This window comes from Spirosoma luteolum (assembly GCF_054778875.1).
In genome coordinates this window covers 920,916-978,586 of record NZ_BAAGZE010000003.1, presented here as the reverse complement: position 1 = coordinate 978,586, position 57,671 = coordinate 920,916, and the positions used below count along the sequence as shown (strand labels likewise).

At 59.7% G+C, this 57,671-nt stretch carries 40 protein-coding genes (2 of these 40 cut by a window edge); 12 read left to right on the top strand and 28 right to left on the bottom strand.

Going from position 1 to position 57,671, the window contains the following annotated elements; genetic code table 11:
• The 4 genes from ACYVAC_RS06775 to ACYVAC_RS06760 form a co-directional block, all read right to left on the bottom strand.
• A protein-coding gene (locus tag ACYVAC_RS06775) for a S9 family peptidase (protein WP_461096840.1) crosses the window boundary here: on the bottom strand, nt 1-1,256 show its 5' portion. It extends 946 nt beyond the left edge of the window; the window shows 1,256 of its 2,202 coding nt (coding positions 1-1,256); it begins with the start codon at nt 1,254-1,256; its stop codon lies off the left edge, out of view.
• 35 nt (nt 1,257-1,291) lie between these two features.
• On the bottom strand, nt 1,292-1,813 hold the full coding sequence (locus ACYVAC_RS06770) for a DinB family protein (protein ID WP_461096839.1): 522 nt from the start codon (nt 1,811-1,813) through the stop codon (nt 1,292-1,294).
• Between the two features lie 46 nt (nt 1,814-1,859).
• Nucleotides 1,860-3,959 carry a S46 family peptidase gene (locus tag ACYVAC_RS06765; protein WP_461096838.1) on the bottom strand — a complete coding sequence of 700 codons (2,100 nt, stop codon included), beginning with the start codon at nt 3,957-3,959 and terminating at the stop codon, nt 1,860-1,862.
• Nucleotides 3,960-4,098: 139 nt separating this feature from the next.
• The gene (locus ACYVAC_RS06760) at nt 4,099-5,439 is read right to left on the bottom strand and encodes an NAD(P)/FAD-dependent oxidoreductase (protein WP_461096837.1); all 1,341 of its coding nucleotides are present in this window, start codon (nt 5,437-5,439) and stop codon (nt 4,099-4,101) included.
• Between the two features lie 213 nt (nt 5,440-5,652).
• On the opposite strand from ACYVAC_RS06760, the gene ACYVAC_RS06755 reads away from it, so the two are divergent.
• Together ACYVAC_RS06755 and ACYVAC_RS06750 are read left to right on the top strand one after the other, a co-directional pair.
• Nucleotides 5,653-8,064: a TonB-dependent receptor gene (locus ACYVAC_RS06755; RefSeq protein ID WP_461096836.1), complete on the top strand. Its 2,412-nt coding sequence runs from the start codon at nt 5,653-5,655 to the stop codon at nt 8,062-8,064.
• Nucleotides 8,065-8,067: 3 nt separating this feature from the next.
• On the top strand, nt 8,068-9,024 hold the full coding sequence (locus tag ACYVAC_RS06750; protein ID WP_461096835.1) for a DUF4249 domain-containing protein: 957 nt from the start codon (nt 8,068-8,070) through the stop codon (nt 9,022-9,024).
• Between the two features lie 72 nt (nt 9,025-9,096).
• Here ACYVAC_RS06750 and ACYVAC_RS06745 read toward each other — a convergent pair whose 3' ends face one another.
• Nucleotides 9,097-10,200, bottom strand: coding sequence for a chorismate mutase (locus tag ACYVAC_RS06745; protein ID WP_461096834.1), 1,104 nt, complete (start codon nt 10,198-10,200; stop codon nt 9,097-9,099).
• A gap of 447 nt (nt 10,201-10,647) precedes the next feature.
• Between ACYVAC_RS06745 and ACYVAC_RS06740 the strand changes: the two genes are divergently transcribed.
• Complete coding sequence (locus ACYVAC_RS06740; protein ID WP_461096833.1) at nt 10,648-11,733, top strand: proline dehydrogenase family protein; 1,086 nt, start codon at nt 10,648-10,650, stop codon at nt 11,731-11,733.
• An 89-nt stretch (nt 11,734-11,822) separates the two neighbouring features.
• Nucleotides 11,823-12,608 (top strand): lipoprotein signal peptidase, encoded by a 786-nt coding sequence (locus ACYVAC_RS06735; RefSeq protein WP_461096832.1) that lies wholly within the window; start codon nt 11,823-11,825, stop codon nt 12,606-12,608.
• Between the two features lie 87 nt (nt 12,609-12,695).
• On the opposite strand, the gene ACYVAC_RS06730 is transcribed toward ACYVAC_RS06735, so the two are convergent.
• The 5 genes from ACYVAC_RS06730 to ACYVAC_RS06710 all read right to left on the bottom strand — a co-directional run bounded on the left by ACYVAC_RS06730 (nt 12,696) and on the right by ACYVAC_RS06710 (nt 19,304).
• On the bottom strand, nt 12,696-14,270 hold the full coding sequence (locus tag ACYVAC_RS06730; protein ID WP_461096831.1) for a hypothetical protein: 1,575 nt from the start codon (nt 14,268-14,270) through the stop codon (nt 12,696-12,698).
• Nucleotides 14,271-14,504: 234 nt separating this feature from the next.
• Complete coding sequence (locus ACYVAC_RS06725) at nt 14,505-15,149, bottom strand: OmpH/Skp family outer membrane protein (RefSeq protein WP_461096830.1); 645 nt, start codon at nt 15,147-15,149, stop codon at nt 14,505-14,507.
• Between the two features lie 19 nt (nt 15,150-15,168).
• Nucleotides 15,169-15,783, bottom strand: a complete 615-nt coding sequence (locus tag ACYVAC_RS06720; protein ID WP_461096829.1) for an OmpH/Skp family outer membrane protein — start codon at nt 15,781-15,783, stop codon at nt 15,169-15,171.
• 129 nt (nt 15,784-15,912) lie between these two features.
• A complete protein-coding gene (gene bamA, locus ACYVAC_RS06715) occupies nt 15,913-18,498 on the bottom strand; it encodes an outer membrane protein assembly factor BamA (protein ID WP_461096828.1) in 2,586 nt (861 codons plus the stop codon).
• Between the two features lie 68 nt (nt 18,499-18,566).
• A complete protein-coding gene (locus ACYVAC_RS06710; protein WP_461096827.1) occupies nt 18,567-19,304 on the bottom strand; it encodes an isoprenyl transferase in 738 nt (245 codons plus the stop codon).
• Between the two features lie 217 nt (nt 19,305-19,521).
• On the opposite strand from ACYVAC_RS06710, the gene ACYVAC_RS06705 reads away from it, so the two are divergent.
• The 5 genes from ACYVAC_RS06705 to ACYVAC_RS06685 all read left to right on the top strand — a co-directional run bounded on the left by ACYVAC_RS06705 (nt 19,522) and on the right by ACYVAC_RS06685 (nt 26,907).
• On the top strand, nt 19,522-20,472 hold the full coding sequence (locus ACYVAC_RS06705) for a fasciclin domain-containing protein (protein WP_461096826.1): 951 nt from the start codon (nt 19,522-19,524) through the stop codon (nt 20,470-20,472).
• Nucleotides 20,473-20,579: 107 nt separating this feature from the next.
• Nucleotides 20,580-21,473 (top strand): FKBP-type peptidyl-prolyl cis-trans isomerase, encoded by an 894-nt coding sequence (locus tag ACYVAC_RS06700; RefSeq protein WP_461096825.1) that lies wholly within the window; start codon nt 20,580-20,582, stop codon nt 21,471-21,473.
• Nucleotides 21,474-21,553: 80 nt separating this feature from the next.
• Nucleotides 21,554-22,366, top strand: a complete 813-nt coding sequence (locus ACYVAC_RS06695) for an MBL fold metallo-hydrolase (protein WP_461096824.1) — start codon at nt 21,554-21,556, stop codon at nt 22,364-22,366.
• Nucleotides 22,367-22,474: 108 nt separating this feature from the next.
• On the top strand, nt 22,475-25,456 hold the full coding sequence (locus ACYVAC_RS06690) for a TonB-dependent receptor (protein ID WP_461096823.1): 2,982 nt from the start codon (nt 22,475-22,477) through the stop codon (nt 25,454-25,456).
• A gap of 293 nt (nt 25,457-25,749) precedes the next feature.
• Entirely contained in the window at nt 25,750-26,907 is a 1,158-nt protein-coding gene (locus ACYVAC_RS06685; RefSeq protein WP_461097009.1) for a methionine aminotransferase, read from the top strand.
• Between the two features lie 88 nt (nt 26,908-26,995).
• On the opposite strand, the gene ACYVAC_RS06680 is transcribed toward ACYVAC_RS06685, so the two are convergent.
• From ACYVAC_RS06680 to nirB, 18 genes are all read right to left on the bottom strand, one after another.
• Nucleotides 26,996-27,775: a 3-hydroxyacyl-CoA dehydrogenase gene (locus tag ACYVAC_RS06680; protein WP_461096822.1), complete on the bottom strand. Its 780-nt coding sequence runs from the start codon at nt 27,773-27,775 to the stop codon at nt 26,996-26,998.
• Nucleotides 27,776-27,813: 38 nt separating this feature from the next.
• Nucleotides 27,814-29,814 (bottom strand): FAD-dependent oxidoreductase, encoded by a 2,001-nt coding sequence (locus ACYVAC_RS06675; protein WP_461096821.1) that lies wholly within the window; start codon nt 29,812-29,814, stop codon nt 27,814-27,816.
• Nucleotides 29,815-29,873: 59 nt separating this feature from the next.
• On the bottom strand, nt 29,874-30,569 hold the full coding sequence (locus ACYVAC_RS06670; protein WP_461096820.1) for a YjjG family noncanonical pyrimidine nucleotidase: 696 nt from the start codon (nt 30,567-30,569) through the stop codon (nt 29,874-29,876).
• 40 nt (nt 30,570-30,609) lie between these two features.
• A complete protein-coding gene (locus ACYVAC_RS06665; RefSeq protein ID WP_461096819.1) occupies nt 30,610-30,915 on the bottom strand; it encodes a (2Fe-2S) ferredoxin domain-containing protein in 306 nt (101 codons plus the stop codon).
• A gap of 124 nt (nt 30,916-31,039) precedes the next feature.
• Nucleotides 31,040-32,083: a class I SAM-dependent methyltransferase gene (locus ACYVAC_RS06660; protein ID WP_461096818.1), complete on the bottom strand. Its 1,044-nt coding sequence runs from the start codon at nt 32,081-32,083 to the stop codon at nt 31,040-31,042.
• 57 nt (nt 32,084-32,140) lie between these two features.
• On the bottom strand, nt 32,141-32,800 hold the full coding sequence (locus tag ACYVAC_RS06655; protein WP_461096817.1) for a hypothetical protein: 660 nt from the start codon (nt 32,798-32,800) through the stop codon (nt 32,141-32,143).
• Between the two features lie 60 nt (nt 32,801-32,860).
• A complete protein-coding gene (locus tag ACYVAC_RS06650) occupies nt 32,861-34,288 on the bottom strand; it encodes a Gfo/Idh/MocA family protein (RefSeq protein WP_461096816.1) in 1,428 nt (475 codons plus the stop codon).
• 93 nt (nt 34,289-34,381) lie between these two features.
• Complete coding sequence (locus tag ACYVAC_RS06645; RefSeq protein ID WP_461096815.1) at nt 34,382-38,047, bottom strand: SNF2-related protein; 3,666 nt, start codon at nt 38,045-38,047, stop codon at nt 34,382-34,384.
• 425 nt (nt 38,048-38,472) lie between these two features.
• Nucleotides 38,473-39,903, bottom strand: a complete 1,431-nt coding sequence (locus ACYVAC_RS06640) for a rubredoxin (RefSeq protein ID WP_461096814.1) — start codon at nt 39,901-39,903, stop codon at nt 38,473-38,475.
• A gap of 44 nt (nt 39,904-39,947) precedes the next feature.
• Nucleotides 39,948-43,475: a molybdopterin-dependent oxidoreductase gene (locus ACYVAC_RS06635; protein WP_461096813.1), complete on the bottom strand. Its 3,528-nt coding sequence runs from the start codon at nt 43,473-43,475 to the stop codon at nt 39,948-39,950.
• Between the two features lie 45 nt (nt 43,476-43,520).
• Nucleotides 43,521-44,807, bottom strand: a complete 1,287-nt coding sequence (locus tag ACYVAC_RS06630; RefSeq protein ID WP_461096812.1) for an MFS transporter — start codon at nt 44,805-44,807, stop codon at nt 43,521-43,523.
• 33 nt (nt 44,808-44,840) lie between these two features.
• Complete coding sequence (locus tag ACYVAC_RS06625; RefSeq protein WP_461096811.1) at nt 44,841-45,638, bottom strand: ABC transporter ATP-binding protein; 798 nt, start codon at nt 45,636-45,638, stop codon at nt 44,841-44,843.
• Nucleotides 45,639-45,767: 129 nt separating this feature from the next.
• Nucleotides 45,768-46,628: a nitrate ABC transporter permease gene (gene ntrB / locus ACYVAC_RS06620; protein ID WP_461096810.1), complete on the bottom strand. Its 861-nt coding sequence runs from the start codon at nt 46,626-46,628 to the stop codon at nt 45,768-45,770.
• Between the two features lie 63 nt (nt 46,629-46,691).
• Entirely contained in the window at nt 46,692-47,903 is a 1,212-nt protein-coding gene (locus tag ACYVAC_RS06615) for a CmpA/NrtA family ABC transporter substrate-binding protein (protein WP_461096809.1), read from the bottom strand.
• A 66-nt stretch (nt 47,904-47,969) separates the two neighbouring features.
• Nucleotides 47,970-49,340, bottom strand: coding sequence for an alginate export family protein (locus ACYVAC_RS06610; protein ID WP_461096808.1), 1,371 nt, complete (start codon nt 49,338-49,340; stop codon nt 47,970-47,972).
• Nucleotides 49,341-49,726: 386 nt separating this feature from the next.
• Nucleotides 49,727-51,193: an ATP-binding protein gene (locus tag ACYVAC_RS06605; protein WP_461096807.1), complete on the bottom strand. Its 1,467-nt coding sequence runs from the start codon at nt 51,191-51,193 to the stop codon at nt 49,727-49,729.
• A gap of 21 nt (nt 51,194-51,214) precedes the next feature.
• Nucleotides 51,215-51,568 (bottom strand): nitrite reductase small subunit NirD, encoded by a 354-nt coding sequence (nirD, locus tag ACYVAC_RS06600; RefSeq protein WP_461096806.1) that lies wholly within the window; start codon nt 51,566-51,568, stop codon nt 51,215-51,217.
• A gap of 57 nt (nt 51,569-51,625) precedes the next feature.
• The gene (gene nirB, locus ACYVAC_RS06595) at nt 51,626-54,142 is read right to left on the bottom strand and encodes a nitrite reductase large subunit NirB (RefSeq protein ID WP_461096805.1); all 2,517 of its coding nucleotides are present in this window, start codon (nt 54,140-54,142) and stop codon (nt 51,626-51,628) included.
• A gap of 267 nt (nt 54,143-54,409) precedes the next feature.
• On the opposite strand from nirB, the gene cobA reads away from it, so the two are divergent.
• From cobA to lhgO, 3 genes are all read left to right on the top strand, one after another.
• Entirely contained in the window at nt 54,410-55,210 is an 801-nt protein-coding gene (cobA, locus tag ACYVAC_RS06590; RefSeq protein WP_461096804.1) for a uroporphyrinogen-III C-methyltransferase, read from the top strand.
• 41 nt (nt 55,211-55,251) lie between these two features.
• A complete protein-coding gene (locus ACYVAC_RS06585) occupies nt 55,252-56,523 on the top strand; it encodes an anthranilate phosphoribosyltransferase (protein WP_461096803.1) in 1,272 nt (423 codons plus the stop codon).
• Nucleotides 56,524-56,609: 86 nt separating this feature from the next.
• Nucleotides 56,610-57,671 carry the 5' portion of an L-2-hydroxyglutarate oxidase gene (gene lhgO, locus ACYVAC_RS06580; protein ID WP_461096802.1) on the top strand. 135 nt of this gene lie beyond the right edge of the window, so 1,062 of the gene's 1,197 nt are visible here — the first part of the coding sequence; it begins with the start codon at nt 56,610-56,612; the stop codon falls past the right edge of the window.

The following is a 57,671-nucleotide window of genomic DNA, read 5'->3' as shown; positions in this document are numbered from 1 at the left end:
GTGATGCCGCTGTCGAAATCGGTGAGCTGGGTAACCTGCCGCGTGGTGGGGTCGAGCCGATAGAGCGGAGCCCCCCCGTTCGACTGGGCCGTGAAATAAACGGCGTAGCCCGCCGGGGCGTTACGGCTGCGGCCACCGGCCGTTGTGGTGGCGGCCCAGGTCAGGCCACTGGCCGCCCGGTCGAAGGTGACAGGCTGCGGGTTGCTGACGGTGTTGCCCGACAGGGTAGCCAGACCGGGCAGCGAGATATTGACCCCTTCCGACGGCCCAACCAGGTACACCAGCATCCGGCCGTCGGGCGAAGGGCGGGGCGACCCATAGCTCTTACCCGCTTCACCGAGCAGGGTCCGGCGCGCGCCCGACCCATCGGCCGGAATAAAGACAATGGCGTTGTCCTGCTCGCGGTCGGGGTGCTTCAGCGAGTCGCGGTCGGTTACGGCCAGCAGGCCCTGGCCATTGGGAAGCCAGACCGGCGCCTGGGCCGAGGCAAAACCGCGGGTGAGGGCTTTCGGCTGGGCTCCTTCCTGCACATCGATTACGTAGAGGTGCTGGAACGACAGCTCCGGCTCGGTGGTCGACTCGCCCTGGAAATTAAGCCGGTTGATCACCTTGGCTTTTTTGTCGTCTACATCCTTCGCCAGGTAGGCCCGAATCTCGGCCAGCGAGCCATCGGGGTTTGCCTTGATTTTTTTGTCGGGCCGCACGAAGTCGTTGGTCTGGAAACCCGGTTTCTCGAGCGACCAGGCAGGCAGGGTTTTGGCGGGGTTCAGCAGCGAGTCTTTCAGCAGCTCGGTCATCGACACCGAGGTCTGGAAAGCAATGCGCTTGCCATCCGGCGACCACACGGGGCTGCTGGCGCCGTAGGGGCTGCTGGTCAGCTGCCAGGCTTCGCCCCCGTCGAGGGGCATCACGAATAGCTGGGATTTGCCCTTTACGGTGCGGGTAAAGGCAATCCGCTGGCCATCGGGCGACCAGGTAGCCTGCCGGGCCGATTCGGAACCGCGGGTCAGCGCTTTGCTGTCGCCGGGCGTCAGACTGCTGAGGTAAATATGCGTCCGGTAGTCGTAATCGTCTTTCTGGTCGGCATTGGGCTCAATAGTCGTGAGCGCATACACGGCGCGTTTGCCATCGGGAGCCAGTTCAACGGCACCCACCTGCCGGATGCGGGTCAGGTCGGTCGCCAGAATTTTGGTTTTGGTTTGCGCCAGGGCGACTTGCACACCTAGCAGCAGGAAGAGGGTAGTTTGTCGAAGCATAGACGGGGGTTAGCAAAGAAACAGACGAGAAAAGGCTAGCCGAGCAGGGGTACGTAACGCTCCCGGACGATGTTGGCGTGGTGTATCGGATGGCCAACCAGCACGAAGCCCAGCGCCAGTACCGAGATCGTCTTGTCGGAAGCCGTGCCGCTCCGCAGCAGCATCTCGTCGGTGAAGCTGCCAAAGAGCTGCAGCGTCGACCGGCGCAGCTCGGCATATTCGGTGCAGAGGTCGGCCAGGGAGCGGTGGCTGGCATCGGCCAGTTCGGCAAAGCTATTTTCGTCGAAACCCGGCAGGGGGGTCTGGTCGGCGCGGGCAATGCGCAGCGCCCGGTAGGTCATGATCCGCTCGGTGTCGATCAAATGCTGCACGATGTCGCGCATGGTCCATTTGCCGGGGGCGTACCGCTGATCGCCCAGCGCGTCGAGCGTGTTGCGATCAATCAGGTTGTCGATGGTGGCGGTTTGGCGCAGGGCATCGAGCAGATCGAAATCGGGCGCCAGGTTGATGTACCGGTCGAAGAACGCGGGCATGGCCGGCAGGGCTGCTTTGGTCATGGAGTACGGGGTTTACAGTTGTCAGGTTGCCGCACGACGCGGTCGCTTACTTGCCAGATGGGCCCAGCAGTTCGGTAAGCAGCCGGTCGGCCTTATAAATGTAGCGCATGGCGGCTACGATACCGCCGGCATGCACCGAGATACTGCGGTTGGCCGTGGGCACGAAGATAAAATCGCCGGGCAGGCTTTCCATATTGCCATCAAACACCAGGCCCACAGCCTCGCGATTTTTGTTGATGAGGGGGCTGCCCGAGTTGCCGCCGATAATGTCGTTGGTGGTGATCAGGCACATGGGCTCGCGGAGCAGTGCGGCCGGCGGGTTTTTCCAGCGGGCCGGCAGGTTCCACGGGCCCTTGTCGCCAAACGAATAGTTGCGGTCATACAGGCCGGCGAAGGTGGTTACGACCGGCGCTTTGGTGCCGTTGTAGTCGTAGCCCTTTACCACGCCGTCGTTGATGCGGAGGGAAAACGTAGCGTCGGGAGGCACCGCAGCGCCGTAGACCGCATACAGCATACGGCCCAGCTGGCCGTGCAGCAGCTCCTGCTGCTGGGCGATCTGCTGCGCCTGCCGGGCGGCCGCCACGTAGCGCGGAAACCCGACGCGGGCCACTACCAGCAGCGGATCGTTACTGCTGGCCATGCTGCCCGCCCGGCTCATCAGATCGGCTACGAAGGCGGGGTCGGTCAGGCGGGTGGTGCGCATCAGGTACGCAGCCGCTTCGGCCGGCGTTTTGCCGTTGAGCGCGGCCTTCACGTAAGGGTCGCTGGTACCCAGCCCCGCCAGTGCCTCCGTCAGGTGGGCGGCCAGATAGGCTTCTTCGAGCATCTTGTTGGCTAGTACGGGGGGCACCACCAGCGCGCGGGCCCGCTCAGCATCGGCTGGGCGGGCGGCAGCAAGCTCGCCAAACTGCGTCAGTATATTGGCAAAGGCCAGCAGGTCACCCGTGGTGCGTTCGTTGGGGGCCAGGTAGGTGGCATCGGCAAACAGGCTCCGGAGCCGCGTGGTATTGGCCGCCAGTTCATCCCAGGTACGAAGCTGATCGGCCGGCAGGTTTCTGGCGCGGGCCGCGGCTTTAAACTGCCGCTCGAACGTGGCTTTGCGGGCCATAAGCTGTGGGTCGCGCAGCCCACCCAGCTGCCCGGTCATGGCTTTGATGCTGTTCTCGTAACTGAAAATCTCGTTTAGAATACTATCGTTTTTCGCCGTGGCATTATACTGTTGCAGCGCCCGGGAACGGTTGCGGAGCAACTCCAGCGTAGCCGGCGTTTGCAGGTCGCGGTCGAAGGTGAGTTCGGCCAGGGTTTTCAGCCGTTCGGTATGGCCGGGGTTGCCAATCACGAAGGTGGGGTCACCCTCACGAACACCATTGGGGTTGAACCGAAAAAAATGGGTGGTTTGCAGGGGTTTTCCCTTATCGTAGACCCGAAAAAACGAGCAGTCGAGGGCGTAGCGGGGGTAGGTGAAGTTATCGTAGTCGCCCCCGAAGAAGCCGAGTTGCAGCTCGGGCATAAAGACCAGCCGTACGTCGGTGTAGCGACGGAAGCCGTACAGGGCATAGCGGCCCCCGTCGTAGAACGTGATGGGTTGCAGCTGTAGCCCCTGCCACGCAGGTTTGGTGCCGTAGTCGGTTCGGATACTGTCGAAAACGGCTTCGCGGGCCTGTAGCTTGGTTTCTTCGGTTGTGGCCCGGCTCATGGCCGCCTGCACCCGCGCCGTAATGTCGTCGATCTGCACGAGCTGATCGACGAACAGGCCCTCTACTTTTCGTTCGTCGGCGAGCGTTTTGGCGTAAAAACCCGTGGCGTTCAGGTCTTCACCTTTCCGGGCTACCCCCGTACCCGATTCGCGGGCGCAGTGGTGGTTGGTCATCACGAGTCCATTGCCCGACACAAACGACGCCGAGCAGTAATCGGCAAAGCGCAGTGCCGCCAGCCGGGCTTCGTCGAACCACCGCTGGTCGGGCGTGAACTGGTAGGTCTGTTTAAAATAAGCGGTGGGGGGCGCATCGAACGTCCACATGTTGCCCAGGTCGCGGGGACTACCCAGGCTGGAGTCGACGGCAACGGGCTGCGCCAGGGCCGGGGCGAGCAGTGCGGAAAAAAGCAGGCCCGACAAAACAGCCGGGCGACGGATCGATTGACGCATGTGGACTGGGAGGAGGAATTGGGCAAAAATAGCGAAAGCGCCGGGCTACCCCTACCCGCTTTTTGATAAACGGAAACGGGCTGCTGGCGTCGCCGGAGCGCATACCAACAGCCCGTTGTGCGGGTAAGTCAGGGTTGGCCTACACCATGTCGTTTTTCTCGAGCATGGCCTGTCCCACAGTGTCGTCTTTCCGCACGAAGGGGCGGATAATGATGCGAGTGCCCCGTTGGTATGTAAACAGCCGGTAGATCCAGTTGCTGAACACGACCAGTTTGCTGCGGAAGCCCACAAGGTAGAAGATGTGTACAAACAGCCAGGCCATCCAGGCCACAAAACCACCCAGATGAATGTTGCCCGGCAGATCGGCCACGGCCCGGCTTCGCCCCACAATGGCCAGTGAACCCTTGTCGAAGTAATCGAACGGAGTGGTGGGCTCGTTGCGTAGCATCCGACGCAGGTTTTTGGCCAGGTGCTCGCCCTGCTGAATGGCCGGCTGCGCCACACCAGGGTGCCCCTTGGGCCATTTGTCGAGTTTCATCAGGGCAATATCGCCAATGGCAAACACGTCGGTCATGCCCTGAATCTGGTTGATCGGGTCGACCAGGATACGACCCCGTTCGATCGCTTCGGCCGGGATGCCATCGATCAGGGCGCCCGTAACGCCAGCCCCCCAGACGAGGGTCTGCGCCCGAATCTGTTCGCCCCCTTTCAGTGTCACCACCTCACCATCGTAGTTCTCAATCAGCGTATTCAGCTTGACAATCACGCCCAGATCTTCCAGATAGCGCTGGGCTTTCTGCCCGGCCTCGTCCGACATGGGGGGGAGCACCTTGCCCAGGCCCTCGATTACGTAGATTTTCATCTGTGAGAAATCGAGACCCGGGTAATCGTTGGGCAGCACGTGCTTCCGCATTTCGGCCAGCGAACCCGCCATCTCGACACCAGTAGGGCCGGCACCCGCCACCACAAACGTGAGCAGACTGGTGCGCTCAGCCGGGTCGGTGGTTACGCTGGCCTGCTCGAAACACTGCAGAAACTGACTCCGCACGTTGAGGGCTTCGGGGATGGTCTTGAGCGGAAAGGAATATTTTTTGATCTGGTCGTTGCCAAAAAAATTGGTTTTCGAGCCGGTGGCAATCACCAGGTAATCATACGACAGGTCGCCGATCAGGGTCGTAACCGTTTTTTGCCCGGGGTTAATTCGACTGACGCGCACCATCCGGTAGTGGAAGTTGGTAAAGTCGTCGAACATTTTCCGGAAGGGTTCGGCAATGGCATCGGGTTCGAGACCAGCCGTAGCCACCTGATACAGCAGGGGCCAGAAGCCGTTGTAGTTCTGCTTGTCGAACAGTACCACCTGCACGTCGGCCGTGCGCAGGCTTTTAGCCAGGTTCATGCCGCCGAAGCCACCGCCGATAATGACGACCCGGGGCTTGGTGGTGTCGGGTATATTAAGCGATAATTTGTCGTACTGGAGCATCGTGTAGGAGGTGTCTGGGCACCGGTTGTATTCCTGTCTACTACCTTGTAATCAGGTGTTTTGTTTGCCGAATAACGACAAATCGAGTAGTCAGCTAGAGTAGCCGACCGCGTCCCGGTCCCGTCGGGGCGGCTGATGTGTCAATACCACGTATATTTGAGGAAGCCCGCTCGTTATACGTATGACGGTGCTTCCTTCCTGCCGTAACCTCGTATGTATCGACTGCTTTACGCCCTGTTGGGATTACTATGCGCTGGCTGTAGCTGGCTGCAGGCGCAAACGCCTACCCGTTATACCGTCAGCGGCTATGTACGTGAAGCCGGCAGCCAGGAGGCTCTGATCGGGGTAAATGTGTACCTGCCCGGCACAGCCATCGGTACCACCACCAACACCTACGGCTTTTATTCGCTGACCCTGCCCGCTGCCGACAGCCTGGCGGTGGCCTACTCGTTTGTGGGTTACGAACCTACGAGTCGGCGCGTTGGCCTGCGTACCAGCCAGACCATCGACGTGTACCTGACGCCCGGACGCGAACTGGCCGAAGTGGAGGTGCGCGGCACCACCGACGAAACCCGCGTCAGCGACACGCCCCAGATGAGTACGGTGAGCATTCCGGTTGCCCAGATCAAAAAAATTCCGGCGTTTCTGGGCGAAAAAGACGTGCTGAAAGTGCTGCAGCTGATGCCGGGAGTACAGAAAGGCTCCGAGGGGCAAACGGGTATCTACGTGCGCGGGGGCGGGCCCGATCAGAACCTGATCATTCTGGACGATGCCGTGGTCTACAACGCCAACCACCTGTTTGGTTTCTTTTCGGTGTTCAACGGCGACGCCATCAAAAGCGTCGAACTCATCAAAGGGGGCTTTCCGGCCCGCTTCGGTGGCCGGCTGTCGTCGGTAATCGAGCTGAACATGAAAGACGGCAACCGCGACCGGCTGCACGGCGAAGGCGGCATCGGCCTGATTGCCTCACGGCTGATGCTCGAAGGGCCGCTGGTTAAAAACAGGAAAGGCCAGTCGGTCGGGTCGTTTCTGGTGTCGGGGCGCCGGACCTATCTCGACGTGGTGGCGGCCCCGCTGATTCGGGCCCAGACCAACGGCCAGACCCAGGCCGGCTACTACTTCTACGACCTGAATGCCAAAGCCAACTATGACCTGGATGCGCGCAACAAGCTGTACCTGAGTGGTTATTTCGGCCGCGATCGGTTCTACGCCCGCGATCAGTCGGGCGGTACCGATACCAACCTGGGCTGGGGCAACGCTACCGGAACGCTGCGCTGGAACCACTTGTTCAACCCCCGGCTCTTTGCCAACCTCTCGCTGATTTTCAGTGACTACAAATTTCAGATTGGCTCGACCGAGCGGGGCGCGGTCGACAACCAGACTTATTCACTCAGCTACCGGTCGGGTATCCGCGACCTGTCGCTCAAGTACGATGTCGATTTTTATCCGACGCCCCAACACGCCGTTCGGGTGGGGGTGCAGGGGATTTATCACCGCTTTACGCCCAGCGCCATCGTCCTCGAAAATGCCCTTATCAGCCAGTACCGGCAGGGTATCGATCAGATCGACGTGCTGGAGTCGGGGCTGTATGCCGAAGATACCTGGCGGCCGGGCGAGCGCTGGCGGCTCAACGGGGGGCTGCGGCTGAGCTACTTTCAGCACCCGGCCGTGCGCTACCTCCGGCCCGAGCCCCGGCTGTCGGCCGCCTACACCCTGGCTCCTGATCTGTCGCTCAAAGCGTCGTACGCCCTGATGAATCAGTACGTACACCTGCTGTCGAACACAGGCATTGGTCTGCCGACCGATTTGTGGGTACCAACAACCGACCGCGTCAAACCGCAACAGTCGCAGCAGCTGGCCATCGGGCTGGCCAAAGACCTGCCGGGGCGCAACCTGGCGCTCACCGTGGAGGGCTACTACAAGACGATGAGCAACATCATCAACTACAAGGAAGGCGCCAGCTTTCTATTACTCAACGATCCGGGATCGGCCAACAACGTGCGCTGGGAAGACAACGTAACGGCGGGTCGGGGCTGGTCGTACGGTGCCGAGGTACTGCTGCAACGCAAAACGGGTCGGCTGTCGGGCTGGGTGGGCTACACCCTGTCGTGGACGCAGTGGCAGTTTGCCGAGATCAACGGGGGCCAGCCCTACTACCCCAAGTATGACCGTCGGCACGACGTTTCGGTTGTGGGCATTTACGAAATCAACAAGCGCATCACCCTGTCGGGGACCTGGGTGTATGGCACCGGCAATGCGCTCACCATTCCGGTGGGGCGGTACGATGCGTTCCGGCCGGGCACGACCTATGCCGGCACCACGGGGGGGCAGCTGGCGGGGCTGCTGCAGAACAGCCGCATCGTCGACGACTATGGCACTCAGAAAAACAGCTTCCGCGCCGAACCCTACCACCGTTTCGATGTGGGCGTGCAGTTCAGAAAACAGAAAAAACACCACCTCCGCACCTGGGAGGTGAGTGTCTATAACCTCTACAACCGACGCAATCCGTTTTTCTACCGGCTCGAGTCGGTGGCGCAGGCGGCCAACGAGCCCAACCGGACGGCGCTGATCCGTTATTCGGTTTTCCCGCTGGTACCGTCGGTTAGTTACTCCTTTTCCTTCTAGGCCATGACCACGATTTTTTCTCCTTTATCCCGTTCGGCGGGACTGCTGAGTGGCTTGCTGGTGTGGGTTGGGCTGTCGGGCTGCGGTAGCCTGCGCAACGAAGTAAGCCCCGATCAACTCGGTCTGGCGTCGGCCAAACTGGTTATTCACGGGTTTTTGTCGCCCCAGGATACGACGCTGGCCATCAAGGTGAGTCAGTCGCGAACGGTTACGGGCGACAGCCTCAGCAGTGCCCTCACCGATGGCAACATTACCAACGCCGTTGTTACGCTAACCGACGGAAGCCGGTCGGTGCGGTTGCGCTACAAAGCCAACGGGGCTACCTACTACAGTGTTTCGGCCACTCAGCTGCCCATTCTGCCGGGCCACACCTACCAGCTCACCGTGGTTACGGCCGATGGGCAGCAGGCCCGCAGTCAATGCACCATCCCGGCGCCGGTCCGTTTGTCGGCCGTGGTCATCGATTCGCTGACCGAAACGCAGGGGCGGGGGCAGGTGCGCCGGTATTTTGCCCGCGCCCGCTGGCAGGACCCGGCCGGACCGGGCAATTATTACCAGGTAGCGGGTACTTTTCAGGTCGTTACGGGCACATCGGCTACCACGGGCAAGAATACCGTGATGTACAACAACCTGGGTTTCGACGATGACAACCGGGGCCTCTCGGCCGATACCGATGCCGATGGCAGCAGCCTGGTGTCGGGGCGGGCGTTTCTGGGCAACATACCCCTCGACGGTGCCACGCCCAAGGGTTTCCGGCAGCAGTATCGGGGTAGCCGACTGCGGGTCGAGCTCTATAGTGTCGAAGCCAGTTATTACCAGTATCGGTCGGCTGTGATCCGGCAGGGGCGCGTGCGCAACAATCCGTTTGCCGAACCCGTGCTCATCCCGAGCAACATTGGCGGGGGGCTGGGGTGCTTTGCCGGCTACAACCAGTCGGCCATCGAAACGGTTGTAAACTGATTGCTGGTCGGCAAAAAAAATCCCCCGCCGGGCGTACCGGGCGGGGGAGCGAAAACAGGACGGTCAGCGCGACTAGGCGTTCTGAACGGTGTTGTTCATGATTTCAGTCTGCTTCCGGATCGACTCCATGTGGATAATCTTGTAGATTTCTTCCACCAGTTCGGGGTACAGGTTCAGCTTGGCACCCAGCGCCGTACGGGTTTGCAGAATCTCTTTCCAGCGGTCGGGCTGAAACAGCGTCACGTTGTTGTCGCGCTTGTATTCGGCCAGCCGCTCAACGAGGGCCATGCGGGCGGCCAGCATTTCGACGATCTGCCGGTCAACGTTGTCGATGTTCCGACGCGACTGATCCATCACACTCTGGAACTCGAGGTTCGACGATTCGACCTGCCGAATCTGCAGGTGATCAAGCATTTCGCCAAACGCGGCCGGGGTCAGCTGCTGGGCGGCATCGCTCCAGGCTTTGTCGGGATCGATGTGCGACTCCACGATCAGACCATCGTAATTGAGGTCCATGGCCATCTGGGCCAGTTCGTTGAGGTAGGCCCGCTTGCCTGCCATATGGCTGGGGTCGCCGATAATGGGCAGCGTCGGGAAAATCGATTTCAGCTCGATGGCCATCTGCCACATCGGCACGTTGCGGTATTTGGTCGACTCGCCGGTAGCAAAGCCCCGGTGAATAGCCCCCAGTTTGGTAATGCCGGCGCCGGCAATCCGCTCGAACGCACCTACCCACAGAGCGAGGTCGGGGTTGACCGGGTTTTTAATCAGCACCGGTACGTCGACACCACGGAGGGCATCGGCAATTTCCTGTACGTTAAACGGGTTAACCGTGGTCCGGGCGCCAATCCACAGCACATCCATGCCGTATTTGAGGGCCAGTTCGATGTGCTCGGGGGTGGCTACCTCAACAGCAATGGGAAGGCCGGTTTCGGCTTTGGCCCGCTGCAGCCAGGGCAGCGCTGCCTCGCCCATCCCTTCGAAGCTACCGGGGCGGGTCCGTGGTTTCCAGACACCAGCCCGGATAACGTTAACGGCGCCCAGCGTTTTCAGCTGCCGGACAGTTTCCACAACCTGCTCTTCGGTTTCGGCGCTACAGGGGCCGGCGATGATCAGGGGTTTGCCGCCTGTATTGATCCACGAATCCAGGGGCTCTACGGTCAAATCTACTTTCATAAGAAACGCATCAGGGGTAGGTTGTACCCGTACTACACTAAGGAACTTTCAATCTGATTTTGTGGTATATTTGCAGGGGGAATCGGTTGCTAGTGAGGCCGGTTCCCTACTTTGTCTAAAACTGGTTTTTGTTAGTCGAACAAGCTGTGCCGGGGGCTTTACACCTTCAACCGAAATTTCGTTCTATATTTCGGCCGTCTTAACCGACACCGGCACGCACTTAACGCTATGGACGTAGCACCGTCAAAACGGAGCAGCAATATGTCGAACCGAAGTAATGTAATGCCAGAGACCGCCGAGTTGGTTGATGGCTCGTTTAAAGCCGGGCCGACAGTGGCCACTACAAACGAAACCCAGGCGAGGCCTGTCTCTTTCGAGGATACTTCGATTGCTTTTTCTTCCCAGTCGAACTTCAAACTAAGAAAGACGTACTGGCTCTTTGCGTTGATGAATAAGGGATGGCTGGTAAATTTAGGGACTTTTTTCATAAAAATTGCCCTGCGCCTGCGTCTCCCCATCAAATCGCTTATCAAACACACCATTTTCGAGCAATTCTGTGGTGGTGAGAGTATTCGCGATTCGGAGCCAACCATTCATCAACTGCACCAGAAGCATGTCGGTACCATTCTCGACTATTCTGTAGAAGGCGAAGAGAACGAGAAAAGCTTCGACGAAACCACGCTGGAGATCATGCGCACCATCGAGCGCGCCAGCCAATCGGCCGATATTCCCTTTTCGGTCTTTAAAATCACGGGTCTGGCTTCGACCGAACTGCTCGAAGCCGTTCAGCTCGGCAACTCCCTCGACAAAGATCAGAAAGCCCAGTTCGACCGGGTGCTGAAACGGGTCGACTCGCTGTGCCGCCGGGCCCACGAACGCAACGTCCGGATTTTTATCGATGCCGAAGAAAGCTGGATTCAGGATACGATCGATACGCTGGCCTACGAAATGATGGACCGGTTCAACCACGAACAGCCCATTGTGTACAACACGTACCAGATGTACCGTTGGGAAAGCATGGACCGGCTCCGGCGCGACCTCGACGAAGCGCAGGCCAAGGGTTATTTCCTGGGGGTGAAGCTCGTGCGCGGGGCTTATCTGGAAAAAGAACGACTGCGCTCGCACGAAGAAGAATACCAGGATCCCATTCAGGCCACCAAGGAAGATACCGACCGCGACTTTAATCTGGCCATCGACTTCTGCCTCGAAAACCGCGATACGATCTCGGTTTGTCTGGGTACCCACAACGAGTATAGCTGCCAGTACTGCGTTCAGAAAATGAAGCAGTTAGGTATCGCTCCCGGCGACCCACACATCTACTTTGCCCAACTGCTCGGCATGAGCGACAACATTTCGTATAACCTGGCTTCGGCGGGTTATAACGTGGCTAAATACGTGCCATACGGTCCCGTTGAAGCGGTGATGCCCTACCTGTTCCGCCGGGCCGATGAAAACAAGTCGATTGCCGGTCAGAGCAGCCGCGAATACATGCTGGTACGCAGTGAGCTGAAGCGCCGGAAGGGGTGTGCCTAGTGCCAGACGGGTGGCTCGCAGCCCACTGGCACCCCTGAGGGTGTGTTCCGATACAAACGGCCCGACCAGTTGGTTGGGCCAAACTTTTTATGATTAAGAAAAACCCGATCCCTTACTTTTTGCTGGCCTTCCTGCTGATCGCGATCGATCAGGGCGTGAAACTGGCTGTGCATTTCTACATGACGCCCGGTTTTGCGGGTCAGATCAAACTCATTGGCGACTGGCTGAAACTCCATTATGTACTCAACCCGGGTATGGCGTTCGGGATGCAGCTGGGGTACGAATACGGTAAGCTGCTGCTGAGTGTGTTCCGGCTGTTTGCCATGGTCGGGATTGGGTATTATCTGGTGCAGCTGGCCCACCGGGGGGCGCCCAACGGGTTGCTCTGGGCTATGGCCATGATTCTGGCCGGCGCCGTTGGCAACGTGATCGACAGTACCTTTTACGGGGTTTTTCTGCACAATGCGCCTTACGGCTCGCCAACGCCCTGGTTTCATGGCCAGGTGATCGACATGATTTTCGTCGATGTCTGGGAAGGTTTCATTCCGGAGTGGGTGCCGGTCTGGGGTGGGCAGTACTATTCGACGCCTATTTTCAACGTGGCCGATTCCTGCATTTTTGTGGGTGTCTGCCTGATTCTGCTCTTTCAGCGCCGGTTCTTCAGCGGCATTCAGCCCGATGAGTCGCTGTTACCCGATGAGCCGGACGCTACCAATGCGAGCGTATTGCCCATGCATGAAGCGGTAGCCGAAGGCCTGACCCCCGCTGAGCCAGCGCCGGCAACCCGTGCCGAGACAGACACCCGTGCCGAATCGGAAGAAGCGACGCGCGCAACGGATTCGGCTGACGCGCCCCGCACCGATAAGCAGGATTGAGTCGTTCGAGTTTTGTACACCATAAAGAAGGCCCGGCCACTATCTGAGTGGCCGGGCCTTCATCGTTTGGGGGTTACCGTTGGTCGGTTATTGCGCTTCTTCGAGCGGAGTGAAATCTTTGAAGGTGCGTTTGATGGCTTTGTCGGTGGCTTCTTTCTTGGCCTGCCAGTTGGCATCCAGTTCGAGCGCTACCAGCCCGCTGAGGCTCATGGCGCCCCGGAAATCGTCGAGCTTTTTTACAAAATCGGCCGAGCGCCGGCTTGATTTAAGGGAAAACTCGCGGGCAAATACATCGCCTTTGTTCTGCAACTCCGATTTCTTGCCCAGCACGTAGTTGTAACGATCGAGCAGATCCTTCATCGATTTTCCGATTACTTCGGTGGCCTCCAGCGTGCCCATGGTGAGCACGGCGGTGCCGCCTACGGCCGAGATAATGCGCTGCGTGCTCTGATCATTGCTGGTCAGCGCGGGCGAAACGCCGGTGACGGCTCCCAGCGATGCGTTGGCGACGGATCGGTTGCGTTTACCGCCCTTGGCCCGTTTGTAATCGCGTTTCAACTGCTCTTCTTTCTCCCCCAGCTGTTCGACCAGCCCCCAGGCCTGCACCAGCAGCTGCCGGTACTGACCATAGTAGTAGCGGTCTTTTTCGGCTTCGTTAACGGTGTTTTTCACGATGAAGGTGATCTGCCGTTCCTGCCGGTTCTGCGCTTTGTCGAGCACGTAGAAGGTTACGTGGGCCTCCAGCGAGTCGTAGGGGTCCTTCACAAAATCGTAGCCCGGCTGCCAGATAAACTCGTATTGTGAGTCGGTATTCTTCACCAGCGCCGTTTTCGGAATCTGCTGGTTGTCGGACAAAAAACCGAAGGCTACCACATCATCGTCGCCGTTGGGGTCGGAGAGGTAAAACTTGAGGTTGACCGTGGCGTTTTCACGGAGCTTGTAGAGCGTTTCCTGCGGAATAACGGCAATATCGGGCGGCAGGTCCATCTGCGTTACTTCGACTTTCAGGCGCCCCTTGGAGCGGGCTTTGGCAGGCTGGTCTTCGACCCAGAACTCAATGACAATGGGATTGTCTTTCAGTTTTTTGAACTGGTTGAGTGAGAGTGTCCAGGTCAGTTCGCCCTGCGCCGTCAGCTTGCTGCCTTCGGGCATCTGATCGGCAATGGGAATGAACACGATCGGATCGCCGTCATCGTCGCGGACCAGGTCGGAGTCGAGCCGGTAGGTATTCTGGGTGCGGTAACGAACGTAGAACGGCCGTAGCTCACCGATGGTAGGCGGGCGGTTGACGTGGAGTACGGTGAAGTCGATTGTCTGCGTAACCGAGTGGCCGCGCCGGTTGCGCACCTCGAACGTGATGGGTACCTGCCGGCGGGTCTGAATCCGGTCGGCAAGGTTGTAACTGGGTACCCAGCTGAAATGCCCCAGTGAATCGAGCTCGGCACCCTCGGGGATCTTGTCGCCCACCAGCAAGAACGTCAGCGTATCGCCGGCGCCGGCACTGGCTTTCAGGTCGAACCGGACATTGCTGCCTTCGGGAACTACGTTCCAATCGTTCTGGCTGGGGAAGATCAGGTGAAGCGATTTGGACTCCTGTGCGTAGGCCTGACTACTCAGTAGCGCAGTTAGCAGCCCCATCAATACACCAGCGATTCGATTCATAAGCAACAGTTGAGAAAGAGGTATTACCTTGAAGAACGCAAAAGTACTGCTAAGAATTTTGCGACCCAGCGTTTAAGCGTCCGTATGGCCCGGCTTTCTAGGGTACAACGGCCCGGCCGGGGGGCAGCCAGCGGCCCGACAATGGGCTCAAATGCACAACGGGCCGCTACCCGAAGCAGGTAGCGGCCCGTTGTGGAAAAGCAGTCGCGTAGCCGACCGGGCTACGCGCAGGCCTTATTTGTTTTTCTTGGGCGTTGCTGCCGGCGCGGTGGCAGCCGGCTTGTTGGCCGAAGGAGCAGCTGTTGTCGTGGCTTTCGACGGATCGACGCCCAGTTTCTTCAGCACCAGTTCGGTGATGTTGTTCTCTTCGGGAGCCACCAGCAGAATCGGCGTGGTGTTGGCACCGGCATCCAAGTTGAAGATGTAGGTGTAGGCGTTTTCTTTCGCCACGGCATCAATCGCTTTCTGGATTTTCTGCACCACCGGGTTCACCAGTTGACCGTATTTGGTCTGCAGCGACTGCTCGGCCGTGCGGCCAAACTCCTGAATGCGGGTTTGCAGACCCTGCAGTTCGGTTTCGCGGTCCTTGCGAATCACATCCGACATCTGCTCAAGGCCCTTCTGGTAGGCGGCATACTTATCTTCCAGTTCTTTCTGCATCCGCTTCAGTTCGTTTTCCGACTGCGTGCGCTGAATGGTCAACTGGTTTTGTATGTCTTTCGCTTCGGGGGTCTGGCCGAGGATGTAATCGATATTCGTATAGCCCAGTTTGATCGAAGCCGAAGCCGTCGTGGCGGGAGCTGCCGATGTTTGAGCCTGAGCGTTCAGTCCGCCAGCCAGCAGGGCCGCTGTGAACGCCATCACGAGTGTCTTCTTCATTTTCAGTTTACTTGGTTTGCTACTTCGGTTTTACAGTTGTTTTATTATCGGTGTTGCCGCCCGCTGGCGACGACTGCGTGGTACCGGCTACCGGAGTGGGCTTGCCGGGTTTGGCGTTGATATCCAGTCCCAGCTCCTCCATGATATACTCCGTGTAATCGTGGCGTGGATTCGTGTAGAGCATAACGAAGTCAGAGGCTTTATCGAACATGAAATCCAGCTTCTTTTGCAACGACACTTTTTCGATGGCCCGGCTGACCAGCTCCATCGGGGTCCGCATCAGCTCCTTCTTTTTCTGGAACAGCATACCCTCGTAGCCGAATACTTTATTGTTGTATTCGCGGGCTTCCCGCTCCTTCTCACTCAGTGCCCGTTGCCGCTCGCGCTTCATGTCGTCGGTCAGCAGAATTTCCTCGGCCTGGTAAGCCCGCTGCAGCCGGTCGATCTCGACGTATTTATCCTGAATGTCTTTCGACCACTTGTCGGTAAACTTGTCGATCTCGCCCAGGGCTTTCTGATACTCGGGCATCTTGCTGAAAATGAACTCCGTATCGACGTACCCGAACTTCTGCGCTGACGCCGAAGCGAAGGGCCAAAAGGCGCACAAAAGTAGGAAAATTAAACCCTTTTTCATGACAGTGACTCAACTTTTCAAGGCAAACGAACTGAGTGTCAATCGTCGTACGTGGCGTGCATGAGTTAGATGAATCAGGTGGTCCGGGGTTTAACGAGCCTGTCAGACCGCCCGGTTCGTGTCGTGCACTTATCGGATCTGTTGCCCAATGGTGAAGTGGAACTGACCCGACGCTTTGTCTTTCACGCCCGGAATCTTGTCGAAACCGTAGCCGTAGTCGATCCCGATCAGACCGAATGCCGGCATGAAAATACGGGCACCAAAACCAACCGACCGTTTCAGATCGAACGGGTTATACTGCTTGTAGCTGGCCCAGTTGTTACCCGCTTCCAGAAACGTCAGGGCAAAGATGGTGGCCGAGGGGTTCAGCGAAACAGGGTAGCGCAGTTCGGCTACAAACTTATGGTACACCACGCCACCCTGACTGCGGGTGTTGGCGTCGGCCACGCGGTTGTAGTCGGCCGTGTACACGCTCCGGTCATCGTAGCCACGCAGCCCGATAATGTCCTGCGCCAGTGCAAACTGACCCTGACCCGCCAGACCCGAACCACCCAGTACGAACCGTTCAAACGGCCCGATGTCGGTGCGCCGGTTGTAGCTGCCCAGGAAGCCCATGTGCGCCCGGGTGTTCAGCACCAGCTTCCCAATAACGGTCTGGAACCAGCTGGCGTCGAACATCCATTTGTGGTACTCCACAAACTTGTACTTGTCTTCGGGCTTGGTGCTTTCGCTGCTGGTCTTAAACGCCGAGTAGGGGGGCGTAAAGGAGCCGCTCAGCGAGAACGACGACCCCGAACGCGGAAACTGCGGGTTATCGATACTGTTCCGGGCAATGGTCGTATTGAACGTAAAGTTGTTCGAGATACCGTTCTTGTAGCCAATGTAGAACAGGTCGAGTTCGTTCAGGTCGTAGCGCTGGTACGACAGCGAGTGGGTCAGCGAGAAGAAATCGTCGGGGACTTTCAGCTGACGACCCAGTCCGACCGTGAAGGCCGTGTTGGAGTACGAACCCGTGGCTTTGCGTCCTTTTAGAGGCTGGTATAGGCTGGCCGGGTTGAGCGGATCGTAGAACGACCGGTACACCGTGTGGCTGGCACTGACCGAGAGGGCGTTGGGCTTGCGGCCACCCAGCCACGGCTCGGTAAACGACAGCGAATATACCTGGTACTGAGCCCCGTTGGCCTGGAAACGCAGCTGCACGCGCTGTCCATCGCCGGCGGGCAGGGGGCGCCAGGCGTTCAGGTTAGTGATGTTGCGGGCCGAGAAGTTGTTGAACGTCAGCCCCAGCGTACCAACAAAGCCCACGTAGCCGCCCCAGCCACCCGACAGTTCGATCTGGTCGGACGGTTTTTCTTCAACCGTGTACTCGATGTCGACCGTGCCGTCGTTCTGCGGAATGGGCTGGATACCGATTTTCTCGGGGTCGAAATAACCGAGCGTCGACAGCTCGCGCTGCGTCCGGATGAGGTTGGTTTTCGAGAATTTCTGACCCGGCAGCGTCCGGATGGTGCGCATCACCACATGGTCGCTGGTTTTGGTGTTGCCGTTCAGAATGATGCGGTTGATGGTAGCCTGCTTACCTTCGAAAATCCGGATTTCCAGGTCGATCGAATCGCCGTCGATGGTTTTTTCGATGGGCGTGGCGTTGTAGTACAGGTAGCCGTCGTCCATATACTGCGAACTCAGATCCTGACCGGGGTTGCCGTTGAGCCGTTTCTCCAGATCCTCGGGGTTGTACACGTCGCCCTTCTGAATGCCCAGTACCGACCGCAGCTGGGCGGCCGTGTACAGGTAGTTGCCCGAAAAATCGACATTTCGGTAGTAGTACTTGCGACCTTCGTTGAGGACGATGTTGAGGTTGATCGTGTTATCCGGATTGTGGATAATCGAGTCGCTCTCGATAGCGGCATCGCGGTAGCCGAGCTTGTTGTAATAGGCAATGAGCTTCTGCTTGTCTTCGTCGTACTTCTTGGGCACAAACTTCGACGGCGTGAACACCCGGCCGAAACGCTGCTCCTTGGTGCTTTTCATCTTGAGCCGCACCGCCGATTCATCGACTTCCTCACGACCCACGAAGTTTATTTTAGCAATTTTCACCTTCTGCCCCTTGTCGACCAGCACGCGCATGGTGGCGTTGTTGCGGGCGCTGTCGGGTACAGTCGTGATCTTGACTTTGGTGTTTAGGTAGCCTTTGTCGACAAAGAATTTCCGAACGGCCATCTGGGTGTTTTTGGTGATCGTGTTGGTCACGATCTTACCCAGGTTAAGCTTGATCTTGTCTTTCAGCTGATCCTGTTCGCCTTTTTTGACACCCATGAAGTTGACCCGGTATAGGCGGGGCCGCTCGCGCACCTTGTACATCAGTGCCAGCTTGCCTTCGCCCATGTGGGTGGCAAATGTCTCCACGTCGTCGAGCAGGCCCGACTCCATAAGTTTACGCACCGACGAGCCCACCATCTCACCCGGCACCCGGATTTTGTCGCCCACTTTCAGGCCCGTCAGCGATACCAGCGAGTTGGGGTCGAGGTAGCGGGTGCCCGTAATGGTAAGCCCGGTGATTTCATACTCCTTGGGGTTCGCGTAGTTCAGCAGATCGTCGGCCGAGACGGTTGGTTCGGCCGGCCGCCCGACGCCGACACGCACCTGCGCCAGGGCAGGGGTTGTCAGCAGGAACGCGCAAACAGCGGCAACGAGGTACGTTATACGGTGTTTCAATGGTTTATTCAGTTTTCAGTTATCAGAGGACGGGGGCTGGTTTGCAGGCCCGGCAGTCCGGTCGGCGGTTATTTGCTTACCTGCTCGCTGGTTTTCCCAAACCGGCGCTCGCGCTGCTGGTAGGTCAGAATCGCTTCGTGGAGGTGTTTGCGCCGAAAATCGGGCCATAGCACCTCGGGCATATAAAACTCCGAATAGGCCAGCTGCCAGAGCATGAAGTTGCTTATCCGCATCTCACCACTGGTCCGGATCATCAGTTCCGGATCGGGGATGTTGGCGGTGGTCAGGTAGCTGCTGAACCGCTGCTCGTCGATATCGGCCGGTCCGATCTTACCGTCGCGCACGTCGGCCGCCAGTTGCCGGGCGGCTTCGATGATCTCCCACCGACCGCTGTAGCTGAGGGCCAGAATGAGCGTAAGGCCGGTGTTGCCGGCGGTTTCACGCATGGCTTCGGCCAGCTCGCGCTGGCAGTCGGCCGGCAGCGTTTCGGTATGCCCAATGGTCGACAGGCGCACGTTGTTATCCATCAGCGTTTTGATTTCGCCCCGGATGGTGTGCACCAGCAGCGTCATCAGCGCATCAACTTCGTATTTGGGCCGGTTCCAGTTTTCGGTCGAAAAAGCGTAGAGTGTCAGGTATTTGATTCCTAATTCAGCACAACCTTCCGTCACTTCCCGCACCGCTTTAATGGCACTGCGATGGCCAAAAATGCGGGCTGCTCCCTGCTGTTTCGCCCAGCGTCCGTTTCCGTCCATGATAACGGCGATGTGCTGGGGCAGATTGCTCTGATCAATGTCTTCCTTCATCCCAGGGGGAATGTTTTAACAGTATTTAACAAGGCCGCGAAGATACGCAAAAATAATGAGGGGTCTGCGCAATGAAGACCCAACGACCATCGTGGTAATCAGAAAGGTTGGCGTGCCGACAGGGTGTCTGGCCGCGCCTGTTCTGATCCGTCGTACCCATACAGGGCTTTTGTCTATCTTTGTGGACGGGACCTGTTGCTTTCTCCCTTCTTACCCGATGACTAACGCGCTTCGCTCTTTGCTCACCTGTCTGGCTCTGTCCGTCTGTCTGTTCACACTGCTGTCGGGCTGTCAGCCGCAGGACGAACGGGTGGCTACCCCCAAGACCATTGCCGATCAGGTGCTGGAAGACAGCCAGTTCAGTTTACTGCGTGTGGCCGCGGCCCATGCCGGGGTCAGCGATGCCTTCAAGGCCGGTAACCTAACGCTGTTTGCGCCCAGCGATGCCGCTTTTCAGAACGCAGGCCTGGGTAGTCCGGCGGCTATTCTGGCCGTGCCGCGCGAGCAGCTCAGAACGACCCTGCTCTACCACGTGCTTTCGGCTCCGGTATCGCTCTCAGCCCTGCCCGATGGCCCCACGGCCGTGCAGACCGGCGGCAACAAGGTGGTGTTTGTGCAAAAAAACAGCAACGGAACGACCTACATCAACGGCGCCCGGGTTACGCAGACCGACGTGTCGACGGCCAACGGATTGATTCAGGTGATCGACAACGTACTGAGCCCGTCGAGCAGCAGTTTGCTCGAAGCCATCCAGACCAATCCGAACCTGACGCTGCTGGCGGCAGCGGTCAAACGCATCAGCACCACCAATCCGGAACTGTATGCGGCTCTGGGCAGTACCGCATCGAGCAATACGCTGACCCTGTTTGCCCCCACCGACGATGCGTTCCGGGCGGCTGGCTACACTACAGCCTCGATTGCCTCGAGCAGTTCGCAGGCGCTGATTGCGCTGTTGAGCTACCATGCCCTGCAGGGTACTACGCTTACGTACCAGCTGCAGACCGGTGTGCTGACTACCCTCAGCGGGGGGCGTCTGACGGTGTTTACGACGAGTGGCCGGCCAACCATCAAGGGGAATCGGAATACTACCTCGGCCAATATCAAAACCGCCGACATGATTGCCAACAACGGCGTGCTGCACATCATCGATCAGGTGCTGCTTCCCTGAAAACCCACCCGATTTGGTTATTTTCTGCTTTCTCTTCCAACCGCGCGCCACGAAATCGGGTCGTTATGCGTAATATCAAACGAGTTAGTTGTATTTAGTTTATGTTCATGCGCAGTACTTATGTATCCCTTCTGGCAGGTGTCTTTCTGCTGGGTAGCCTGGCAGCCTGTCAACAAAAAGGCATCAACGACGACGTTACTACCAAGTACGATCAGAATGATGCCGATATTCAGACCTACGTCGCCAAAAATAACCTGAAAGGGTCGTTGCTGACCTCGGGGCTGTACTTTCTGCGAACCGACAGCGTGCCCGGTGCCAAAAAGCCGGCCACGGGCGAAGAAGTCGAGTTTACCTACAAGTCGTATAACCTCAACACGGGCGCGTTTGTCGACAGCTCGTCGAGCGCTTCCCCCGTTTACTACCCGTTTGGCATCAACTCCATTCTGGCGGGGCTGGAGCAGGGCCTGGCCCGGCTGGGCGAAGGCGAAAAGGCCACGCTGCTGATTCCGTCGTATCTGGGTTATAACGACCGCGCCATCGGCACCACACTGCCGGCTTACTCGGCCGTTCGGTTCGACGTGAACCTGAAAAAATCGCGTACCGAAGCCCAGCAGATCGATGACTACATCAGCCGCAAAAAACTGACGGTAACGGAGAACGCGGCTTCGGGGCTGCGCATCATTAAAACGCTGGCCAACCCAGCCGGGCAGTCGGCGCTGACGGGCCAGACGATGGTGCTGAAATACAAAGGCAAAACGCTGCGGGCCGTAACGGCTTTCGACAGCACCGGCACCGGCACGTTTGATGCTGTGGTGGGACAGGGCCGCTTCGTGCCCGGTTTCGACGAAGCCCTGACCAAACTGAAAGTTGGCGAGAAAGCAACGATTATTTTCCCGTCGGCACTGGGCTACGGCTCGCAGGGGCGTATCTCGAACAACGTATACACGATTGCGCCCTACGCGCCCCTGCTGTTCGAGCTGGAAGCGGTCAGTATTAAATAAGTATCTGAATTTCCGTATGTTGGGGCCCGCGAGCAATCGCGGGCCTTTTTTATGTCCCCATCCGGGGAAATTGGGGAAGTATGATACAGACCGCAACACTGGAGCACGGGCCCGTGCGGGGTTATCGATTTGGGTTTTCGCCCACACGGCTGATTCGACCGGTGCCGGTATGGTGTTACCAACTCGACGGGTTGCTGATCGACACCGGACAGCATCACTGCCGAAGCGCGGTGCTCCGAACCTTTGCCAGCAGCCGCATCGAGCAGCTCGTGCTGACTCATTTTCACGAAGATCATTCCGGCAATGCAGCCGCACTACAGGCGGTTCACGGGTGCCGGGTACTGGCCGGCCCGCTGACTGCCGAGCGGGTGGGGCAGGGGTTTGGGCTGTTGCCCTACGAGCGGTTCTGGTTTGGCGCGGTACCCCCCTGCGCGGATATCGAGCCACTGCCCGCCCGGATCGACACGGGCCGCTATGCGCTTCAGCCCATTTACACCCCCGGCCACTCCGACGATCATCACGTGCTGCTGGAGGCCAGTCAGGGCTGGCTATTTGCCGGCGACTTTTACATCGGCAAGCTGAAGCTCTTTCGAAAGGGTGAGGATATTTACCAGATGATCGACTCGACCCGGCACGTACTTGCCTACGATTTCGACACGGTTTTCTGCGGCCACAACCCCGTGCTGACCCACGGCCGGCGCGCTGTAGTGGCCAAGCTACAGTATCTCGAAACGCTGGTCGATCGGGTGCTGGAGGCCCACAGACGGGGTGTACGGGGCCGTGGTCTGCTGAAGGCCGTCGGGCTGCGAGAGTTATGGTGGCTTAGGGCCTTCACGACCGGCGACGTCAGTGCCGATCACCTTGTTCAGTCAATTCTTAGGGGTGAGGGGTAATGATCCTTATTTAATTGGGATAAATAGGTTTGTTGTAGAATAAAAGATGGAATTTTGTCGCACTGACTTCATTTTACTATAAGTTGCGCAATTATTAACCATCTACCTATGACAAACCGATACAGTAAAAAACGGATTGTACTCAGTGCAGCCTGCTGGCTGCTTGCCTGTGTGGCCGCTCTGGCCCAGGGCGTACGGGGGCGGGTAACCGATGCCAGTTCGGGCAACGCCATTCCCGGCGCCACGATCGTGGTGCTCAACACACGGCTTGGTGCCACAACCGATGGTAACGGCCAGTATACGCTTAAGCTGGACCCGGGCAGCTACAGCCTGCGGGTCAGTTTCGTGGGCTATGAAGCCAGTACCGTACCGGTGACCGTATCATCGGGCGAGGCTATCGAGGTCAACGTTCCGCTGACCGAAGGGCGTTCTAGCCTGAACGAAGTGGTCGTGGTGGGGTCGCGCGCGGCTACCGCCCGAACCAATATTCAGACGGTGGCACCGGTCGATGTGATCAGTACGAAAGATCTGAAAGGGTTTGCCCAGACCGACGTAAGCCAGATCCTGAACTTCGTGGCTCCCTCGTTCAACTCCAACCGCCAGACCGTGACCGATGGCACCGACCACGTCGATCCGGCGTCGCTGCGCGGGCTCGGCCCCGATCAGGTGCTGGTACTGGTAAACGGCAAACGGCGACACACTACGGCGCTGGTCAACATCAATGGCTCGGTGGGTCGCGGGTCGGTGGGTACCGACATGAACGTGATTCCGGTAGCGGCCATCGAGCGTATCGAAGTACTGCGCGACGGTGCGGCTGCTCAGTACGGCTCCGACGCCATTGCGGGCGTCATCAACGTGGTGCTGAAGAAAAACTACCAGGGCTTCTCGGCTTCGCTGACGGGTGGGCAGAGCTTCACCAACATGAAGTACAGCGTACCGCTGATTGGTGGGGGCACCGAACAGCGCAGTCAATCGCTGCACGATGGTAGTGTGGTGCAGTTCGATTTCTCGAAAGGCTTCCGGCTGGGTAAAAACGGTGCGCTGACGGTGGCCGGCCAGATTCAGGACCGGGGCCGTACCAACCGCAGCGGCCCGGATAATGCGCCGACAGAATACCTCGGGGCCAGTGGTGGTTTTCCGGCCACGCCCGCCGGACAGGTGCAGGCCGATTTCCGGACCAAACTGATCGCCGACGACCGGACGCTGGTACAGCAGCGGGGGTACAATCGCCAGAACATGGTGATCGGTAACTCGTCGGCCCGTAACTACGGTGTTTTTGCCAACGGGAGCCTGCCTGTAGGCACCAACGGCAGCCTCTATTTTTCGGGGGGCGTCACCTACCGCACCGGTACGGGCTACGGCAATAACCGGGTGCCGGCCTCGCGCTCACAGCAACCACTCAACGCCGATGGCACGCTGTTTTATCCCGACGGGTTCCTGCCCGCCATCCAGTCGAAAATCAACGACCAGTCGTTGCTGGTAGGCTACAAAACCAAGCTGGGTGCCTGGAATATGGACCTGAGCAACACCTATGGCCGCAACGCCTTCCGGTTCGATGTGCTGAACTCGGGCAATGCCTCGCTGCCCAACAGCAGTACGCAACAGACCGAATTCTACGCCGGTACGCTGAAGTTCAACCAGAACACGACCAACCTCGATTTTTCGCGGCTTTATCCGCAGGTTGGCGGCATCACGGCCCTCAACCTGGCCGCCGGGGCTGAATACCGGCGCGAGCAATTCCAGATCGAAGCCGGTGAGCCTAACTCCTACATCGGGGGGGCTATCGGTAAGGTCGTACCCACGGCTCCGCTTACTATTGGCGGGCCGGCAGCCGGTACAACACTGGCCCTGCCGGGTTCGCAGGTATTCCCCGGTTATCAGCCCGCCGATGCCATCGATAAGTCGCGGCACAACATCAGTCTGTATGCCGATGTGGAGGGTGAGCTGTTTCGCCGGTTGCTGATCGACGCGGCTGCCCGATACGAGAACTACTCGGACTTTGGCTCGAAACTGACGGGTAAGCTGGCCGGTCGTCTGCGCCTGATCGACGCCCTGAACCTGCGCGGAGCGGTCAGCACGGGCTTTCGGGCCCCCAGTCTGCACCAGCGCTATTTCCAGAATACCAGTACGCAGTTTGTGAGTGGTAACCCATCGAATACGCTGACGGTCAACAACGACAATCCGATTGCCCGGCAGGTAATCGGCGTTGATGCCCTGCGGCCTGAAACATCGGTCAACTACACACTCGGTCTGACGGGTCAGCTGGGCCGGCAGTTCACCATTACGGTCGATGCGTACCTGATCAACATCAAAGACCGTATTCTGTACTCGGGTGCGTTCAGCCGGGCGGTACTGGGCTTTGGCGCGAACGACTACCCGGGTATCAACAACGTGCGGTTCTTTGCCAACGCAGCCGATACCCGCACCAAAGGAATCGACATTGTGGCAACGGAGCGGCTGAAAGTAGGCCCTGGCCAGCTGACGCTGACGGCGGCCGTCAATGTCAATCAGAACAAAGTGCTGTCGATCAACCCGACGACGCTGATCAACAACCCCGCCAACAACGAAGGCAAGGGCGGCAGCCCCGATACCTGGTTCCGGAATATCTTCTTCGACCGGTCGCAGGTGGCGTTGCTCGAAACGGGGCAGCCGCAGAACAAGATCAACCTGAGCGGTTCGTACTCGATCGGTAAGTTCGATGTGACGGTGCGGACGGTGCGGTTTGGCTCGGTGACGAACAAAACCAACCTCGACCCCTACGCCAAAAATGCGTCGGGTGCCTACTACAACGCGCAGTTTGCGCGGAACGAAGCCGGCGATCCGTACATCGATCAGACGTTCAATCCGCTCTGGATTACCGACCTGACGCTGAACTACCGCATCAACAAGATGCTGAGCCTGTCGATTGGCGCCAACAACCTGTTCGACGTGTATCCCGATCAGATTTACATCGACCCCCGCAACGCGCTGGGCTCGATCGACTACGCATCGGGGCGCGATGCCTCGAACCGCGGACGCTTCCTGTTCGGCTCGAACCAGGGTGGTTTCAACGGCCGGTTTATGTTTGCCCGCCTGAGCGCATCGTTCTAGGCAGTACGGGGTAAGTCAGTTTACGGTATTCGGTTTTCAGTTTACCGTAGGCTGGGGGAATGACCGGGACATGGTCGCCGGGGCATTCGAGTGGTAAAAAAAGGCGGGTCGATACCCGGCGCAGTAAGGAAATTTAGCAGTCCTTTGCGTCGGGTGTCGACCCGCTTTTTTTGTTGATTTACCCCGTCCCAAATACCACCCGAAACCGGCTCACCGAACGGGGGTAAGGACAGATGATTGAATACCGAATGGAGCGCAGTGAATACCGTAAACCGAATACTGAAAACTGTAAACTGACTACCGTGAACCACGTTCTCCCCGACAAGCTGCCCCGGGTCGGGACCACGATTTTTACCGTGATGTCGCAGCTGGCTACCGAAACGGGGGCGCTGAACCTGTCGCAGGGGTTTCCCGGCTTCGATTGCGATCCGGCCCTGACCGAACTCGTCGGCAAACACATGCGCGCGGGCCGCAATCAGTATGCCCCCATGGCGGGCGTGCCGGTGCTGCGCGAGCAGCTGTCCCGGAAAACGGCCGGAGAGTACGGCGTGACCTATCATCCCGATACGGAAGTAACCATCATGTCGGGTGCGACCGAGGCCATTTTTGCTGCCGTAACGGCCGTGGTGCAGCCGGGCGACGAGGTGATCGTATTTGAGCCCGCCTACGACAGCTACGTACCGGCCATCGAACTGAACGGGGGTGTGCCGGTCTATATCTCGCTGGCCCCCCCTAACTATGCCGTCGACTGGGCGGTTGTGGAGCAGGCCATTACCGACCGCACCCGGCTCATTCTGGTCAACACGCCCCACAACCCCACCGGTCGGGTCTGGACCCGGGCCGATCTCGATCAGCTGGCCCGGCTGGTGCAGGATCGGGCGATCTGGCTGGTGAGCGATGAGGTGTACGAACACATTCTGTTCGACGGCCGAACGCACCACTCGCTCATGACCCATCCGGTGTTGCAGGACCGCACGTTTGTGGTGGGTTCGTTTGGCAAGACGTTTCATATCACGGGCTGGAAAGTGGGCTATTGCCTGGCCCCCGCCGGACTAACGGCTGCGTTCCGCAAGGTGCACCAGTTCGTTACGTTCAGCACGGCGACCCCGCTCCAGTATGCCCTGGCCGATTACCTGAAACAGCCCAGTCACTACCGCGACCTGTCCGCTTTCTACCAGCGCAAGCGCGATTTGTTTCTGGCGGGGCTGGTCGGCAGCCGGTTTCGCTGGACGCCCGCCGAAGGAAGCTTTTTCCAGTCGGTTGCCTACGACGCCATCACCGATGAACCGGATTATGACCTGGCTGTGCGGCTGACCCACGACATTGGGGTGGCGTCGATTCCGATCTCCGTTTTCTACCACCAGCGCACCGACTACCGGATGCTGCGCTTCTGCTTCGCCAAAACCGACGAGGTATTGCAGGAGGCTGCCGATCGGCTGCGCCGTTTGTAAACGAATTCCACTCCTGAAAACCAGTACGGGGGCTGCTCATCGATCTACATGATGAGCAGCCCCCGTACTGGTTCTGACGGGTTCAGACTTATTTGGGCGCCATCCGGATAGCGCCGTCGAGCCGGATGACTTCGCCGTTGAGCATCGGGTTTTCAATGATGCTTTTGGCCAGCTGTGCATACTCGGCCGGCCGGCCCAGCCGCGACGGAAACGGCACCTGCTGCCCCAGCGATAGCCGTGCTTCTTCGGGCAGCCCGGCCAGCAGGGGCGTTTCGAACAGGCCGGGAGCGATGGTCATAACCCGGATGCCCGAGCGGGCCAGGTCGCGGGCGATAGGCAGGGTCATGCCCACAATACCACCTTTGGACGCCGAGTAGGCGGCCTGGCCCATCTGACCGTCGTAGGCCGCTACCGAGGCTGTGTTGATGATAACGCCCCGTTCGCCTTCCTCGTTGGGTGTGTTGGCTTCCATAGCCAGGGCCGCCAGCCGGATCGCGTTGAAGGTGCCGATCAGGTTAACGGCAATGACTTTCTGAAACGCGCTCAGGGAGTGTGCGCCGTAGGTGCCATCGACCTTGCCGAGGGTTTTACGGGCTTCGGCCACACCTGCACAGTTGAGGTTGATGTGCAGCCCCCCGAAGGTGTCGACCGCCCGGTTGACGGCTGCCTGCACGTCGCTTTCGTCGGTTACGTTGGTCAGGCAGAACCGGACGTTAGCACCCAGTTCGTCGGCGAGGGCAAAGCCGCGTTCCTGGTTCAGGTCGGCAATAATCACATTGGCGCCCTGAGCCGCCAGCATCCGAACACTGGCTTCGCCCAGGCCCGATGCGCCCCCGGTGACCAGCGCCGTCTTCTGTTGTAGTTGCATAGGAAAGAAATTGGTTATGCTTTGATGAAGAGCAATACTCAGGGTTTCACCGGAATAAACAGAACCGCATCGGCCACTACGGCGCCGTCGGAACTGGCGCTGCTGATGTCGACATAAGCGCCTTTGGCACCGGTAAGCTGGTGTTCGCCCACGGCCACCCAGTCGTTGGCCTGCGGCTGCTGGTTGTAGAACAGCGTTTCGACTGTTTTACCCGTGTTGAGCTGTACCTGCACCCGGCTGGCCTTGTCGGTCTGGATGCCAAACTCGCCGGGGTTACCGCCCCCGCCCGACCGGCTGGGGTTGTAGATGTAGACGCGGTAGCGACCGGGTCGGTTGGCCGGGAGCATAAACCGGGCACTGCCGCTGCCGCCTTTGGCCGCCACCAGCATCGATGCACCGTACTTGCCGCCTTTGGTTTCGCGCTGCCAGGCACCGGTGGTCTGCACCCGGGTCGAGTCGTCGTTGTCGATTAGAATTTCGGGCTTCGACCCATCCATGAGCGGGTTTTGCGCCAGCTGGTTCTGCAGTTTCCGAACGTCGATGTCCTGCACCGCTTTCCGCTCGTCGATCGCCTGGCAGGCTGCCACGGCCGCCGACTGCGCCAGCACCATGAATACCGGCTCCATCCGGATCGACCCATAGGCAATGTGCGTAGCCGACAGGCAAACCGGTACCAGCAGGTTCTGCACGCTGCCGCGTTTGGGCACGAGCGCCCGGTAGCTGACCGGATAGGGCGGAAAGCCACCTACCTGCACATCGCCCTCGTTGCGGGTCTGGCCGTCGACAACCAGCCGCTGGCAGTTGTGCGAATCCATGGTGTAGGCGGCCATGCCGATCTTGTCGGGTACAGTGGCTTTGCCTTCGCAGTTGGCCTGCGTCATGACGTAGTCACCTACCATGCGCCGGGCCTCGCGGATGTAGAGCTGGTGCGAGAAATGGCCGTTGTCGGTGTATTCATCCTTGGGGTAGCCCCACTGCAGCATTTCGTCGCGCAGGTGTTTGGGCATCCGCGGATCGTGCCCGATGAAGTAGAACAGACCCTTGGTGTATTGTTCGTGTTCGCGGATGATCTCGGCCCGGCGGGCGTAGCTGGCCTCCGGGTAATCGTAGTTGGCGCCGATCATGTCGGTCGAAAAGCCTCCGCAGTTGTTGATGTCTGTTTTGTGATTAGGCATCATCACAAAATGCATCAGGTTCCAGGTCAGCTCTTTAGGCGTTTTCTGGGCAATCTGCCGCAGCAGCAGCTCGTAGTGGGTCGAGTCGTAGCCGGCGGGGCGCGTAATCGGCAGCTGGTTGGTCGGATCGTTGGTGAGGCACATTCGGTAATTATAGGCCTGTACGGCCTTGTCGCCGGACCCGTTGGGGGCTACCTTGCCTGACTGTATACCCCACAGCAGTCCGCTGGCCGGGTTGCCCGGCACACGATACGGATCGACCCCGTTGGGAAACTGGTGTTTGTCGAGCAGCTGCACGCCGTTCCAGGTTTCGCCATACTGACTGTTGGCTTCGCGCCCAACGGTGTAGGCCACGCCCGCCCGGGCCATCAGATCGCCCTCGTAGCTGCAGTCGATAAACTGCCGCGCCCGGATGGTGCGGTGGTCACCGGCACCGGTGCTGGGTTCCAGCTCGATCGACTGGATCACCTGTGCCTTCACGTCGGCACCGACAATGCGGTGATTCATCAGCGGCTCGACCTGGGCACTGGCGAGGTATTGCCGAAAGAGGTTCTCGGCCACGTGGGGTTCAAATGTCCATTGTTCGAGCCGGCCGTAGTGCGCGCCAACCCGGCGGTAGAAGTCGCGGGCCAGACCCGTAATCACAAATTTGTTGCCGATATCGGTAGCCCCCAGGCCGCCGGCTGTCAGGCCGCCGAGGTGGTTGCCCGGCTCGATCAGCACAACCGATTTGCCGGCTTTTTTGGCCGTGTAGGCGGCCATGACGCCGGCAGAGGTGCCGCCGTAAATGCAGACATCGACCACCGGAGCCGGCTGGGCCACCGCCAGGCAGGGAATGAGGAGCAGAGAAAGGAAAAGCTTCATGGGCGTAGGAAAAAAAAAACGGGCAAAGCACCCAATTGGGTGCTTTGCCAGCGGTCAGCTTACAAAATAGCCATCAGTTCGGTCCAGTGACTGATGGTGTAGGTAGGCGCCACAGGGGTTGGCAGTCCACCGGGGTTATAGAACAGCGTATCGAGCCCGGCCCCCTTGCCACCCATGATATCGGCTTCGTAGTTGTCGCCAATCATCAGGCTGTCGGCCGCTTCGGCCCCGCACAGATCCAGGGCGTAGCGAAAAATGGCCGGATCGGGTTTCTTAGCATTGACTACACCATTGGTAATGACTTCCCCGAAATAATGAGCAATGCCGGCGCTCTCGAGCTTGATAGCCTGAATGTCGGCAAAGCCATTGGTGATGATGTGCATCGGATAGCGGCCATGCAGGTAGTCGAGTACGTCGCGGGCCGACTCGAGCAGGTGCGTTTTGCGGGGTAGCAGCCGCAGGTACTCGTCGTTCATGGCCACATGAATATCGTTGCCATCGACACCCAGCGCATCGAATACCATCGGAAAGCGGTTTTCGCGGATATAGCCGTGGGTGATCAGATTCCGGTCGTAGTCATCCCAGAGCGCCCGATTGATGCGCACAAAGTGCCCGCTGAAATCGTCGGGGGTGGCCACACCCCGGTCGGCCAGCCGAAACGTGTGGTACAGCTCGGTGATCGACTCGGCCGAGTTGCGGTCGAAATCCCAGAGCGTATGATCGAGGTCGAAGAAAAGGTGTTTGTAGGCTGGCATAACGGGGTTGGCAGTAAACAAAACGGGCCATGCGCCCGACTTAGACGTTCAGCGTCAGGCGCTCGACCGGCTGATCGTTGACCAGGTGGTTTTCCACGATCTCGGCCACATCGCTCAGCTGAACATTGCCGTAGTAGGTACCCTCGGGATACACAACCAGTGCCGGCCCGAACGCGCAGGCATCGAGGCAGCCGGCCCGCTGCGCCCGGATTTCCTTTTGCAGGCCGCGTTGGGTTAGTTCCTGTTTAAACGCTTCGACGAGGGCCGCACCGTGCTCGGCTCCGCAGCTTTTTTTTGGTGCTTCTTTCTGGTTGGTACAGATGAAAACGTGCTTTTTGAATTTCATAAACGGGGTTTTTATGCTTGTTTATACGTCGTCAGGGGATAAAACCGATGAGCGCCGGACTGCTGCTTGCAGGTTCCACGCTCCGCGCTCCCAAACGATAGGACAAAGGTACGCGCCGGGCCGGTTATTTTCGGGCCGCTACCATGGCGCGGCCGGGCAGGGTGCGGTACCAGACCACTTTGGGCTTTTTGAGGCCCGCCTGCTGCTGCCAGCTGCCAATCTCGTCGATCGAATAATTGCCGGCCGTGCTGCTCAGGCCATAGAACAGGTCGGTGCTGCTGCCCACCAGCTCGGGTTTGCCGCCCACGGCCGGCCGGATAAACTCATTCACGATAAACACCCCACCGGGCCGCAGCGCCCGGGCAGCTTTTTCGGTAACGAGCTGGTTCTGCCCGGGTGTGAAATGGTGGGCCAGGCTCGACAGCAGAATGATATCGTAGGCGTTGGTGCCAAAATCGTCGGTGAGGGCGTTTCCGGGCTGGTGCTGCACCCGGTCGCCCAGACCCTGCCGGGCCAGCAGGGGAGCCGCCTGCTCGATAGCTGCCGGCAGATCGAGGATGGTGGCCGTGAGGGCGGGTAATTTTTTGCAGAGCGCCACCGAATGCTGCCCGTGCGATCCGCCGATGTCGAGCATGCGGGTAGCGGTTTTCGGCACGGGCGCGCGCCGGCCAAACTCGCGGGCTTCGGTACTGGTAGCGGCTACCATGGCTTCCTGGTAGTAGCGCCATTGGTCGGCCGAGAGCGTATCGTGGTACTGGATACCGCGCCCCGTCTGGAGGTACTCGCCCAGGTGGTCGAGCCAGTCCCAGACCACGCGGTTATTGAACACGAGCATGCCGTGAACCGATTGCGGATCATCTTTGAGGGCAAATCGCCGGGCCATCCGCGTCAGCGTAAACTGCTCGCTGGCATACGTGAAATAGCCCATGGCCGTCAGCAGCCCCATCAGCTCGCCCAGCGCTTTTTTGTTGAGGCCCAGGGTCTGTACCAGCTGGTCGATGGTTTGGGGGCCAGCGCTGGCGGCTTCGAACACCCCCTTGTCGGCGGCTTCGAGCACGGCTTTGGCCAGCACCGGCATCACCTGCGCGTGGAGCAGCGGAATGGGGGCCAGGTTGGCCCGCAGGGCCAGCCACTCGAGCGGGTTTTCGGGCGAAATCGTTAGTTGCATAGGGGAGGGGGTGAACACAGTCAGCCGACCGCGTACTAGCATAAGCCGGTGATGGCCCTATTGGTTTGGGGTTTTGGGCCGAACCACCCGGTGCAGCTCCGACCAGGCCTGGTTAAGGACCTGATCGATACGCTGCCAGTCGGCCTCGGTAGCCCCCCGGCCTGCTTCGTCGCACAGGCGCATGGCCTCGGCCCGCAGTTGTCCGTAACGCGCAAAGGCCGGGGCGGGGCGCTCGTAGAGCACAGCCGCCGTGCGATCGAGGGCCAGCGCCAGATCGGCGTAGGTGTAGCGGTCGCGCTGCCGGTGCACGATCCACCAGTTTAGCTCTTCGCGGGCCATGTCGGGTACCCGAAACGATTCGATCGACAGGCGCTGCACAGCGTCGTAATACGTTTCGAGCAGCGGCAGCGCCTGGTCATAGTCGGCCTGCGAACCGCCCTGCTTGAACACGAAAGCCGCCCGCGTAGCCTGAAAGGCCAGTACAAACGACCGCCAGAACGGAGCCCCAAACTGTTGCCGCAAGCCACCCGCCAGCTGCCAGAACAGCAGCGCCGGATTTTTATCGTAGTAAGCGCGCCACATATCGGTTTCGAGTTGGGCCACCGTGGCCGGGTCGAACTGCCGGATACTGTGTTTGCGCGGTACGAAAAGGTCGGTACCGATCCAGATCAGCAGCCCCACCAGCAGCCACCGCCAAAGGCCGAAAGGTCGACGCATGGTCATAGAGAAGTAGTTCGGGAGCAACGGGCTCCCGAACTACTAACGTACCGACTGGCCTTATTTCTTTTTGGTCGGCGCTTTTTTAGCCGTTGCGGCACCACCCGGCATACGCTGGGTCATGGTCAGCGGGTCCCAGTGAATTACCCGCTGCTCGAAATAACTGGCGTTGCAGGCCAGCACGGGCGCGGCTGCCCGGAATCCGAAAACGGGGTCCTCGATAGTGCCCTGGCTGCCGGCCCGCACGTTGGCGAAGAAGTCGGCAAAGTGTTTGGCATGGGCATCGTCGCCTTTGGGCGATTCAAACTTCACTTCCTTCACCGGTTCGGCCTTGCGGGTCTCGGGCGGGTATTTGGCATCGTACTGCTTCACAAACTCCTGCTGCACCGGTTCGGTGAAGGTAAAGAAGCTGTCGTAGCCACCGTAGCCGGGCGCAATGGGTAGTTTCTTCTTGGTCAGAATCAGGTTATTCTCCGAAAACTCGATCTGGCCCTCGTTGCCAATGATGCGCGTTATGTCGTTGATGCGACCGGCATTGGCGAAATTCACCCGCAGCACCATCTGGAAAGCTTCGTGTTCGGGCGTTTTGGGGTAGTCCATCACGCTTGTCATGATGTCGGGTACGTCGCGCCCTTCTTTCCAGTAGGCCAGGTTGCCCGACGAATAGATACGGGTTGGGCCCAGGGTGTTGGTCACGTAGTGAACGCCCGTAATCAGGTGCACGAACAGATCGCCGGCGACACCCGTGCCGTAGTCGCGGTAGTTGCGCCACCGGAAAAAGCGGTTGGCATCGAAGGGGCGCCTGGGCGCGTCGCCCAGAAACCGGTCCCAGTCGAGGGTCTGCGTCGAGGCATCGGGGGGCACCGAATAGTTCCAGGCACCGATAGCGTTGAAGCGATCGTTGTTCGATTCGATGTAGTTGATCTGGCCGATGTCGCCGGCCTGAACCAGGCGTTTGGCTTCCTGAAAGGCCGCGCTGCTGATGCGCTGACTGCCTACCTGCATGGTTTTGCCCGATTTTTTCCAGGCGTCGATCACGGCTTTGCCCTCGTCGATGTGCTGTACCATGGGCTTTTCGCAGTACACGTGCTTGCCTGCCTTCAGAGCGGCAATGGTGATGTGGTCGTGCCAGTGGTCGGGTGTCACTACCAGCACGGCATCCACGTCGGGCCGGGCCAGAATTTCACGGTAGTCGCGGGTGGTAAACAGGGCCTTGTCTTTGCCGAAGGCCGTTCGGGCGTGTTCAAGCCGGCCGTCGTAGAGGTCGGCTACGGCCACCAGTTCAACGTCGGGGTTGCGCAGGGCCGCCAGGGTGTCGTAGTTGCCCTGGATGCCCATGCCAATGGTGGCAATGCGGATTTTGTCGTTGGGGCTGACTTTCCGGAGGTTGGGAATGTAAGCAAAGCCGGGCGATGACAGGCCGGGGGCAGCGGCCAGTGCCGAAGCGGCCGACAGGGTTTTGATGAAGGTACGTCGACTGGAGCGCATGCAAGGAGCGGTTTAGTCGATACATAAGCCGGATGGGGGTTGGTATATACCTATCTGGCTTATGCAAGGTCTGTTCTGCTCCGACAGGGCACCTTACCCCAGCGATACAAGTTCTTTCAGGTCGTCGTCGCTCAGGTCGCCCAGCCAGGTTTCGCCGGTTTTTACGCTCAGGTCGGCCAGTTCTTTTTTCGACCGGATCATGGCGTCGATTTTCTCCTCGAGGGTACCCTGGTTCATAAGCCGGTACACCAGCACATTTTTGGTTTGCCCGATCCGGAAGGCCCGGTCGGTGGCCTGCGCTTCCACGGCGGGGTTCCACCACAGGTCGTAGTGAATGACATGGTTGGCCTGGGTCAGGTTAAGGCCCGTGCCGCCCGCTTTCAGCGACAGAATAAACGTGTGATCGGAACGGTTGCGCTGAAACTGCTCGACCATCCGGTCGCGGTCGGGGCGGGTGGTGCCGCCGTGCAGAAACAGGGGCTCTTGCCCGAACGCCTGCCCGATAAACTGCTGCAGGAGTTCGCCCATTTCGCGGTACTGCGTGAAAATAAGCACTTTCTCGTGGCTGGCGTAGATGGTTTCGAGCAGGTTGAGCAGCAGCGTCGCCTTGCCCGACAGGGCCGGGGCATCGTTGCCCTGCTTGAGGTACTGGAACGGGTGGTTGCCAATCTGCTTGAGAGCGGTCATGAGTTTCAGCACCAGGCCGCGCCGGGCAATACCGTCTTTGGCCTCAATGGCTTTCATACTCTCCTGCACCACACGCTGGTAAAGAGCCGCCTGCTCGGTAGTGAGGGCGCAGAACTGGTTGTTCTCGATTTTGTCGGGCAGGTCGCCGATAATGGTTTTGTCGGTCTTGACGCGCCGGAGCAGGAACGGGCTTGTCACCCGCCGGAACTGGTCGAGTTTCTGATGGTCGCGCTCCTGCTGGATGGGCTTGCCAAATTCTTCGTTGAACCGGGTCAGACTACCCAGGTACCCTTTGTTGACGAAATCCATAATGCTCCAGAACTCCGACAGCCGGTTTTCGACGGGGGTGCCGCTGAGGGCAATCCGGATGGGGGCTTTGAGCGCCTTGACTGCCTTGGTCTGCTCGGTATCGGCGTTTTTGATGTTCTGAGCCTCATCGATGACCACCGTGGCCCAGGTTGTTTTCTTAAACAGGTCGATGTCGGAGCGCACCACGCCGTAGGTCGTCAGCAGCAGGTCGTAAGCGCCCGCAGGCAGCTTGCGGCCGGGGCCGTGGTAGACGTGGGCGTTTAGCTCGGGCGCAAAGCGGGCAATTTCTTTCTGCCAGTTCGTAAGCAGGGTGGTGGGCAACACCACCAGCCCCCGCTGTTTTTTGAAACGGCCCTCCTGCCGGAACCGCAGCAGCAGCGCAATGATCTGCAGGGTTTTGCCCAGACCCATATCGTCGGCCAGCAGGCTGCCCATGCCCAGCGCCGTGTTTTTGATGAGCCAGTCGTAGCCCCGCTGCTGGTAGGGGCGCAGGGTAGCCTGCAGCCTGTCGGGCAGAGGTTGGGCCTGCGCATCGGTAAACTGCCGGATCACCTCGCGTACATCGGGCGACAGACCCAACCGGCCGCCTTTGTACTCCTCGGTCAGGGCGGCCCGCAGCAGGTCGGTGCCGGTCAGTTCGGGGGGCGACTCCAGCTGCTTGTAAAGCTTGTTCAGTTCGGTGGGATCGATCAGTACATACTGGTCGCGGATCTTGACCAGCCCCGTCGCCTGGCTGACCAGCTGCTGAAAGTCGCCCAGATTCACCATCTCGTCGCCCAGGGCTACCTGCCAGTCGAAGGTAAGCATATCGTCGAGCCGCATAAACGAATCGGACGACACCACGCCGGTTTTCTTTCGCAGCCGCCCCCCGGCCGACGGGCGTACCCAGTGCCGGAGCGAATTGGGCAGCAGGAGCCCGATGCCCAGCAGCTGCATGCGCGGCAGCGTGTCGAGCAGGATATGGACAAAATCGTCCGACTTGTAGTAGAGGTGCTCGGGGCCGTCGCTGCGGGTCAGCTGGGCCAGATCGGGAAAATGCCGCGACAGTACCAGCAGGTCCTGCAGCACGGCCATGCGGCTGGTCGAGTGGGTGGCATCGGTCAGCATCTCGCGCACGGGTATGGGCGGGCGCATGGCGGCCGGCGTTTTACGGCTGGCTTTGGTACCCCCCTTTTCCGATGCGCTGGGGGCTGGCCCGGTGGCGTCGGTATCGCGGATAAGCAGGCTGATCCGAAACTCACCCGCCAGTGGGCTGCCGTCGGGTTCGCTGTCTTCGACCGACAGGATCGGTACAAAGCGCTTATGGCTCAGGAAAAAGTCGTTGAGCCAGAGCTGCATGGCCAGGGGCATTTCGCGCTTGCCGAAGCCCTCAAACCGAACGGTTTCGACGCCAAAAAACAAGCGGTCGGCATCTTCGAGTGGCCAGCGCTCCCAGAGCTCAACGGTTGTGTCGTGGATGATGGGGCGCATCAGCAGCGAACACAGCATTAGCCCCTGCTCACGGCCGGGCAGGGCCAGCCACTCTTTCTGCCAGCGCATGGTCAGCAGCAGTGGAGGCAGCTGAGCCGCCAGCAGATCGGTTTGCTGGCGCACGGCTTCGTTGAGGGTAGCGGGCAGCCACCGCACCCGGTACTGGTCTTCTTTCAGCCCCAGACACAGCAGCTGGGGCACCACCGCGCCCCGGCGCAGCAGGGCAGCCGAAAACTGGTGGGCCAGGTACAGCGCCCGCACCGAATCACTCATTTCGGCAAAGTCGGCTTCGGTGAGTGTGTCGAGCCAGTCGGTCAGATCGGGCAGGTCGAAATCGGCGAAGGCCCGCTGCTCACCCCGCTCCGTATAAACGCCGATTTTCTTGATTTCCATCAGCTCATCGAGGTGCAGCTCGATGCTGTCGCTGGGGTCGGGTGTTTCGGCAGGAGTCGATCTGGCCGCGGCTTTGGCTTTGCCCACGGCCACAATACTTTTCTGGTAAACCGCGGCTTTGCTGCCCCGAAGCGGCTTATCGCCCGGGGGGCGGCCAAACAGGGTATAAGCCCTTGTCAGCGATTTCAGAAAATCACTCTTGGTAAAGGTAACGTCGGGTTGCAACAGGTTGAGCAGTGGTTCGGCCAGGGGAGGGATGGTGGCAAAATCGAGCTGCGCCCGGGCGGTTTCGTCGGGTTTCCAGTCTTCGTCGTCGGGTAGCTCGTCGGTGCCCAGGTCGCGCAGCAGCAGCACCGATTCGAGTCCTCCGCTCAGCACCTCGGCCTGCTGGTCTTTCAGTTCATCGAGAATATGGAGGCCCTTGAGCTGAAAGACCAGAAACGGGTTCCGGTCGATTTCGTTGGCCACCACGTAAATAGCGGCTGCCAAGTGTTTGCAGGGCACGGCATAGTCGGGGCAGGAGCAACCCATGCCCAGATCGTCGAACGATTCGGGAAAGAGCCGGATGTTCTGCTGCCGGGCAAACTGCACCAGCTCTTCGGGCAGTTGCCGGTTGAGCAGCTGCGCCAGAATGGCGGGGTTATCGCTGATTTCGGCCAGCAGCAGCGCCCGTTCCTGATCAGTGAAGGGCGGCACGGTAAGCTTTATCTTATAGGGCCGGGGCTTGGTGCCCCTGACCGATGCACTGATCTGATTGGCGTCGATCTTGAGCGCCTGCACGGCTCCCTTGTTGGCATAGGTCTTGCCGCGGGGCAGCCGGTTGTGCTCGTCGATCTGGGTAAGCGCATTGAGCCACTGCTGGCCCCACCAGGTTTTGCCGTAAGTAATGCGTTCGGCCATTATCCGGGTCTTGGTTTTTGGTTGATTGTTGGCCGTTACGGCAGCTGGCGTTTCGAGCCCGCAGGGTCGGCGCCATAGCTGTTAACGCATAAACCGGGGAAAATGCTTCAGGTGGGGGCCGCTTTTGTCTTTTGTTATCGCCTGTACGCGATAAACGTACGCTGCAACGGCTGTGGGCTAATCCGTAAATCGGGTGCGATCGGGATACTAAAAAAGGAATGGGCCCGCTTCAGGAGCCTACCGGCTCCCGACGGGCCGTGGTCGGGCAGTTGTATGCCTGCAGCTGTGCACGCATGATCGGGCAGTGGTACACCTACGGGCCGCTGTTTACTGACAGACCAATGGCCGATTGGCGCATACCCCCCTTGATACTGCCTCCCCGGCCGTTGTCTGGCTGCGCGCCTGATTACGCTCAGTACCCGTGGCTAGGCGGCTACCCATTTGGGGGTAAAGGCGGCTTTTTCGGTGTCGCAGAGCCCGCAGGTATAGGTATCGGGCAGGGTGGTAAAGGGCGTGCTGGGCGCAATGCCCCGGGCGGGTTCGCCGTAGCGTTCGTCGTAGCGGCTGAGGCAGGCCGGACACTCGTGCACACAGTGCTGCGGTTGTTCGGCCGGCCTGTCATCGTCCGCGAAACCGACGGGTGTCGGTGTGCTGAGCCGTTCGTAATAGGCCAGCGATAACTGCCGGATGGCGTCGCTTAGCTGCGCCAGGGGCTGGCTTTTGGCAAACAATACGTACTGGGCATTGGTAGCCGAGTGGCCCGTGCGCTGATACACGTCGAACGACTGGGGGGAGCCATTCTGGTGGATGATTACCGAGGCCACGGCTTCCGAAAACGGCACGTTGATGGCAAAGCTCAGTTCGTCGGTCCGGATGTCGGCATTGTCGAGCTGCTGCAGAATCTCGTTTCGGACCAAAACCGACTGCTCGTCGGCATTGGGCAATTGCCAGTTGAGGTACCAGCCGGGCAGGTTGGTCCGAATACCATGCCGCCCCAGCAGCCGATCCCAGGCGGGCCGGTCGGCTTCCCGGATGTCTTTGACCAGGATCGTTTTATATGGCGTCAGGTAAAGCTGGCCGATCCGGCTGCTGCGGCACTGATCGCACAAAGCGTCGATAAACGGCAGCGGAAAAACAGTCTGCCGGCGAAAAAGCCCCAGCCAGTAATGCCCCGTTGGGCTGCGGTGGAACCCTTCGTAAATCGGGGTAGGGGTATCGTCGCGGGTAAGGGGCTCCCGTACCCGGCGCGTATTACCCTGAAAATCGGCCATTACGGCCCGGTAAAAAGCATCGGCGGTGGCGCGTACGCCCGAATCAGGGCTATGCTGGAAGTAGTGATGCTCGACCACCCGCACGAATTTTTCGAGCGATTCGCTCTCAATCAGGATGGGCCAGGCGTAGCGCCGGACACTTCCCGAGGGGCGCAGAAAGACATACCAGTAGCCCGGTTCGGGCGACGCAATAAAGTTGATATTGCCCGTAAAGGGCGACACCAGCGTCTGCACCGGATCGACGAGGTTGATTTTGAGCCGGGGTGTCCAGTCGCGAAACTGCGCCAGGCAGTCGAGGTAAGTACCCGCCGTGAGCCAGGGCGTATCGGCCAGCAGGTCGGTGGCTGGCAACGACGAGACAAGGTTGGGCCGCTGGCTGTCGGCCTCATCGGTAGGCAGCCCCAGCGCGTGAATCCGGCGGGCCAGATCTTCCCGGATGGTTCGGGTGGGTGGCCGCAGCAGAATCTCCTGCCGGTTGCCGACTTCCAGCGTGGTGAGGCCGTAGTCGAGCGCCCAGCCCACTACCTGGCGCAGGTCGTTGGGGGCAATACGGCCCCCGTGGGTCAGAATGCGGAGCGGTGTCATACGTAAGCGATCGGACGGTGTGTGGCTGACTGGCGTAGGGAAAATCAGGCAGAAACGGGTACTTTCCGGCCCACCCGATCCAGAATAGCTTTGACCTCGGGGCGGCAGGAGCCACAGCCCGTGCCGGCACCGGTGGTTTCGCAAAGCCGGCCGAAGTCGGTGGCGCCGGCCTGGATGGCTTCGGTCAGGTTACCTTCGCCTACGGTGTTACACGAGCAGACGAGTTTACCCAGCACGGGTTTGGGCGCCTGCCCCGACCGCAGGAGCGACAGCCGCCGGTCCGACAGTTCGGTGCGCTGCTGAATCAGGTCTTTATATTCCAGAAATTCGTTTTTGTCGCCGATCAGGATTGCGCCAACCAGCCGGTCGCGGTGGATGATGCATTTCTTGTAGAACCGTTTGGCCCGGTCGATAAAGATTACCTCTTCGTAGTCGGGTGCGCCGGCCGGGGCCGAGGGCATACCCAGCGAACACAGGTGCAGGCCATCCATTTTGAGAATGTTCATCGAGAGGGAGCCGGTGTAGTGGTTCACCCGGTCACCCAGCAGGTGCCGGGCAATAATATCGGCCTGCTCCTCGGCGGCCGCTGTGATGCCCCAGAGTTGCCCGTTCAGTTCGGCCACTTCGCCGGCCGCGTAGATGGACGGGTCGTCGGTCTGCAGGTATTCGTTGACCACAATACCCCGGTTAACGGCCAGACCAGCCGCGCGGGCCAGCTCGGTGTTGGGTTGGGTGCCAATGGCAAAGACCACGGCTTTGGCCGGAATGGTTTGCCCGTTGGCCAGGTGAACGCCTTCCACGGCCTTGTCGCCAACGTAGTAGCGAATGCTTTCGTTGTATAGAATGTCGATGCCCCGGTCGGTCAGTTCCTGGTAGAGGAGTTCGCTGGCCACTTCGTCGAGCTGCCGGGTCATCAGGCGGTTCTCACGCTGAATGACCGACACCCGAACGCCAATCGTGCGCAGCGAAGCCGCCAGTTCGAGTCCCAGCAGCCCCCCGCCCACAATCACGCAGGGATCGCCGGGCTGCAGCCGCGCCAGCAGGGCGTCGGCATCGTGGCGGGTACGCATGGTCAGCACACCGGTCAGGGGAGTTTCGTAGTCGCGGGGCATAAAGGCCCGGCTGCCGGTCATCAGCAGCAGCACGTCGTAGGGATGAGTCTGCCCGGTTGAGTCGGTCACCGTTTTAGCTGCCCGGTCGATGTCCGTAATCGTGGTGCCAATGTGCAGCTGCACGCCCAGCCCGGCCGTGGCTTCGGGTGTCAGCCGCACCAGCTTATCCCACGTTTTGGCCCCGCTCACGTAGTCGGGCAGTAACACGCGGTTGTAAAACGGGTTGATTTCCCGGCTGAAAACGTGTAGCTCGTCGGGTGGGGTGCCGGCCGGCCGCGGCAGGGCGCGGTAGGCACTGACGAAGCGGGTGGCCGCGGCTCCGGCCCCCACCAGCACAATGCGCCGGGTGGGCACCGCTACGGGCACCACCTGCACCGCCGAAAACTTCAGATCGGGCTCTTTCGATACCGGATCGATAAGCGGATGGGTTAGGTTGTTGGCGCGGGCCGACGAACTGCCCAGGCGTTTGCCCCAGTGCATGGGTAAAAAAACCACCCCCCGCCGTATGGTCGTGGTGAGGGTGGCATTGACGAAAACGTTGCCCCGCCGGCTGCTGATGCGCACGGGGCTCCCCTCCGCAATGCCGCGCGCCTGGGCGTCTTTAGGATGGATCTCGAGAAAGGGTTTCGGCAGGTGGGTGTTCAGCCGGGCTACCTTACCCGTTTTGGTCATGGTATGCCATTGGTCGCGGATGCGGCCGGTGGTGAGGATGAGCGGAAAGTCGGGCGTGGTGGGTTCGGAGTGATTCTCGTCCGAAACGGTTTTGATCTGGGCGCGTCCGTTAGGTGTGTAGAAACGGCGGTCGGTAAAGAGCCGGGGCGTGCCGGGCGAATCGGCTGTGGGCACGGGCCACTGGATGGTGCCCTCCGTTTTCAGCCGCTCGTGGCTCAGCCCGCCCATGTCGAGGTTGGTGCCCCTGGTCAGGGCTACGTGCTCGTCGTACACCTGCGCCACATCGGTATAGGGAAACGCGTGGCCGAAGCCCATTTTGCGGGCAAACGTCCAGATGATTTCGGCATCGGGTCTGGCTTCGCCGGGGGGCTCCACAAATTTGTTCAGGTACGATACGCGCCGTTCGGAACTGGTCATGGTGCCCGATTTCTCACCCCAGCCAGCCGCCGGCAGCACCAGATCGGCATAGGCCACAGTGTCGGCCCGGTTCGAGATATCCTGTACCACCACGAATTTGGCGTTCTGCAGCGCTTCGTCCACCAGTGCCGAGTCGGGCAGGCTCACCATTGGGTTGGTACAGACGATCCAGACGGCTTTCATCCGGCCGTCGCGCAGGGCGGCAAACAGTTCGGTAGCCGTCAGGCCGGGTTTGGCCGGAACGCTGTCGACGCCCCAGGCATCGGCAACCTGCTGCCGGTGTTCGGGATTGGCCATGTCGCGGTGGGCCGACAGCAGGTTGCTCATCCCGCCCGTTTCGCGTCCGCCCATAGCGTTGGGCTGGCCCGTCAGCGAGAGCGGCCCCGCGCCGGGTTTGCCAATCTGACCCGTAATGAGCGACAGGTTGATGAGCGACACGTTTTTGCTGACACCCACGACGCTCTGGTTGAGCCCCATAGTCCACATGCTCATGAAGCCCTTCGAGCGGCCGATGTATTCGATGGCCCACTTCAGGTCGTCGAGCGAGATGCCGCAGAGCGAAGCCGCTTCTTTGAGTGTGCGTTCGTGGACTTTCTGGTCGAAGGCGTCGAAGCCATCGGTGTGGTTATCAATAAAGTCCCGGTCGATCAGGCCCCGGTCGATCAGGCCCCGCGCAATGGCGTGGTGCAGCACAATGTCGGTGCCGGGTTTGATCTGGAGGTGCAGATCGGCCATCGTGGCGGTCTGCGTCCGGCGCGGGTCGACCACGATCAGTTTGAAATCGGGGAAGGCGGCTTTGCGGGCTTCGATGCGTCGGAAAATAATGGGGTGGCACCAGGCCGGATTGGCCCCCGCCACCAGCAGCGTATCGGCCAGATCGATGTCTTCGTAGGAGCAGGGCACCGAATCTTCGCCCAGGGTCTGCTTGTAGCCCACCACCGCCGACGACATGCAGAGCCGCGAGTTGGTGTCGAGGTTGTTGGTGCCCAGAAAGCCCTTCGTAAGCTTGTTGAGCAGGTAATATTCTTCTGTCAGGCACTGCCCCGATGCGTAGAACCCCACCGAATCGGGGCCATACCTGGCAATCAGCGACCGGAATACGGCGGCAGCCCGGTCGAGGGCATCGTCCCACGACACCCGCTGGAGCGGCATGCTGCGGTTGTAGCGCATCTGCGGGTAGAGCAGCCGGTCGGTCTGATCCATAACGGTGTAGTGCAGGTTCATGCCTTTCGAGCACAGCATACCCCGGCTACCCGGATGACTGGGATCGCCCTGCAGGGTAAGTTGCCCCTGCGGACCGCCCGACCGCCGGTCTACATCGACCAGTACGCCACAGCCGACACCACAATACGAACAGGTTGATTTTACCATGGGAAGAAGAGGACAGCCGGCTCCGGTTGGTACCGGCTCCGGACGTTAGGCGTATTCGACAACCGACTCCGTAACCGGCTTTTCGGCAAAACGCGTGACCGCTACAAGCATCGCCACCACGGCCACCGCCATACCGATGTAGAGGAAGGCCTGCCCGTAGCTGATCGATTCGGATTTGAACAGGAAGCCCGCCAGTACGCCACCCACGTTACCGCCGGCGCCAACAATGCCGCTGACAACCCCTACGGCTCGTTTGTTGACGAAGGGGACAATCGCGTAGGTAGCGCCGTTGGCCATTTTCAGAAACAGGGCAAAGCCCAGCATGACCCCCACCGCCAGCACCAGACTGCCCGACTGCGCGAACAGCATGATGCCCAGTCCTTCGAGTAGCAGCATGCTGGCCAGCAGAAATCCCTTGCCCCGCATACCGTAGCGCGCGCCAACCTTGTCGGCCACGATACCGCCCAGCGCCCGGGCAAACAGGTTCATGAAGCCGAAAACCCCGGCCAGCAGCCCCGCCGTAGCCAGATCGAGTTTGAACGTATCGGTAAAGTAGAGAGCCGCCACCCCGTCAAACGTGATCTCGACGCCGAAACAGGCTCCGTAGGCCAGAAACAGGGCCCACACGCGCCAGTCGGCAGCCGCTTTGCCGAAGCCAACCGGGCTGGTTTCGGCAGGCCCGCTCCGCTTCAGATCGGCAAAATTGCCCGCCGGCGTATCCTGTGTGTAGCGGTAATACACAAACGCCATCACCAGCAGCAGCCCGCCCGGTACCAGCATGGCCAGGCGCCAGGCCTCGGGTTTGGTGTAGCCGGCCGCCACAAAACCCGCCAGAATCAGGGGCATAACCATGTTGGTGACGCCCCCGCCCAGATTACCCCAGCCGCCGGCTACGGCGTTGGCCGTTCCTTTCACCTGGTCGGCAAACAGGGCCGAGGTGTGGTATTGGGTAATCACAAACGAGGCTCCAATCACGCCAATAGCCAGCCGGAACCACAGAAACGATTCGTAGCTGTGGGCCAGCCCAATGCCCATAACCGGAATGGCACCTACCACGAGCAGACCCGTGTAGGTCAGCCGGGGGCCAATGGTGTCGCAGAGCCGGCCAATGAGCAGCCGGGCAAAAACCGTCATCGAAACGGCTGCGATGATGGCGTTGCCGATCTGGGGTTTGGTCAGGTGCAGGTCATCGCGGATGATGGGCATCAGGGGCGCAATGCCGAACCAGCCGAAAAAGCAGACAAAAAAGGTCAGCCACGTGATGTGGAAGGTCCGCATCTGAATGCCCGATGCGGAGAAAACGTTGAGTCGGGTGAGTTTACCGGTTGTCATGGCAGAAGAAGCGGAGCAGTGATGGGGAGTGGGCTAGAGAACGATGTCGGCAATCGACTGTTTGTCGACGAGCAGGTCGAGCAGCCGGTCGCGGATGGTGTTGTAGACGGGGTTGTGGGCAACGTCTTTTTTGTGGCGGGGGCGTCCGATCGGTACGTTTTCGATTTCGCGGATGGTGGCTGCCGGGCCATCGCTCATCACCACGATACGGTCGGCCAGAAAAATGGCTTCTTCGATGTCGTGGGTAACCATAACGATGGTTTTCTGCCGGTTGTCGAGGTTCCAGAGCTTGAGCAGTTCGACGTGCATGGCACTCTTGGTGAGGGCATCGAGCGCGCCGAAGGGTTCGTCGAGCAGCAGAATGTCGGGGTTGATGGCGAAGGCGCGGGCAATGGCCGTGCGCTGTTTCATGCCGCCCGAGATTTCGCTCGGCAGCTTGTTGCTGTGCTGCTCGAGGTTGACGGCTTTCAGGAAATAGCGAACGATATCGGCTTTTTCGTCGGCGCTTTTGCCGGTCAGTACGGCGTCGACCGCCACCCGGATGTTGCGTTCGACCGACAGCCACGGCAGCAGCGAGTAATGCTGGAACACCATGCCCCGGTCGGGCCCCGGACCCTTTACGGGCTGCCCGTTGATGAGCAGGTCGCCGGCGGTGTGTCTGGTCATGCCGGCGATGGCGTTCAGAATGGTCGATTTGCCGCAGCCCGAGTGCCCGATAATGGCGATGATTTCGCCCTTTTCGATCGAAAGGTTGATGTTTTTGACCGCCACAAATCGGCCCTTCGCGCCCGTAAAGGCTATTTCGAGGTTTTTGAGTTGTATCTGAGACATAAGACAGAAGGTAGGTTTTCGGTATTCAGTTTACGGTTTACAGTATTCAGTTCCTGGCAGGGGCGTGTTGCCCCGGATGCTAGCTAGTTCGCGTCAGCCACCGTATACCGAAAACTGTATACCGAAAACCTATTTTGCGTACGACACTTTGTGTTCGATGTAGGTGAAAATCCGGTCGAGGAGCAGGCCCACGATGCCGATGATCAGAATGGCCGAGATTACTTTCTCCAGGCTCAGGGCGTTCCAGCTGTCCCAGACGAAGAAGCCGATGCCCACGCCCCCCGACAGCATCTCGCCGGCCACGATAACCAGCCACGCCACGCCGATCGACAGGCGCAGGCCTGTGATGATGTGGGGCAGGCTGAACGGCAGCAGAATTTTGGTGATATACTGCCAGATCGAAAAGCCAAATACCCGGGCCACGTTCTTGTGATCCTGGGGGAGCGAGGCTACCCCAAACGCCGTATTGATGAGCGTGGGCCAGAGCGAGGTAATGAAAATAATGAAGATGGTGGCTTTCTCGGCCGACTGAAACGACATCAGCCCGATCGGGAACCACGCCAGGGGCGACACCGGCTTCAGAATCTGGATGATGGGGTAAAAAATTCGGCGGCACAGGTCGTTGGCGCCCAGCAGAATCCCCAGCGGAATGGCCACCAGCGATCCCAGACCGAAGCCCGTGAATACCCGCACAATCGAACTCCAGAGTTGCAGGCCAATGCCCTTGTCGTTAGGGCCGGCATCGTAGAACGGATCGTCGAGCAGGGTACTGAACACGGCCCAGGTGGCGGCCGGTGTGGGAATCTCGTTTTTGGTAATGAGGCTCACGAGCCACCAGCCACCGATCAGCACCAGCATACCGACGGCGGCAAAACCAAGCGATGTCAGGCCGGCGCGGGCACCGGTCAGCAGCTGCTGCAGCCGCGGGTTGGAAAGGGCCCGGGGCGCTTCGTCGAGCGCAATGGCGGCCTGATTACTAAGTGCTTCCATACGTTGTGGGGGCCGGCACGGGGCCGGCCCGGTTTGGTTGTGGTCAGAAAAAATGGGTCAGGGTTATTTTTTGGCCAGGTAGCCCGACGGGTTGTTGGGATCGAAGGGGGCCTTGTCGAGCGTCAGGCTGAACGGCTTCATGTCGTCGTTTGGAATCTTGATGCCCATTTTCGTGGCTACTTCCTTATACAGGTCCTGCAGCACCAGTTTGTCGGCAATGGCCTTGTAGTCGGGGGCTGTTTTCAGGTAGTCGAAGCGAACGTACTGCGCCATGGCCCAGATCGCGTGCGATTTACGGGGCAGGTTTACCTGACCACCCCGGAAAAACTGCATCATATCGTCGCCGTAGATTTCCTGGCCCTGGTTGCAGCCCAGATCGTAGGTGCCGGCCATGCGGTTTTCGATCACGTCGGCGGGGGCATTCACAAACGGAGCCCGGCCAATGGTGGCAGCGGCTTTCTTGCGGTTGGCTGCGTTGTCGAGCCACTTGCAGGCTTCCAGCACGGCCATTATCACCCGCTTCAGCTTTTCGCGGTCTTTGGTCGCAAACTCCCTGTTGGCCACCAGCGCCTTCTCGGGGTGGTGTTTCCAGATATCCTGCGTGGTGATTTCGGTAAAGCCAACTCCCTGTTTCACGGCTACCCCGTTCCAGGGCTCGCCCACGCAGAACCCGTCCATGTTGCCTACTTTCATGTTGGCCACCATTTGCGGGGGCGGAATGGTAATGATCTTGACCTTTTTCTGATCGACGCCGGCCGAGGCCAGCCAGTTGCGGAGCCACAGGTCGTGCGTACCGCCGGGGAAGGTCATGGCAAAGGTTACTTCTTTCTCGGCTTTCAGCTTGGCCGCTACGGCTGCGGCTACCTTGCTGGTTTGTTTGAAGCCAACCTTGCCACAGAAGTCGTTGGAGAGCGTGATCGCCTGGCCGTTGTTGTTGAGCACCATGGCGATATACATCTCCGAGCCTGCCTTGCCGCCCACGCCCGTATAAACGGAAAACGGCATGGTGTACAGGCAGTGGGCGGCATCGAGTTCGCCGGTCAGAATCTTGTCGCGGACGTTGGCCCACGAGGCTTCTTTGCTGACCTGTACGTTGACACCGTATTTTTCGAACAGGCCCAGTTCTTTGGCCATGACAATGGGCGCGCAGTCGGTGAGGGGAATAAACCCGATTTTGATGGGTTCGTCGGCTTTGGGGGCGAAGGCCATGAAGCCGAGTGCGGTCAGTACAACCGGAAGCGACAGGAGCCAGAAACGGAGCGTAGATTTGGTCATTGGTTTGGGGCAGCCCGCAGGCTGTTTAGGCTGAAATGTCTTGGTCTGGTACAGGCAGTGCGGCAACTAGAAGCGCAGGTTGAGCATCAGGTAGGCCCAGGTCGCGGTTTTCTTCGGGGTGGCTACGGCTTTCACGGCGGCCAGCGCATCGGTTGCACTGAAAACGGAGTAGCCGGCTTCCAGCCCGATCTGTTTGGTGAGCGTGTATTGCCCCACCACATCGTATTCCTGCCCGAATGAAGGCTTATCCATCAGGGTTTTGTCGGCCGCCACAACCGGGTTGGTGCTGTTGAACTGGTGCGCATCAACTGTGAGCAACAACCGGTCGAGGGGCTTGTAGCGTAGCTTCACATACAGGTCGTTGAGGCCACCCGTGCCGAATCCGTCGGCCACGTAGAAGTAATCCATGTAGCCCCAGTGCTTGTGTGGGGTGCCGTAGAGCGGGTCGAAGCGATGGCTGGTGCCGGTGGTGTTGCCGGGGTCATTGCCACTGGTGCGGTCGATACCGGCCAGCAGGGTCGTCCGGCGGCTGGTGGCATACGACAGGGCTACCGATACCAGCGAAGCACTCAGGTCGCGGCCGTCGCGGTACCGGCCGCCCTGGTAATAGGCTTCGGCCTTTACGCCCAGTTTTTTAAACGTCGCGTTGACGTAGCCACCCAGCGTAATGCGGCTCCAGACGCCGTCGGTGTAGGTCGTGGTGGCCGCGGTGGTGCCGCTGGCCGGCGTGGTTGTAAACTGGCTGAAATCGTCTTTGATGGCCAGCAGCGACATGTTGCCGGCGTAGAACTTGCGGCCCAGATACAGAAACTGCAGCGACTTGTACTCGGCCCCGATGCCGTTGGTGCCGGCCGAATAAGTGGTCGGTACGCCGTTGTAAACCGTACCGCTTTTCTGCTCACGGTTCTGGTTATACGCAGCCCCCGCATGAAGCATCCAGCCCTGGTTGGCCCACTTCAGCAGGGCCATGTCGTGCCGGCGTCCCTGCTGCAGCCAGTCGAGGTTACCCAGCAGGCGTACATCGTCGTAAACGAGTTCCTGACGCCCCACTTTCAGGGCCAGTTCTTTGCCCAGTTTAGTCTGCGCCGTATCGAGCAAACTGAATTCGCCCCAGGCTTCGTGTAGCAGCAGACCGTTCAGATCGGCATTGGTAGTGCGGTTGATCGTCGAGGCATCCTGCCCCCAAACGCGCACATCCTGAACCGTGGCGAATGCTTTGATGCGGTAGCCCGAGTAGGCCGCGCTGATGCGGGTTCGCTGCGACGTAAAAAAGGCCGCTTTGTCGCCTTCTTTCAGCAGGGTGCCCTGCCCGTTCCGATACTCCGACCGGGTGCGGAGCTGACCACTGAACGTAAACTGGGCCTGTGTCGTCGTGACCGATAGGGTAAGTAGGCCACAGATGCTTAGAAATGTTTTGCTGCGTATGAAAATATTCATACATTTGGCTTGGTTTAATGTGGAACACGAACACGTATTGAACCAACTTTGCCCCGTCAGGACCGCCATCCCGCCGGGGCTTTTTTTACGGCCGGTCAGACTGCCATCTGACCGGCTACGAGGGCCGCCGGGTGCTGTGCCTTGTCCGCCAACGCAGCACAGCAACAAACTTGTGGGTTTTGGTATTAAGTAATATTACTTAGTAATTGCACTTATTTTCTACAGAATAAAAGTAGGTATATTTAACAGAGTAAAAAATTAAATCGCAGTTTTTTTTTAGTATTCGATACTTAATTCGGCTCAATGGTATGAATTCGGTAGAATAGTTTTTTTTAATCTGGGAATAGTACAGTTTATATACTCAGCGTGTTTAACCGTATTTCGAGCTATCGGCTGGCGGCAATGGAAGCCATGCTGGCCTGGGTGGCGATGGGCAGGGGCACACTGACCTGAATCGACGTGCCGGAGTAAGGGCGGGTCACGATGCCAAACACCCCGTCGATCAACTGCGCCCGTTCGCGCATGTTGTGCAGCCCCTGCGAACTGAGGTTGCTGCCCAGCGGCAGGGGATACCGGAAGCCGCAGCCGTCGTCGCTGATGCGGAGCAGGAGCTGATCGGCACGGTAGTCGAGGCCTATCTGGATCTGGCTGGCGCCGGCGTGCTTGATCGCATTGTGCACGGCTTCCTGGGCAATCCGATACAGCCCGATCTCGACCGAAGGATTGAACCGCGCATCGGTAATCTTCGATACAAACACCACGTCGACACTGGCTTCGCTGGTCTGGTGTTCGGCCAGCAGCCGGAGCGCGGCCAGCAGGCCGAAGTCGCTCAGCACGGGCGGCATCAGGTTGTTCGATACGTTGCGGGTTTCCTGAATAATCCGGATCAGCAGCGTTTTAAGCGTAGTAAAGGTTTTCTGATCGGGGGGCGTCAGCTGGCTGGTCGAGCGGATGTTTTCCGAGAGCAGTTTGGCACCCGTGAGCATCTGGCCAATACCGTCGTGCAACTCGCGCGACAGGCGCTTTCGCTCGTCTTCCTGCCCCTGCACCACGGCCGACAGCCGGTTCCGCTGGTCGGCCAGTTGCTGCTGGTGGTTCAGCGCCGTTTCGCGCATGAGCTGCTGCTGCGTATCGCGGAGCGACTGGTTGGTCTGTTGCAGGGCTTCGTTGGCGCGACTGGCCTGCCGGTTCGACTCCAGCAGCTGCTCCACCGTTTGCCGGATCATCATCACGGCCGGAATAAAGATGAGCAGGGCTTCGAGCATGAGCACGAAGAGCGTGATGGCCAGCAGGGCCTCTTCGATACCGCGCAGTCGGTCTACTTTCTGAATGGCTTCGCGGCTATACTGCTGCACAATGGCGTCCATCTGATTCAGGAACGGCCGATCGTGGGCCAGAATGATCCGTAGCTGGGCCTGTTCGGCGGCCCGGTTCCGTACGGGTTGCTGCGTCAGTACGAGCAGCTGCCGTACGGCTGTCCGGATAGCGCCGAAGTGGGGGTTCAGCTGCCGATACATCTGCTGAATCTGGGGGCTGTTGGGCACCACCTGCTTCAGATCAGTTAGCTGACCGCTCATCAGTTCGTTGTGGTACCGCTCCCAGCGTTTCAGCACCTGCCAGGTGGCCGGCACCGTCGATTCGGCGACCGGCGCGGGCGGCACAACGGTCAGCAGCACGGCATTCTTGATAATCTCCTGCTCCTGAAACCGTTGCCGTCCGGCAAAATTGATCAGGTACGAGTCGCTCGTCTGGTTGTTCAGCTGGCGATGGATTAAAACCTGACCACCGATGGTCAGGCCCGCTACCAGCGAGAGGGCCAGTACATAGCGTTGTGTGAATCGCTTTGTCACCATAATCGGTCAGGTTTATCGTAATCAAAGGCCAATATACACCATCCCCCCGTCAACCCGTACCGGATAGGTGTCAATCTGATACGCTTCGCCGTTCAGGTTCTGCCCCGTGCAGAGCGAAAAGGTTTTTTTGTGGTAGGGGCAGGCCACCTTGGGCTCGCCCTGCTGATCGCCCGTGAGCCCGCGCGACAGGATCATCTGCATCTTGTGGGGACACTGGTTCTGGCAGGCATACCAGGCCCCGGTCTGACTGAAGTTGAAAACGGCAATCTGCCGGTCGCCAATCCGGACACAGGCACCGCCATCGGCCGGAAAGGCCGATACGGGGGCGGCCGGGTACCACTGCAGGGTATTGGTAGGTTCGAATTCGGTTGTCATGGCTGTGCTGAAGATGAAGGCCGGCCACGGCTGTGACCGGCCGGTTGAGAGGATAGATTACCAGGCGGCCGGCTGCTTCTGACCGCGTTCGTTGGTGACAAATGCGTGCGACTGGTCGATGGTGTCGGCGTTTACGTAGTGCCGGTACTGACTGCGCAGGCTGGCATCGTCGACTACCGATTTCCATTCGCACTGGTAGGTGTTCACAATGTGCTGCATCTCCTGCTCGAACTGTGCGTTAAGGCCCAGCACATCGTCGATCACGACGCTGCGGAGGTAGGCCAGGCCCCCGTCGAGTTTGTTCAGCCACGTGGCTGTGCGGGTGAGTGGTTCGGCCGTTTTTACGTAGAACATCAGAAACCGGTCGAGGTACCGGATGCAGGTGTCGCGGTCGATATCCGCGGCCAGCAGCTGCGCGTGCTGGGGTTTGGCACCCCCATTGCCGCCTACGTAGAGGTTCCAGCCTTTCTCGGTGGCAATGATGCCGAAGTCTTTGCTCTGGGCTTCGGCGCATTCGCGTACGCAGCCCGACACGCCACTCTTCAGCTTGTGGGGCGAGCGCAGGCCTTTATACCGCTCCTCGAGTTCGATGGCAAAGGCCACCGAATCCTGCACGCCGTAGCGGCACCAGGTCGAGCCCACGCAGCTCTTCACCGTCCGCAGCGATTTGCCGTAGGCGTGGCCGCTCTCGAAACCGGCGTCGATCAGTTCTTCCCAGATGGCGGGCAGCTGATCGACCCGGGCCCCGAACAGGTCGATGCGCTGCCCGCCGGTGATTTTGCAGTAGAGGTCGTACTTCTTGGCCACTACCCCCAGCGCAATAAGCTTGTCGGCGGTGATTTCGCCCCCGGCCACGCGGGGCACCACCGAATAGGTGCCGCCCCGCTGGATGTTGGCCAGGTACCGGTCGTTGGTATCCTGAATGACGGCCTGCCGGGCAACGAGCTGGTTATGCACACTGGCCAGAATCGATGCCACTGCTGGCTTGCATACTTCACACCCGCACCCGTTGCCGTAGCGGGCCAGCACGTCGCCATAGGTGGTTTCGCCGTTGATCCGGATCAGGTCGTAGAGTTCCTGGCGGGTCAGGTCGAAATGTTCGCAGAGCACTTTACGCACGATACGGCCCTGCGCCTTGAGGGTTTCGCCGATCAGGTCGTTCAGCATCGGTACGCAGCCTCCGCAGCCGGTGCCGGCTTTGGTGCATTTTTTCAGGGCCGGCACATCGGTGGCGTCGAGGTCGGTGACGGCTGTGCAGAGGGTGGCTTTGGTAATGCCTTCGCAGGAACAGATAAGGGCGTCGTCGGGCAGGCTCATCACGCCCGAAGCCGCCCCGGCCGACTCGCCCCGTCGGGCAGGCAGCAGCAGATCATCGGGGGTGGGGGGAAGCACCAGGCGGTTTTTACTGGTCTGCAGCAGCATGTTGTAGGCTTCGGCATCGCCCACCAGAATACCACCCAGCAGGTGCCTGCCGTCGTCGCTGATGTTGAGTCGTTTGTAGATGCCCGTTAGTTTATCCTCCCAAACCAGCGTCCGGTGCGGCACCTGATCGCAGAACGGTTCGCCAAAGCTGGCCACGTCGACGCCGATCAGCTTCAGCTTGGTCGACATATCGAAGCCGGTAAACAGTTTGGCGCTGGCGGGCGTGGTGAGCTGCGCGGCCACGCTGTCGGCCATGTCGTAGCCCGGGGCCACCAGTCCGTAGATCATGCCGTTATGCAGCGCGCACTCGCCAATGGCGTAGATGGCCGGATCGGACGTTTGCAGGCTGTCGTTGACCAGAATACCCCCGCGCGGACCTACGTCCAGCCCGCACTGCCGGGCCAGCTCGTCGCGGGGTTTGATACCGGCCGAGATAACGACCATCTCGGTTTCAAGCTGGGTGTCGTCGGCGAAGCGCAGGCCCGTCACGCAGTCGTAGCCGGTGAACTCGACGGTGTTCATGCTGAGGTGAATCTGGATACCCAGGGCTTCCATTTTCTGCCGCAGCATGGTCGCTCCCGCGCTGTCGAGCTGCCGGGGCATCAGCCGCGGGGCAAACTCAACCACGTGGGTTTCGAGCCCCATGTCGAGCGTGGCTTTGGCCGCTTCGAGGCCCAGCAGCCCGCCCCCGATCACCACCGCCCGGCTGGCGCGTTTGCCCCAGGCCATCATGGCTTCGAGGTCTTCGATGGTGCGGTACACAAAAATGCCGTCTTTCTGCACCCCCGGTACGGGCGGCACAAAGGGCGCCGAGCCGGTTGCCAGCACCAGCGCGTCGTACGCCACGGTCAGGCCCGTATGGGTCGTCACGGTTCTGGCCGTCCGGTCGATGTGGGTAATGCACTGACCCGTGTGCAGTGCGATGCCGTTGTCGGCATACCAGCTGGCCGGAGCCATGGTCAGCTCATCGGCCGTGGTACCCGAAAAATAAGCACTCAGGTGAACCCGGTCGTAGGCCGGGCGGGGTTCTTCGCCGAAAACGGTCAGGGTCAGCCGACCGCCATCGGTCGACCCCTCCGTTTGCCGGGCCAGCAACTTCTCGCAGAACTTATAGCCTACCATACCGTTGCCTACTACTACAATGTTTTTCATCCTGCCAGGGCGTTAAAATGGAACACGAACGCTACTTATTCATTAATTGCATTATTTGACTTTTAAATATTATAATTCTGAATAATTGGCATATTGCCAATAAATATTCGTTGTTTATTCTGTAAACTTATACTAAATTCTGAATTGGAACTATATATTTTATCTTTTTGCTAGGTATTTTTACTGAGCATATTTACGGAATAGTCGTAAGGGCTATAAAGTATAGGCACCTGGTATAGTTTTTCACGCTAAACTCGTTGGCGGACGATGATGCACACCCCCAGACTTACCCTTATAGGCGCCGGCCCCGGCGATCCTGAGTTGATTACCCTGAAAGCCGTTCGGGCACTGCAATCGGCCGATGTGGTGCTTTATGATGCCCTAGTCAATCCGGACCTGCTCGCCTATGCGCCGGCCGCAGCGGAGCGGGTATTTGTGGGCAAGCGCCCCTGGCAACAGGGCTCGGGCTGCGAATTTGCCCAAGCCGATATCAATCACCTGATCGTACAGTATGCCCACAGTCATGGGCACGTGGTGCGGCTGAAAGGGGGCGACCCCTACGTATTCGGGCGGGGATTCGAGGAGCTGACGTTTGCGCAGGATTGCGGGGTGGCTACAACGGTCGTGCCGGGTCTGTCGAGCAGCTATGCCGTGCCGGCGCTGGCCGGTATTCCGCTTACCTGCCGGGGCATCAGCGAATCGTTCTGGGTGCTGACCGGGACAACCAAAGACCACCGGCTGTCGGCCGATATCCAGACAGCCGTCGGATCGTCGGCAACGCTCGTTATCCTGATGGGTATGAAGCATCTGGCCGCTATTATCGACCTGCTGACGGGGGCCGGGCGGGGCTCGGTACCCATGGCCATCATCTGCAACGGCAGCCGCGCCGACGAGCGGGTGGCGGTGGCACCGGCCAGCCAGATGGGGCGGTGCGTGGCCGACCGGCAGCTGGGCAACCCGGCCATTATCGTGATCGGCGACGTCGTAACGCTCCACCCCGACTGGGCCGCTGGTCAGTACGTCCGAACAGCTGAATCAGTTTCGCAGTTATCGGCAGTATGTAAGTAACGCCCGCCTGCTTTTGTCCAACATTTCTTCCAATTTATTTTATGTCGATCCCTGCCCTCCTGCCGGACGCCCCTGCTGATACCGTTCTAGGACGGGGTATCAAACATATTGGTATTGGTAAGTATGGCAGCAAGCCCCTGCCGCCCGACCTGCTGGCTGAGTGCCGTGCCGCCCTGGCCGACCCGGCTACCGACCGGTTGCAGCTGGGGGCCTTTCTGGGCGCGCTGATTGCCAAAGGACCAACCGACGAGGAGCGGACGCTGGAAGCCGAGATCGGGAAAAACGCCTTTGGCCATCCAACGTTTTTTATCAACAAGGTGTGCCCCGATTTGCCGGGCGGCCTGCTGCCCATTGCCACCAAGCTGGTACGGGGGCATAACCTGCAGGTAAGCGAAGCCGAGCAGCTGGGCGACTACCTGTTCGGTACGGGCGCGTGCGAAACGTTTCGGGGGCTGGCGGCCAGCATTATGCGGGTGCGGCACGAAACCAACGAAGAGTACCACGGGCTGATGCGGGCGGCCGAGCGAACCTACTCGCCCGGCTTTGGCTCGATCAGCTGCGCCGACCGGCCGCTGGTGCAACTGGCCGAACCCTTCGACGGGGTCGAGCACAGTTACCTCATTACGCCCCTGCTGGCCCAGCTGGTGCAGAAGCGGGGCTACGGGGCCGTATCGGTAGTGGGCCGGTCGGGCGGGCCCAAGTTCACGCTCAACGCCCTTGACCTGTATATGCACCTGGGCTGTCAGTTTCTGCAGAGCAACCACGAACTCGATATTCCGCTCGAACATTACGGCTGGGTGCTCGACCAGAAGGCCCTGTCGCCGGCCCTCGACCGGTGGGTCGACCGCCGGCGTACCCTTATCAAGCGGCCTTTTCTGGCCACGCTCGAAAAAACGCTTAACCCCTGTCACGCCCGCATACTGGTCACATCGGTATTTCACATCACCTACCAGATGAAAATGGCCGAGCTGGCCCTGCTGGCCGGCTTCGATGCGGTAGTGGTGCTTAAACGGGGGCTCGAAGGCAGCCTGGCCCCCTCAACCAGCCGGGCCTGTGGTATTCTCTGCGCCGTGCGTACCGTGCAGGGGCACTTGTTTTTCCAGCACTTCGACGGCGACGCGCCGGCTTTTGCCGCCTACCGCACCGACGACGAGCCTAAGATCGAGCAGCCCCAGGCTACCGACAACGCCCGGCTGGTACGCCAGTTTATGACCAGCGGGCAGACCGACAATGCCGATTTCGACAACCGGGTACGGTTTGCCAAAGCCCTCTACAGCCGTGGTTTCGACTGGATTGAGTCGCAGTTGCAGTAGCCCTGCGCCGAATCGCGTATCTTTGCGGGCGGTACCTGACCTGACAGATCGACCTGGCTAACGGGGCGTATCGGGTACCGGCTCCTATGACAGATGTACTCATCATTGGCGGAGGTATCGTGGGACTGGCCACGGCCCTGCGTATCAAACAGCAGCGACCCGACCTGAGCGTGCTGCTGATCGAAAAAGAACCCGCCGTGGCCCGGCACCAAACCGGCCACAACTCGGGCGTTATTCACTCCGGCCTCTACTACAAACCGGGGTCGCTCAAAGCAACCAACTGCATTCGGGGCTACCAGATGCTGCTCGACTTCTGCCGGGCCGAATCGATTCCGTTCGACCTGTGCGGTAAAATCGTGGTGGCTACCAAAGCCGAAGAGATGCCGCAACTTGACACGCTTTACCAGCGCGGTCAGCAAAACGGCCTGACGGGACTGCGGAAACTGTCGGTAGGCGAAATGCGCGAAATCGAGCCGCACGTCAGTGGAGTGGGCGGCATGTTTGTGCCGCAGACCGGTATCATCGACTATAAGCAGGTATCCGAAAAATACGCCGAGAAATTCCAGTCGCTGGGGGGCGAAATCCGCCTGGCCGAGCGGGTCGAGCAGGTAACGCCCGGCACCAGCCTGAGCATTGTGGTTACCGACAAAAACCGGTACGAAACCAAACTGGTGGTCAACTGCGCGGGGCTCTACTCCGACAAGATTGCCCAGCTGACCCAGCGCGACGCGGTCGACGTGCGGATTGTGCCGTTTCGGGGCGAGTATTTCAAGCTCAAACCCGAGAAGGAGTATCTGGTCAAAAACCTGATCTACCCCGTCCCTGACCCGAACTTTCCGTTTCTGGGGGTTCACTTCACGCGCATGGTACACGGGGGTGTAGAAGCCGGCCCCAACGCGGTGCTGGCCTTCCGGCGTGAGGGCTACACCAAAACCGACATCAGCCTGAAAGAGCTGGGCGAAACACTGGCGTGGCCGGGCTTTCAGAAGGTAGCGGCCAAATACTGGCAAACGGGGCTGGGCGAAATGTACCGGTCGTTTTCGAAGGCTGCCTTTACCAAAGCCCTGCAGGCACTGATTCCTGCCATTCAGGAGCAGGACCTCGAGGATGGCGGGGCCGGTGTGCGGGCGCAGGCCTGCGATCGGACG

Bases quoted from the DNA above. Each gene is read 5' to 3' on its own strand.
- ACYVAC_RS06770 (WP_461096839.1), bottom strand. From the start codon at position 1,813: ATGACCAAAGCAGCCCTGCCGGCCATGCCCGCGTTCTTCGACCGGTAC.
- ACYVAC_RS06765 (WP_461096838.1), bottom strand. From the start codon at position 3,959: ATGCGTCAATCGATCCGTCGCCCGGCTGTTTTGTCGGGCCTGCTTTTT.
- ACYVAC_RS06760 (WP_461096837.1), bottom strand. From the start codon at position 5,439: ATGCTCCAGTACGACAAATTATCGCTTAATATACCCGACACCACCAAG.
- ACYVAC_RS06755 (WP_461096836.1), top strand. From the start codon at position 5,653: ATGTATCGACTGCTTTACGCCCTGTTGGGATTACTATGCGCTGGCTGT.
- ACYVAC_RS06750 (WP_461096835.1), top strand. From the start codon at position 8,068: ATGACCACGATTTTTTCTCCTTTATCCCGTTCGGCGGGACTGCTGAGT.
- ACYVAC_RS06745 (WP_461096834.1), bottom strand. From the start codon at position 10,200: ATGAAAGTAGATTTGACCGTAGAGCCCCTGGATTCGTGGATCAATACA.
- ACYVAC_RS06740 (WP_461096833.1), top strand. From the start codon at position 10,648: ATGAATAAGGGATGGCTGGTAAATTTAGGGACTTTTTTCATAAAAATT.
- ACYVAC_RS06735 (WP_461096832.1), top strand. From the start codon at position 11,823: ATGATTAAGAAAAACCCGATCCCTTACTTTTTGCTGGCCTTCCTGCTG.
- ACYVAC_RS06730 (WP_461096831.1), bottom strand. From the start codon at position 14,270: ATGAATCGAATCGCTGGTGTATTGATGGGGCTGCTAACTGCGCTACTG.
- ACYVAC_RS06725 (WP_461096830.1), bottom strand. From the start codon at position 15,149: ATGAAGAAGACACTCGTGATGGCGTTCACAGCGGCCCTGCTGGCTGGC.
- ACYVAC_RS06720 (WP_461096829.1), bottom strand. From the start codon at position 15,783: ATGAAAAAGGGTTTAATTTTCCTACTTTTGTGCGCCTTTTGGCCCTTC.
- ACYVAC_RS06710 (WP_461096827.1), bottom strand. From the start codon at position 19,304: ATGAAGGAAGACATTGATCAGAGCAATCTGCCCCAGCACATCGCCGTT.
- ACYVAC_RS06705 (WP_461096826.1), top strand. From the start codon at position 19,522: ATGACTAACGCGCTTCGCTCTTTGCTCACCTGTCTGGCTCTGTCCGTC.
- ACYVAC_RS06700 (WP_461096825.1), top strand. From the start codon at position 20,580: ATGCGCAGTACTTATGTATCCCTTCTGGCAGGTGTCTTTCTGCTGGGT.
- ACYVAC_RS06695 (WP_461096824.1), top strand. From the start codon at position 21,554: ATGATACAGACCGCAACACTGGAGCACGGGCCCGTGCGGGGTTATCGA.
- ACYVAC_RS06690 (WP_461096823.1), top strand. From the start codon at position 22,475: ATGACAAACCGATACAGTAAAAAACGGATTGTACTCAGTGCAGCCTGC.
- ACYVAC_RS06680 (WP_461096822.1), bottom strand. From the start codon at position 27,775: ATGCAACTACAACAGAAGACGGCGCTGGTCACCGGGGGCGCATCGGGC.
- ACYVAC_RS06675 (WP_461096821.1), bottom strand. From the start codon at position 29,814: ATGAAGCTTTTCCTTTCTCTGCTCCTCATTCCCTGCCTGGCGGTGGCC.
- ACYVAC_RS06670 (WP_461096820.1), bottom strand. From the start codon at position 30,569: ATGCCAGCCTACAAACACCTTTTCTTCGACCTCGATCATACGCTCTGG.
- ACYVAC_RS06665 (WP_461096819.1), bottom strand. From the start codon at position 30,915: ATGAAATTCAAAAAGCACGTTTTCATCTGTACCAACCAGAAAGAAGCA.
- ACYVAC_RS06660 (WP_461096818.1), bottom strand. From the start codon at position 32,083: ATGCAACTAACGATTTCGCCCGAAAACCCGCTCGAGTGGCTGGCCCTG.
- ACYVAC_RS06655 (WP_461096817.1), bottom strand. From the start codon at position 32,800: ATGCGTCGACCTTTCGGCCTTTGGCGGTGGCTGCTGGTGGGGCTGCTG.
- ACYVAC_RS06650 (WP_461096816.1), bottom strand. From the start codon at position 34,288: ATGCGCTCCAGTCGACGTACCTTCATCAAAACCCTGTCGGCCGCTTCG.
- ACYVAC_RS06645 (WP_461096815.1), bottom strand. From the start codon at position 38,047: ATGGCCGAACGCATTACTTACGGCAAAACCTGGTGGGGCCAGCAGTGG.
- ACYVAC_RS06640 (WP_461096814.1), bottom strand. From the start codon at position 39,903: ATGACACCGCTCCGCATTCTGACCCACGGGGGCCGTATTGCCCCCAAC.
- ACYVAC_RS06635 (WP_461096813.1), bottom strand. From the start codon at position 43,475: ATGGTAAAATCAACCTGTTCGTATTGTGGTGTCGGCTGTGGCGTACTG.
- ACYVAC_RS06630 (WP_461096812.1), bottom strand. From the start codon at position 44,807: ATGACAACCGGTAAACTCACCCGACTCAACGTTTTCTCCGCATCGGGC.
- ACYVAC_RS06625 (WP_461096811.1), bottom strand. From the start codon at position 45,638: ATGTCTCAGATACAACTCAAAAACCTCGAAATAGCCTTTACGGGCGCG.
- ntrB (WP_461096810.1), bottom strand. From the start codon at position 46,628: ATGGAAGCACTTAGTAATCAGGCCGCCATTGCGCTCGACGAAGCGCCC.
- ACYVAC_RS06615 (WP_461096809.1), bottom strand. From the start codon at position 47,903: ATGACCAAATCTACGCTCCGTTTCTGGCTCCTGTCGCTTCCGGTTGTA.
- ACYVAC_RS06610 (WP_461096808.1), bottom strand. From the start codon at position 49,340: ATGAATATTTTCATACGCAGCAAAACATTTCTAAGCATCTGTGGCCTA.
- ACYVAC_RS06605 (WP_461096807.1), bottom strand. From the start codon at position 51,193: ATGGTGACAAAGCGATTCACACAACGCTATGTACTGGCCCTCTCGCTG.
- nirD (WP_461096806.1), bottom strand. From the start codon at position 51,568: ATGACAACCGAATTCGAACCTACCAATACCCTGCAGTGGTACCCGGCC.
- nirB (WP_461096805.1), bottom strand. From the start codon at position 54,142: ATGAAAAACATTGTAGTAGTAGGCAACGGTATGGTAGGCTATAAGTTC.
- cobA (WP_461096804.1), top strand. From the start codon at position 54,410: ATGATGCACACCCCCAGACTTACCCTTATAGGCGCCGGCCCCGGCGAT.
- ACYVAC_RS06585 (WP_461096803.1), top strand. From the start codon at position 55,252: ATGTCGATCCCTGCCCTCCTGCCGGACGCCCCTGCTGATACCGTTCTA.